Here is a 56,100-nt window from a genome sequence, read left to right as displayed (position 1 = left end):
GCCCACGGCCAAAAGGTGCAAACCGCCGGCTCCAACATGGCCAGCACCGACTCCGCCGTCGGCTCCAGCTGGGCCTAGACCCCACAGCCCAACAGTGGCCCGCACACCCCCCGGTGTGCGGGCCACACCACGTTCAGGGGCTACCCGGCCATCGGCGAGTGCGGCAGCACGCTGGATCGCAATCCGATCGACCGGACGGCGCCGTCTGCTTCCCGCCCCGCCATGCTCGGGAAGGTGACCCTGGGCATGCCGGACGCGCCGGTCGTAGATACCGCCGGGGCGGCACCGAGGTTGGCGCCGGGCAACGGCATCGCGCTGGCCGGTGCGATCGATCCCGCCCAGCTCTGCGGCACCGAGAGCCCGCCGAGCGACGCGGCCTGGCCGATGCTGGCCGAGGCGCCGGCGCCGCCCAAACCGCCCAGGTGACCCGCGCCGCCCAGCCCCGCCCCCAGCGGCGCCAAGCCACCCAGGCCGCCCAGCGGCCCCAATCCGCCGGACTCGGTCAGTTCGTCGGCGCCCAGGAAGTCCAGGCCCACACCGAGCACGTCCAGGCCGACGCCGCCGCCGTCCAAGCCGACGAGGCCCACGCCGTCCATTTCGAGGCCGACGGTGTCCTCGATCAGACCCAGCGATTCGCTGCCGCCGAACGCGCCGGCCAGGCCTGACAGCGCGCCGCCGCCAAGATCGGCGGTCTTGCTTGCACCCTTGATGGCCCCCTTGCCCGACGCGCCCGTCAGGCCCGTGAGTGCGCTTGCCGGGGCGGAGGCCGCGGACGTCGCCGCCGACGTCCCGGTGCCCATCACCATCTGCGACATCCCGGTCCCCGACCCGGTGGGCGACGCCAGGCTCTGCAGTGTCTGGGGCACCGCCGACAGCGACGACGTGATGGTCTGCGCGTGGGTGCCCGCCGAGCTGCCGGCGGACTGGGCCACCGCGGCCGACTGTCCCGCCAGCCCCGCCGGGTTGGTGTTGTGCGGCGCCGGGGTGAACGGCGCGAGCGTCGACGCGGCGGCCGAACTGGCGGCGTAGCCGTACATCGCCGCGGCGTCCTGCGCCCACATCTCGCCGTAGTGCGCCTCGGTGGCCATGATCGCCGGGGTGTTCTGGCCGAGGAAGTTGGTGGCGACCAAGGCCATCAGCTGGGCGCGGTTGGCGGCGATCACCGGGGGCGGCACGGTCATCGCGAACGCGGCCTCATAGGCGCAGACCGCTGCCCTGGCCTGGTTGGCCACCTGCTCGCACTGGGCCCCGGTCGCGCTCAGCCAGGCCGCGTACGGTGCGGCGGCCGCGCCCATGGCCTGCGATGCCGGCCCCTGCCACGGCCCGGTGGTCAGCCCGGTGACCACCGACTGATACGACGTCGCGGCGGAGTGCAGTTCGCTTGCGAGCCCGTCCCAGCCCGCCGCGGCCGCCAGCATTGGGCCGGGACCCGCGCCGGCGTACATGCGTGCGGAGTTGATTTCTGGCGGTAAGGCTCCAAAATCCATCGCGTCCTGCCCTTCGTTTGTTAGCTGGCTCACTCAGATTCGGGCCGCGTTGGCGGCCTCGGTGGCCGCATACGAACCCGCACTGGTCGCCAACGTGCTCACGAACTGCTGGTGAACCGCCGCCGCCTGGGCACTGATCGCCTGATACCTGCCGGCATGCGCGGCGAACTGCGCGGCGGTCAAGGCAGACACCTCGTCCGCGGCCGCCGGGACGACGCCGCCGGTCGGTCCCGCTGCCGCGGCGTTACCGGCGACCATCGCCGAGCCGATGCCGGTCAGATCGCCGGCCGCTGCGGCCAGCAGCTCCGGATGCGTCGTCACAAATGCGAAAGTCATTGACTTCTCCTAACTTCCCGTACCCGAACCCGCGCCACTGTCTGGGCATCCGACGTCGACACATCGTGTTGCGGCGGCCGGGGCGCAAACTTTGGCCGCAGAGTCGTTCAAGCACAAGCACTTTCAGACTTGCACCTCTTTGGTGCAGCGCCACTGCAGATCAACGGCTAAGCATCACAATATTTTTCGAGCAAACACCGCATCAAGCCGGCTGATGAGATACATAGAAAACGCATATCTGGCCGTGTCCGGCGCCACCTCGGGCGATGCCCGCAACATTTGAGAACGATATGAACTCCGTGACAGAGCGATGTGCGCCCGGGAAAATGTAGGAATATGACGGCTGTGTCGGGTTACGGGTCTGGTTACGCGCGCGAACAGCGGCCACGCCAGGCCATCCTTGGCCAGCTTCCCCGGATCAACCGGGCCGACGGCTCGCCAATCCGGGTTTTGCTGGTCGACGACGAGCCGGCACTGACCAACCTGGTCAAGATGGCGCTGCACTACGAGGGCTGGGTCGTCGACGTCGCGCACAACGGCCGCGAGGCCGTCGCCAAGTTCGACAAGGTCGGCCCCGACGTGCTGGTGCTCGACATCATGCTGCCCGACATGGACGGGCTGCAGATACTGCAGCGGGTGCGCGAATCGGACACCTACACCCCCACGCTGTTTCTCACCGCCCGCGACTCGGTGATGGATCGGGTCACCGGCTTGACCGCGGGCGCCGACGACTACATGACCAAGCCGTTCAGCCTCGAAGAACTGGTGGCCCGGCTGCGGGGACTGCTCCGCCGCTCGAATCATCTGGCGCCCCCGGCTGAGGAGGAACTGCGAGTCGGCGACCTCACCCTCGACGGCGCCAGCCGTGAAGTCACCCGCGGCGGCACCCCGCTGTCGTTGACGTCGACGGAGTTCGAGTTGCTGCGCTTCTTGATGCGCAACCCGCGCCGGGCGCTGACCCGCACCGAAATACTGGACCGGGTGTGGAACTATGACTTCGCCGGGCGCACCAGCATCGTCGATCTCTACATCTCGTATCTGCGGAAGAAGATCGACGCCGGCCGGGAACCGATGATCCACACCGTGCGAGGTGTCGGATACATGCTGCGACCGCCGGAATGACCCGGCGCAAAGCGCCGTGGTGGCCGCGATCCCTGCGCCGGCAGCTGGTGCTGGGTGTCTGCGCGGTGGTCTGCGTGGTCCTGGTGGCGGTCGACGTGGTATCGGTGCTGAGCCTACGCGCGTACGTCACCACGATGAACGACGCCGAAGTCGCCGAATCCCTGCAGGCACTGGAGCATTCGTATACCCGCTACCGCACCGGCGAAAGTTCGCATAGCGCCTTGCCCATCGAGCAGGCGATGCTGGAGTTCACCGGGCAGACGCCGGGCAACCTCATCGCGGTGCTGCACGACGGCGTGGTGGTGGGCTCGGCGGTGTTCTCCGAGGGCGAGCCGCAACCCGCTGCGCCCGACGTGGTCCGGGCCATCCAAACGCGGTCGTGGACCGACGGGCCGCCGCGCACCGAAGTGCTGGGCAGCCTGGGCTCCTATCGGGTGGACAGCCGGGCGGCCGGGCCGGACCGCTTGCTGGTCGGGGTTTCGCTGCAGCTGGCGAACCGGACTATCGCCCGCCGAACAGTCACCGCCACAGCGCTTTTGGTGGCTGCGCTGCTGCTGACGGCGGCGCTCACGATTACGGTCGTCGGGTATGCGCTGCGTCCGCTGCGCCGCGTCGCGGCGACCGCCGCCGAGGTCGCCAGCATGCCGCTGGTGGGCGACGAGCACCGGATCACCACGCGGGTGCGGCCCGACGACACCGACCCCGACAACGAGGTCGGCATCGTCGGGCACACGTTGAATCGGTTGCTGGACAACGTCGACAGTGCGCTGGCACACCGCGCCGAATCCGACCGCCGGATGCGGCAATTCCTCACCGACGCCAGCCACGAGCTGCGCACCCCGCTGGCCGCGATTCAAGGCTATGCCGAACTCACCCGTCAGGACAGCTCGGCGCTGCCGCCGACGACGGAATATGCGCTGGCCCGAATCGAGTCCGAGGCATTGCGGATGACCTCGCTTGTCGACGAGCTGCTGCTGCTGTCCCGGTTGGGTGAAGGCGAGGATCTCGACACCGAGGACGTCGATTTGGCCGACGTAGTGATCAACGCGGTCAACGACGCGGCGGTGGCGGCGCCGACCCACAAGTGGGTCACCGACCTGCCCGACGACCCGGTGTGGGTGCGCGGCGACCGCGACCGGCTGCACCAACTGGTCAGCAACCTGCTGAGCAACGCGCACGTGCATACCCCGCCGGGGGTTACGGTCACGACCGCGATCTCGCGCCACCCGGCCGGCGAGGACGGGCCGTACACGGAGCTGACCGTCACCGACGACGGTCCCGACATCGAGCCGGATCTGCTGCCGCGCCTGTTCGAGCGTTTCGTGCGCGGCGACGCGTCGCGATCCAACGCGTCGGGCAACGGATTGGGCTTGGCCATCGTCGCCTCGATCGTCAAAGCACACCACGGCTCGGTCACCGCGGAGTCGACTGGGGGGCAAACGGTGTTCCGGGTGCGTTTCCCGCTGATCGAGCAGCCGGTCAAATAATCGCGAGCTTGGAGGCTGCGTAAAGGTTGCTGACAGGCCGTTAAGAAAGCGTTAACGACGAGCGGCCTGCGCCCACCGCGCTTACCTTCATTGCAGATCCTCACCGTCGAGGGCTACATCGCAATGCCCGCATACGGTCGGCGGCCGATCCGATCGGCCGGTCGCCAAGGGCACAATTGGAGAGGCCACCGACCGTGGGAATGACATCATCGGCTGGGCAGCAGGCGATCCCACTGTCCGTTGTCGACCTGTGCAAACGCGCTTTCCTGGGCAGGCCGCTCATCAACGAGCACCTCCAATCGGAGAGCTTGTCCAATACCGTTGCACTCGGCGCGCTTTCGCCGGATGCCATCTCCTCGACCGTCTACGGACCCGAACAGATCATGGTCGAGTTGCTTCCGGCTGCCGGGCTGGCCGCGTTCGTGTTGGTGCTTCCGATCGCCGGTGTCATCCTGGTGATTCTGGCACTGGTGGCCGGATCCTATCGGCAGGTCGTAATGGCCTACACCCAGCGAGGCGGCTCCTACGTGGTCGCGCGGAGCAACTTCGGGCCTCGGGTGGCGCAGCTCTCGGCTGCCGCGCTGCTGATCGACTACGTGGTCACCGTGGCGGTGCAGTGCGCGTCCGGCACTTTCGCGGTGGTGTCGGCGGTACCGAGGCTGGGCCCCTACCACCTGGAAATCACGGTGGCTGCGTTGCTCATCATTTCCTACGCCAACCTGCGCGGAATGCGGGAAGCGGGGCGGATATTCGCCGTCCCCGTCTACTCGTTCATCGCCATGCTCACCGTGATGATCGTGACCGGTGTGGTTCGCGAAATCTTCTGGGGCTTACCGCAATACGATGCCGAGCACATTCCCGGAGCGGTGCCGGTGCACCAGGGCAGCGGGCTGGTGATGGGTGCGACGATTCTGGTGTTGCTGCGCGCATTCGCCAACGGTGGCACCTCGCTGACCGGAGTGGAAGCGATCGCCGACGCGGTCAACGTCTTCCGTAAGCCGCAGGGCCCCAACGCTCGTCGGGTCCTCACCACAATGGCCTGCATTCTCGGCTTCTTGCTGGTCGGCGTCATCTACCTGGTGCACGCCACGCATGCCACCCCCTACGTCGCCGAATATCCCTCGATGCTTTCCGAAGTCGGTCGCGCCGTTTTCGGCCAAGGGCTGATCGGAAACGCCATGTACTTGCTGTTGCAGGCGGCGAGCGCGGCCATCCTGTTTTTCGGTGCGAACACCAGTTTCAACGGCTTTCCGGCGCTCACCAGTTTCGTTGCCGAAGACAGCTTTCTGCCGCGGCCACTGACCAAACGGGGGCATCGTCTGGTGTTCTCCAACGCCATCATCGCGCTGACCGCGCTGGCGCTGACACTGTTACTGGCGACCGGAGGCTCGGTCGACGCGATCGTGCCGCTTTTCGCGATGGGCGTGTTCACCGGCTTCTCGATGGCGGGCTACGGCATGACCAAGCACCATCTCACCCACCGAGAACCCGGCTGGCGACACAAGCTGGCGGTCAATCTGGCCGCGGGCATCTTGTCGACGATCGTGGTGGGCATCTTCGCGGTGGCCAAGTTCACCGAGGGAGCCTGGCTGGTCGTGGTGGTCTTCCCGCTGCTGGTTTTCGCACTGATGCGGCTCAACCGGCAATATCGGGCCGAGGCCTCCGTTCTGCAGACGTCGCGTACCGAGCCACCCGAGTTCGCCAGGCACGCCCGGCATCGCGTGTTCGTATTCGTGGATTCGATTGACCTCGCCGAGGTCGAGGCACTGCGCTACGGGAAGGGGCTGCTCGCCGACGAGCTGGTCGCCGTCCACTTCGCGGTGGACCCGGCGCATGCCGCTCGGCTGCAACGGCGCTGGCAGCGCTTCGACCACGACACTCGGCTGCGGGTGGTCGAATGCCCGGATCGTCACCTCAGCCGGGCCGCTCACGAGCTGGTCCTGCAAACGCTGGAGGACCATCCCGGCTCCAAGGTGACAGTGCTGTTGCCACGGCGGACGTTTTCGCCGCTGCTCGGCCGGCTGCTTCACGACCGCACCGCGGACAAGATGGCCAAGGTCATCAGTCGAATCCCCGGCGCGAGTGCGCAGATCGTGCCGTACGACATCAAGTCCCGGCTCGCCCAGGCGACACCGGCGGCGAGGCGCGGTATCCCGTCTGATGACGGCCGAAGCCCCGACGGGCCGATGTCGATCGTCGAACCGACACCAATAGCGGTCGAGCAACCCTAGGAGGTGATGCGATGTGACCACATCCAACGACGGGCGGGCTGTCCCACTGTCATTTACCGACGTGTGTAAGCGGATCTTTCTCGGTAAGCCGCTAACCAGTGAGCAGCTGGAATCGGAGCGGCTCTCGAATCCGGTTGCGCTCGGCGCGATTTCACCTGACGCGATCTCGTCGACCGCCTACGGACCCGAGCAGGTGATGATCGCACTGCTGCCCCGTGCCGGAATGGCGGCGTTCACCCTGTTGCTTCCGATCATCGGTGTGGTCCTGCTGATTCTGGCGTTCGTGACCGCATCGTATCGGCAGGTTGTCACGGCCTATGCCCAACCCGGCGGCTCGTACGTGGTCGCACGGGAGAACTTCGGTCCCCGCATCGCGCAGATAGCCACCGCCGCGCTGTTGATCGACTACGTGGTGACTGTCGCGGTGCAAACCGCGGCCGGGACCGTTGCGGTGGTGTCGGCGGTACCCGTGCTGCGGCCCTACAGCTTGGAAATAGCGGTGGTCTCGGTGGTCCTCATCTGTTATGCGAACCTGCGCGGGTTGCGGCAGTCGGGCCGGGCATTCGCGATCACGACATACTCCTTCGTGGTAATGATCACGCTGACGATCGTGACTGGCCTGGTTCGTGAAATCTTCTGGGGTTTACCGAAATACGATCCGCAGAACATCGTCGGAGCGGTGCCTGTTCATCAAGGCAGCGGGTTGGTGATGGGCGCGACGATCCTGGTGTTGCTGCGAGGGTTTGCCAATGGTGGCTCCTCGCTGACCGGAGTCGAGGCGATCTCCAACACAGTCAACGTCTTTCGCGAGCCGCAAGGTGCCAACGCGCGGCGCGTGCTGACCGTGATGGCCGGCATTCTCGGGTTCTTGTTGGTGGGCGTGGCCTGGCTCACCTACGCCACCCGCGCCACTCCGTATGTTGCCGAATACCCCTCGATGCTTTCCGAGATCGCTCGTGCGGTTTTCGGCAGCGGCACCGTCGGCAACGTGCTCTACCTCCTCGTCCAGGCAGCCAGCGCGGCGATCCTGTTCACCGGCGCGAACACCGGCTTCGGCGGTTTCCCCGCATTGGCCAGTTTCGTTGCCGAGGACCGGTTTCTGCCGCGGCCGCTGACAAAGCGGGGCCACCGCCTGGTGTTCTCCAACGGCCTCATGACGCTGGCCGTGCTGGCGGTGGCGCTGCTGCTGGTAACGGGCGGCTCCGTGCACGAACTGGTTCCGCTGTTCGCAATCGGCGTGTTCACCGGTTTCGCGATGGCCGGATACGGCATGACCAAACATCACTTCAGCCACCGAGGACCACACTGGCGGCGCGACGCCGCGATCAACCTGACCGCGGGCATCTTGTCGACGCTGGTGGTGGCGATCTTCGTGGTGGCCAGGTTTACTCAGGGAGCCTGGCTGGTGGTCGTCGTGTTCCCCGTGCTGGTGTTCGCGCTGATGCGGCTCAACCGGCAATACCGCACCGAGGCATCGGTTCTCGAGATGTCGCGCACCGAGCCGCCGGAGTTTGCCAGGCATGCACGGCTTCGAGTATTCGTCTTCGTCGACTCGATCGACCTCGCCGAGATCGAGACGCTGCGCTACGCAAAGGGATTGCACGCCGCGGAGCTGGCCGCGGTGCACTTCGTGGTGGACGGAGCGCATGCCGCCGAGCTGCAGGAGCGCTGGCAGCGCTTCGATCACGACACCCGGCTGCAGGTCGTGGATTGCCCGGACCGCCATCTCAGCCGGGCCGCGCAAGAGCTGGTCCTGCAGGTGATCGACGAGCATCCGGGTTCCAAGGTGACCGTACTGCTGCCGCGCCGAACGTTTTCGCCCCTGCTGGGCCGGCTGCTTCACGACCGCACCGCGGACAAAATGGCCAAGGCCATCAGCCGGGTCCCGGATGCGACCGCGATAATCGTGCCCTACGACGTGGCGGCTCGGATCGCCCGGACCGACTCCGAGGGTTATGCCAACCTGCGCGGGTTGCGGCAGTCGTTACGACCGGCCTAGCCGCCGGTCGCCGCAATTCAAGCCCAGGCGAAATAGCGCAGCACGAGGTACCCGGCGCACAGCACCAGCGAGACGGCGCTGACCACCGCCCCCTTGCGGGTGAACTCCCAAAACGAGATGGGACTGCCTGCGCGCTGGGCGATTCCGATGACGACCACATTCGCGCTTGCACCGACCGCAGTGAGGTTGCCGCCGAGATCGGTGCCCAAGGCCAATGCCCACCACAGCACAGCGGAGTTGAGATGCGGATGAATGGATGACATCAGCTCACCGACGATCGGTGTCATGGTCGCGGCATACGGCACGTTGTTGACGAAGCCACTGGCGACGAAGGACACCACCAGGATCAGCATCGTCGTCACCAATGCATTGCCACCGGTCGCTTGGCCGGCCAACTTGGCCAACTGCCCGATCACCCCGGTTTTCACCAGCGCACCGACCATGACGAACAGCCCGGAGAAGAACAGCAGCGTCTCCCATTCCACGCTCTGCAGATAGAATTCCCTTGTCAGACCGGAGATTACGATCAGAACACCGGCACCCACCATCGCCACCAGCGATGGTTCCATGTGGATTGCCTTGTGCGCGACGAACCCGGCGAACACCGCGACCAGCACGGCCCCGCATTTGATCAGCAACTGGTGATCATGGATGGCTTCGCGCTCGTCCAAGGCCATGACGTCGGCGACCCGTTCGCCGTCGACTGTGAATGCGCCCGGGAACAAGCGCGGGAGCAGCGCCGTGAGGGCGACCATCAGGATGACGACGATCGGTGCCAGGTGAATCAGGAAGTCGTTGAAGCTCACCCCACCCCGGTCGGCGATGATGATGTTGGGCGGATCGCCGACCAACGTGGCGGTGCCACCGATGTTCGACGAAAACGCCTCGGCCATAAGGAATGGGGCCGGGCTGATCTGGAGCCGGTCACACACCAGCAGGGTGACGGGCGCGATCAGCAGCACCGTGGTGACGTTGTCCAGCATGGCCGACGCAACCGCGGTGACGGTCATCAACAAGATCATGATGCGCAGCGGTGAGCCGTTGGCGCGCTTGGCCGCCCAGATCGCCACGTATTCGAAGACGCCGGTTTGGCGCACCACGCTGACAATGATCATCATGCCCAGCAGCAAAAAGATGACGTCCCAATCGATCCCGGTCTCCCGGGAGAAGAACACCTCGTCGGAGTTGATCACCGGCAAGATGACGACGAAGACCGCGCCGCCCAGCGCTACCAGTGTCTTGTTGACGCGGTCGCTGGCGATCAACGCGTAGGCGATGACGAAGATCGCGGTCGCGACAACCGCATACAGGTTCACGTCCGGGCCTGCCGCTTCGGGCGCTCGCGACTCTGCGCGCCGCGCGGCTTGCGGGCGATCAAGATTTGAGCACCGCAGCCAGCAGGCGTGACGCGGTGATCACGCCCAGCAATTTGCCGCCCTTGGTGACCGGGATCAGCGGACTTCGCAGCCGTGCCATTACCGCGGCCACCTCGATGATCGTGTCGTCGAAGTTGGCCGGCGGCACGTCGGAAAGGTGCGCGGGCAGCATGTCGCCGACCGTCTTACCTTCCAGCCTCTCCGCGATGTGGTCGGCCATCGATTCCTCGAGCACGCCCGACAACAAGGGGTCGTCCTGTACGTAACCCGGCACGATGAAGCGAACCACCTGAGAGGCCGGCAGCACCGCGTACGGACTGCCGGAGGCGTCGACGACCAAAACTCCGGGCAGGCGTTGCTGCGCGAGCATCCGGACAGCCTCGAGCGCGGCGGAGTCGGTGGTCAAAACCGGGAACTCCTCGGCCATGTCCTCGGCACGCATAGGGCGAACGGTACTACCGCGGCAGGGCGCACGCAGCGCAGCCGGTACGCGCGGCGAGCTCCGTGAGCCAGGCCGTAAGCGGGGCAGCACGACCCGTAAAGAAAGCGTTAAGGGCTGCTGCTCTGGATACCGAACGGGCTTAGCGTCATTGCAGCCCTCATCCCCCGAGGGCCCAGTAGGTGCTGCGCAGCCGACCGAGCACGACTCGGGTAGTGAAACGGAGATGGTGTGTCTGTGGTGGTCTATCTGCTGCTGACGGTGGCGGTCTTCGCCGTGCTCGGCATGGTGCTGAAGCTGGTCGAGGGGCTGTGAGCCCCGCCAACGCTATCGGCCTCGCACTGGCCGTCATCATCGCGCTGTTACTGGTTGCGGCCCTGCTCTTTCCGGAACGGTTCTAGTGAGCACCACCACAGCGGGTCTGCTGTTTTTGGCGCTGCTGGTAGTGGCGCTGGCGGTGGTCCACGTGCCGCTCGGCGACTACATGTACCGGGTCTATAGCTCCGAGAAGCATTGGCGTGCAGAGCGATTCGTCTATCGTCTGATCGGCGCCAACCCGAAGTCCGAGCAGTCCTGGGCAGGCTATGCTCGCAGCGTTCTGGCGTTCTCCGCGGTCAGCATCGTGTTCCTGTTCCTGCTTCAGCTTGTGCAGGGCAAGCTGCCGCTGCATCTGCACGACCCGGCCACGCCGATGACTGCGTCGCTGGCCTGGAACACCGCCGTCAGCTTCGTCACCAACACCAACTGGCAGGCCTACAGCGGTGAGTCGACCCAGGGCCATCTGGTGCAGATGGCGGGTTTGGCGGTGCAGAACTTCGTGTCCGCCGCGGTCGGAATGGCGGTCGCGGTGGCATTCGTGCGCGGATTCGTCCGCAAGCGCACCGGCGAACTCGGCAACTTCTGGGTGGACCTGGTCCGCGGGACGCTGCGGATCCTGCTGCCGATTTCCGTCGTCGGCGCCGTGGTTCTGGTCGCCGGCGGCGTCATCCAAAACTTCCACCTGAACGACCAGGTGGTCACCACGCTCGCCGGCTCGCAGCAGACGATCACCGGTGGTCCGGTGGCCAGCCAGGAAGTGATCAAGCTGTTGGGCACCAACGGCGGCGGCTTCTACAACGCCAACTCCGCGCACCCGTTCGAGAACGCGTCCACGTGGACGAACTGGGTCGAGATCTTCCTGCTGCTGGTCATCGGCTTCTCCTTGCCGCGCACCTTCGGCCGCCTGGTGGGCAACACAAGGCAGGGCTACGCGATCGCCGCCGTGATGGGCACCATCGCCGCGATCAGCGTCACCGTCATGATGCTGGTTCAGCTGCAGCATCACGGCACGGTCCCGAATGCGGTGGGCGCCGCCAACGAGGGGGTCGAGCAGCGTTTCGGGGTTGCCGACTCCGCAATCTTTGCCGACGCAACGACACTCACGTCCACGGGCGCCGTCGACTCCACGCATGATTCGTACACCAGCCTGGGCGGCCTGATCACGATGTTCAACATGCAGCTCGGTGAAGTTGCGCCCGGCGGAACGGGTTCGGGCCTGTACGGCATCCTCGTGCTGGCCGTGATCACCGTGTTCGTCGCCGGGCTGATGGTGGGCCGCACGCCGGAGTACCTCGGCAAGAAGATCACGCCGCGCGAGATCAAGTTCGCGGCAAGCTACTTCCTGGTCACTCCGCTCATCGTGTTGCTCGGCACCGCGATCGCGATGGCGCTGCCGCAAGAGCGCGCCCAGATGGCCAATGCCGGCCCGCACGGCCTCGCGGAGGTGCTGTACGCGTTCACCTCGGCGGCCAACAACAACGGCTCGGCTTTCGCCGGCTTGTCGGCCAACACAACGTGGTACAACACCGCGCTGGGCCTGGCGATGGCGTTCGGCCGGTTCCTGCCGATGATCCTGCTGCTCGCGCTGGCCGGGTCGCTGGCCCGCCAGGGTACGACGCCGGAGTCCCTCGGCACGTTGCCCACGCACAAGCCGCAGTTCGTCGGCCTGGTGGTGGGTGTGACGATCATCCTCGTCGCCTTGACTTTCCTTCCCGCGCTGGCACTCGGGCCGCTTGCAGAAGGGATTCACTGAGATGCTCTCGCCCACAATCGATTCAACTGCGGCGCCGCACGCATCCGGTGGATCGGTGGCGCCTGTTCAGGGCGGCCTGCTCGACCCCACGATGTTGGTGAAGTCACTGCCGGGAGCGCTGCGAAAGCTGGATCCCCGCACCCTGTGGCGCAACCCGGTGATGTTCATCGTCGAGATCGGTGCGGTGTGGTCGACCGTGCTGGCGATCAGCGAACCCAGCTGGTTCGGCTGGCTGACCGTGTTCTGGCTGTGGCTGACGGTGGTCTTCGCCAACCTGGCCGAGGCGGTCGCCGAGGGGCGAGGCAAAGCACAGGCCGATGCGCTGCGAAAGTCCAAGGCCGACACCGTCGCACGCCGGCTGCGCAATTGGACGCCCGGCGCACCCGTCGTCGAAGAGCGCGTCCCCGCCCCGCTGCTGCAACAAGGCGACATCGTCGTCGTCGAGGCCGGCCAGATCATTCCCGGCGACGGAGATGTGGTGGAAGGCATTGCGTCGGTTGACGAATCGGCGATCACCGGCGAATCGGCACCGGTTATCCGGGAGTCCGGCGGGGATCGTTCGGCGGTGACCGGCGGGACTACCGTGCTCTCGGATCGCATCGTGGTCAAGATCACCCAAAAGCCCGGCCAAAGCTTCGTCGACCGGATGATCGCGCTGGTCGAGGGCGCCAACCGGCAGAAGACCCCGAACGAGATCGCGCTGAACATCTTGCTCGCGGCGCTGACCATCATCTTCGTGTTCGCGGTGGCGACGCTGCAGCCACTGGCGATCTACTCCAAGGCCAACAACCCCGGAGTCCCGGACACCCAAGCCCTGGACGGGAACGGGGTCACAGGCATCGTCCTCGTCGCGCTGCTGGTGTGCCTGATCCCCACCACGATCGGCGCGCTGCTCTCGGCCATCGGCATTGCCGGCATGGACCGGCTGGTCCAGCGCAACGTGCTGGCGATGTCCGGGCGCGCGGTCGAGGCGGCCGGCGACGTCAACACATTGCTGCTGGACAAAACCGGAACGATCACGCTCGGCAGCCGGGAGGCCGCGGAATTCATTCCTGTCATCGGGGTGACGGCCGATCAGCTTGCGGATGCCGCTCAACTGTCCAGCCTGGCCGACGAAACGCCGGAAGGCCGCTCCGTTGTCGTCTATGCCAAAGAGGCCTACGGGTTGCGGGCGCGCACCGCGGGAGAGCTCGCCAACGCTTCCTGGGTCGAATTCACTGCGGTGACCCGCATGTCGGGTGTCGACATCGACGGGCGGCAGTTGCGTAAGGGGGCAGCCAGCTCTGTCGCGGACTGGGTCCGCTGCCAGGGCGGCGCCATTCCCCGTGAACTCGGTGAGATCGTCGACGGCATCGCCGCCGCCGGAGGGACCCCGTTGGTGGTGGGCGAGGTCTCGAACGGGCCCGCGGGAAAGACCGCGGGAGTGCTCGGTGTCATTCACCTCAAGGACGTGGTCAAGCAGGGGATGCGGGACCGGTTCGACGCCATGCGGCGGATGGGCATCCGCACCGTGATGATCACCGGCGATAATCCGTTGACCGCGAAAGCAATTGCCGAGGAGGCTGGCGTCGACGACTTCCTCGCCGAGGCCACGCCCGAAGACAAGCTGGTGCTGATCAAGCGTGAGCAGGAAGGCGGCCGCCTGGTCGCGATGACCGGTGACGGCACCAACGACGCGCCGGCGCTGGCCCAGGCCGACGTCGGGGTGGCGATGAACACCGGCACCACCGCGGCCAAGGAAGCCGGCAACATGGTGGATTTGGACTCCGACCCCACCAAGCTCATCGAGATCGTGGAGATCGGCAAGCAACTCCTGATCACCCGCGGAGCGCTGACCACGTTTTCGATCGCCAACGACATCGCCAAATACTTCGCCATCATCCCGGCGATGTTCGTCGCGATCTTCCCGGGACTGGACCTGATCAACGTCATGCGGCTGCACAGCCCGGAGTCGGCGATCCTGTCGGCAGTCATCTTCAACGCGGTGATCATCGCCGCGCTGATCCCGTTGGCGCTCCGCGGTGTTCGGTACACGCCGAGCAGCGCATCAAAACTGCTCAGCCGCAACCTCTATGTGTACGGGCTCGGCGGGATCGTCACCCCGTTCGTCGGCATCAAGCTGATCGACTTAGTGGTGCAACTGCTTCCGGGGATGGCGTGAAATGAGTTTCGGCAATCTGGTGCGCCGGCACTGGGCCGCGTTACGCGCACTGCTCGTCTTCACCGTGCTCCTCGGTGTCGCATATCCGCTGACGGTCTGGCTGGTGGCGCAGCTGCCCGGACTGAGCGGCAAGGCGCAGGGCTCGATCATCCGGGTCGGCGGCAAACCCGTGGGCAGCAAGCTGATCGGCCAGTCGTTCACCGACAACGACGGCAAACCGCTGCCGCAGTACTTCCAGTCCCGGCCCTCGGCGGCCGGTGACGGCTACGACCCGACGGCCAGCGGCGGCAGCAACCTCGGCCCGGAAAGCATCGTCGACACGGTGGCCAGGCCCAGCCTGCTCACGCAGGTGTGTACGCGCAGCAAGGCGGTTGGCGAGCTCGAAGGGGTCGACGGATTACGCCCGTTCTGCACCGCCGGCGGCGTCGGCGCCGTGCTGTCGGTGATCGGTCCGCGTGATTCACGGGGCAACGTGGTCCACCCGACGCGGGTGGTCAGCGTCAACGAGCCTTGCCCCATCAGCCGCCGGCCGTTCCGACAGACCTACGACGGCGTCGCGGTCGAGTGCGCCAAGCCCGGCGAGGACTACTCGATCGGCCAGATCGTGCCGATCCGGGGCGCCGCTCCCGACAATCCCGCGGTGCCGGCGGACGCCGTCACCGCCAGCGGCAGCGGCCTCGACCCGGACATCTCCCCCGCGTATGCGGAGATTCAGGTCGCGCGGGTAGCCCGGGCGCGCCACATCAGCCCCGCTGCTGTCCGCGATGCGGTGCGGGATAACCTGCGCGGCCGCGATCTCGGGGTTTTCGGCGAGCCGCGAGTCAACGTGCTGGCACTCAACCTGGAACTCGACCGGAAGTATCGGGTCGCCGGCTGATGCAACAGGTGGATGATGTTGACGTGAGCGTCCTCGACCATCGTCCCAAACGCGGAGATCTGCGTATCTACCTGGGCGCAGCACCCGGAGTCGGTAAGACGTACGCGATGCTGGGAGAGGCGCACCGACGGTTGGAACGCGGCACTGATCTGGTCGCGGCGATCGTGGAGACGCATGGGCGGCGCAAAACCGCGGAGTTGCTCGACGGAATCGAGATGGTGCCGCCCCGCTATATCGAGTATCGGGGCACCCGCTTCCCCGAGCTCGACGTGGCGGCGGTGCTGGCACGCCGTCCCCAGGTGGTGCTGGTCGACGAGCTGGCCCATACGAACACGCCCGGCAGCAAGAACCAAAAGCGATGGCAAGACGTCGAGGAACTGCTCAACGCCGGTATCACCGTGATCTCCACCGTGAATATCCAGCACCTGGAGAGCCTCAACGACGTCGTCGCCCAGATCACCGGGATCGTGCAACAGGAAACGGTCCCGGATTCGATCGTGCGGCAGGCCTCGCAGATCGAACTCATCGATATTGCACCGGAAGCATTGCGGCGCAGGCTTTCCCACGGCAACGTCTACGCGCCGGAGAAGGTCGATGCGGCGCTGTCCAACTACTTCCGCAGCGGAAACCTCACCGCGCTAAGGGAACTCGCACTGCTGTGGCTGGCGGACCAGGTGGATGCCGCGTTGGCCAAATACCGCGCGGACAAACGCATCACCGACACCTGGGAAGCGCGCGAGCGCGTCGTCGTCGCTGTCACCGGCGGACCGGAATCGGAGACGTTGGTGCGGCGAGCATCCCGGATCGCCACCAAGTCCAGCGCCGAACTCATGGTGCTGCACGTCCTGCGCGGTGACGGACTCGCCGGCTCGTCGGCGTCGCGGATAGGCAAGATCCGCGAGCTGGCGGTCAGCCTCGATGCGTCGATGCACATCGTGGCCGGCGACGACGTGCCTGCGGCGCTGCTGGATTTCGCCCGCGAAATGAACGCCACCCAGCTGGTGATCGGTTCGTCACGCCGGTCGCGCTGGGCCCGCATCTTCGACGAAGGCATCGGCGCGCGGGTGCTCCACGAGTCCGGCAAGATCGACGTGCACATCGTCACCCATGAGGAGTCCAAGCGGGGCTTTCGGACCGCCTCGGTGTCGCCCCGGGAACGGCGTGCCGCCTCCTGGCTGGCCGCCGTCGTGGTCCCGTCCGCTATCTGCGCGGTCACCCTGGCCTGGCTGGACTCGTTCCTCACCACCAGCGGGTCGAGCGCGCTGTTCTTCGTCGGCGTGCTGGTGGTGGCGCTGCTCGGTGGTGTTGCGCCGGCGGCACTTTCGGCGGTGTTGTCGGGTCTGCTGCTGAACTACTACCTGACCGCTCCGCGACACAGCTTCACCATCGCCGAGCCGGACGCCGCTGTGACCGAACTGGTGCTGCTGGTGGTCGCGGTGGCGGTGGCCGTTCTGGTCGACGGTGCCGCCAAGCGGGCCCGAGAGGCCGGGCGGGCATCTCAGGAGGCGGAACTACTGACGCTGTTCGCCGGCGCGGTGCTGCGCGGGGCGGACCTTGAGACACTGCTGGAACGGGTGCGTGAGACCTACTCCCAACGATCGGTCAGCATGTTGCGCGAATACACCGACGACGGCCAGGTCCGAACCGACATTGTCGCGTCGGTTGGGAAAGATCCTTGTGTGACAGTTGATTCCGCCGACACGGCGATCGAGGTGGGCGACGACGAGTTCTGGATGCTGATGGCCGGCAGGAAGCTGGCCGCCCGAGACCGACGGGTGCTGTCTGCGGTGGCCAAGCAGGCCGCGGGTCTGATCAAGCAGCGCGAGCTGGCCGAGGAAGCCGGCAGGGCGGAAGCCATCGGGCGGGCCGACGAGCTGCGACGTTCGTTGCTGTCCGCGGTCAGCCACGACCTGCGGACTCCGTTGGCGGCGGCCAAGGTGGCGGTGTCGAGCCTGCGAGCCGAGGACATCGACTTCTCCGCCGAGGACACCGCCGAATTGCTTGCCACCATCGAGGAATCCATCGACCAGCTCACCGCGCTGGTCGGCAACCTGCTCGACTCGTCGCGGCTGGCCGCCGGCGTGATCCATCCCGAGTTGCGCCGGGTCTACCTGGAGGAGACGGTGCAGCGCGCTCTGGTCAGTATCGGCAAGGGCGCGACGGGGTTCTTCCGGTCGGGCATCGACCGTGTCAAGGTGGACGTCAACGGCTCCGTCGTGATGGCCGACGCCGGCTTGCTCGAACGCGTGCTGGCCAATCTGATCGACAACGCGTTGCGCTACGCACCGAACTGCGTCGTCCGGGTCAACGCCGGCCGGGTCGGCGACCGCGTCCTGATCAACGTGATCGACGAAGGCCCCGGCGTCCCGCGCGGCGCCGAGGAACGACTGTTCGAACCTTTCCAGCGGGCGGGAGACCACGACAACACCACCGGCGTCGGCCTGGGACTGTCGGTGGCACGGGGATTCGTCGAGGCGATGGGCGGCACCATCCAGGCAACCGACACACCTGGCGGCGGACTGACCGTCGTCGTGGATCTGGCCGCACCGGGAGACGGCCAATGACCCGCGTCCTGGTGATCGACGACGAGCCGCACATCCTGCGGGCGCTGCGGATCAACCTGTCGGTGCGTGGCTACGAGGTCGTCACCGCGGCCACTGGAGCCGGTGCGCTGCGCGCCGCTGCCGAACACCGCCCGGACGTGGTGATCCTCGACCTCGGTCTGCCCGACATCTCAGGCATCGAAGTGCTGGCAGGATTGCGGGGCTGGCTCAGCGCACCGGTCATCGTGCTGTCGGCGCGCACCGACTCGTCGGACAAGGTCGAGGCACTCGACGCCGGAGCCGACGACTATGTGACCAAACCGTTCGGCATGGACGAGTTCCTTGCGCGGCTGCGCGCCGCGGTGCGCCGTAACGCCGCGGCGTCCGAAATCGACCAGCCGGTAGTCGAAACAGACTCGTTCACAGTGGATCTCGCTGCCAAAAAGGTCACCAAGAACGGAGCCGAAGTGCACCTGACCCCCACCGAGTGGGGCATGCTCGAAGTCTTGGTGCGCAATCGGGGCAAGCTGGTCGGCCGCGAGGAACTTCTCAAGGAGGTGTGGGGACCTGCCTATGCCACCGAAACCCACTACCTGCGTGTCTACTTGGCGCAGTTGCGGCGCAAGCTCGAGGATGACCCGTCGCGGCCCGTCCATCTGCTGACCGAAGCGGGCATGGGATACCGCTTCGAGGCGTGATCGACTCATAACCCCGCCGAGTCCCTTTATAGTTACCAGTAGTTCAGGCAGAAATGGGTGTTTTATGGGGGACGTAAAGCCGCGGTTCCCACTGAAATGCTCGACGCAATTACGATCGGATCTTCCGAGCATCGGACGAGAGCATGTCGCAGCACATCATCGTCAGCGGTGACGACCCCCTGGCGACAACGATCATCGAGGAGTTGAAAAGCGCCGGCGCGAAAATCGTCAAACTCCCCGACACCGAAATCGCCGACACCGAACGCGTCCTCGCCGCCGCTGATATCACCCAAGCTTTGGCTGTGGTCTGCGCCGGGGATGACGACGCGACGAACCTCGAAATCGCGTTGCTGGCAAGGAAAGCCAATCCAGACGCGCGGGTGGTCGCGCGGGTGGCCAACGACGTGCTGCGGGAAGCGGTGGCCCTCAACAACGGGCCGGGCGCCATTCTCGACGTCGCCGACCTCGCGGCGCCGGCCGTCGTCGAGGCGTGTCTGGAGCACACGACGCACCCGTTCGATGCGGCCGGCATAACCTTCGTCGTCTCGTGCGGCGAGGCCACCCGCGACGCGACCTTACGCGAGCTCTACAGCGACCTCGCCCCGGTAGCGGTGATCCACGGCGAGAACTCACCCACCCCGGGTGAGGTGGACGTATGTCCGGGACGTGATCTGCACGTGCACGCCGGCGACTGGACCGCGATGATCGGCACCGCCGACGAGCTGGCCACCCAGGGCATCAGGGTGCCCCAACCGACCGTCACTCGGGCGCGCCGGAATCGGCTGCGCCGCGCGCTGGACGCGGTGCGCGTGCTGCGCGACGAGGTCAACCCGCTTTTCTATCCCACGATGGCCACCGTGCTGCTGCTGCTGGCCTGCTCGACGGTGTTGTTGCGCTATGCCTACCTGAGTCCAGGGATGAATTGGGTGGACGCGTTCTATTTCAGCACCGAGACGATCACCACCACTGGCTACGGCGACTACAGCTTCCTCCAACAGCCCACCTGGCTGCGTCTGGTGGCCGCAGCGATGATGTTCGCCGGCGTCACCACCACCGCTCTGCTGGTGGCGTTCATTGCCGATCTCCTGCTTTCGCAGCGGTTCCTGCGTTCGGCCGGACGGCGGCAGGTGCGCCATTTGCGCAACCACATCATCGTGGTGGGGCTGAGCGCGCTCGGCATGCGTGTCGTCAGCGATCTGGTCGGCGCCGGCTACGACGTCGCGGTGATCGAGCGCGACGAGAACAACCGCTTCCTGACGTCCGCCGCGAAACTCGATGTGCCCGTGATCTTCGGGGACGCGACACTGCGCGAGACCCTGGAATCAGCGCGCGTCGATTGTGCCCGGGCAGTGGCCGTGCTGACCCGCGACGACATGGTCAACATCGAAACCGGGATCGTGCTGGTCAAGATGCTGGGGACCCCGGTCACGCCCGACGTCTACCGGACTGAGGTCCCGCTGGTGCTGCGGGTCTACGACCGCACGCTCGGCTTCGCAGTCGCCCAGCGGTTCGGTTTCGAAAACGTCCGCTCGACAGTCGAGTTGGCCGCGCCGTGGTTCATCGGCGCCGCGATGGGCCTGAAGGTGCTGGGCACGTTTTCGGTGGGACAGAGTTCCTTTGTGGTCGGCGGTATGCACGTCGCCGCGGGCAGCGAACTCGATGGGCTGCGGATGTTCGAACTGTCCACCGATACCCGGGTCATCGCGATCACCCGGCCGAACACACCGGTCACGCTGCACCCGCGGCGCGATGCGCACCTGCGCGCCGGCGACACGGTCTATCTCGTGGGTCCGTACCGCGAACTATTAGCCACCCTGCGCAAGGGGCAACCTCCCCCGCAGCCGACGGCCGGCGAGGAGCAGCCGCGCGACGGCCAAGAAGTCGACGTCGCGCGCGAAGCGAAGGCGGGGCTGAACACCGGGCCGGCACAACCTCGGCGACCCGACAATATCGGACGTTAAGAGCTCGTTAGCAATTAATATCGTCCCGGTTGCCCCTTTATCACGTGGCTGACGCCTGGCTGGGAAATAACTGCCGAGCGCCAACAAAAATGCTGTAAAGAAACCGTTAATACTACGCACGGATCCTGTCAATAATTGATAATGAACCGGTCCAATGGCCTTCTGCGGCAGCCCAATCAGGCTTTGTCCGACCGAGTAAAGGGATTCATGTTTTCCATGACTATCAAACTCGAGATGCCGCGGTCCGTGTGCATTCGGCAGTGCTTCCCTGCTGACTTGCTAATGGCCTGAGCTGCAATGGATTTCGCGGTTTTGCCGCCGGAGGTCAATTCCGGCCGGATGTATGTCGGTCCCGGTTCGGAGCCGCTGCTGGCCGCTGCTGCGGCCTGGGACGAACTGGCGGCAGAACTGCAGTCGGCGGCCGGCTCGTATCAATCGGTGGTGGCCCACCTGACAGCAGGGCCGTGGCTGGGCCCGTCGGCAGTGTCGATGGCGGCCGCGGCCGCCGGTTATGTGGCGTGGCTCAATGCCACCGCCGCGCAGGCCTCGCAGACGGCCGGGCAGGCCAAAGCGGCGATCGCTGCTTACCAGCAGGCGTATGCATCGACGGTGCCGCCGCAACTGGTCGCGGCCAATCGCAGCCTGCTGACGAAGCTGGTGGCGACCAATCTGTTCGGCCGGAACGCGCCGGCGATCGCCGCCACCGAAGCCCGCTACGCGGAGATGTGGGCCCAGGACGCCGCGGCGATGTACGCCTACGCCGCGTCGGCGGCCGCGGCAACAAGGCTGACACCGTTCAACCCGCCAACGCACAACACGAGCCCGGGTGCGGCGGCCGGACAAGCTGCTGCGGTCGGTCAAGCCACCAGCACCTCCGCCGGCAACGTGCAAAGCACCGTCTCCTCGGTACAACAGGGTTTCTCCGCTGTACCCAACGCGTTGCAGAGTCTGGCCACCGCGGCACCGGCAGCGGCCGCGGACCCGCCGGACCCGCTGAGCACGTTGAGCAACCTGATCACGGTCTTTCTCGACGCACCAGCCGCAATCGCCACCTTCCTGGCCGACATACCGCTGGGCGCAATAGGGGTGGTGTCGCTGCCCTTGGGCATCATCGGCGCCGGGACCGGTCTGCACACCGACGAAATCGTCAGCGGCTGGGCGGGACAAGAAGCCTGGCCGGGGACCGGGGAGCGACCACCGACCGAATTCAAGGGCATCATCACCGGCCCGATACGGCCGTCGACGCCCGCGCCGGCCCTGTCGGCGGGTCTGGGCGAGGCGAACACTGTTGGGACCTTGTCCGTGCCACCGACATGGACCATCGCCACACCGGCCGTGCGCCCCGTCGCGGTGGCGTTGCCTGCGCTGCCGGAACCCGGCGTCGGGCAGATCCCCGTGGTGGCCGCCGCGGAGACGGTGGAGCTCGGCTCGGGCAGCACGCTGGGCGAGATGGCATTGGCCGGTATGGCCGGGCGAGCGATGGCGGGCGCCGTGGGCACCGGTCGCGCCAAAGACAGCGGGGCCGCACCGGGCAAACGCGGGGCGGCGCGCGCGCCGGCGGCAGCGACCGGCGGTGCAAGCGCGCCGGACGACGGCGATGGCGACACGTCGCAGACCAAACCTCGCAGCGTGGTGACGGGCGTCGCGGCCGAGTTGCGCGAGTTCGCCAAGCTTCGCGACGAGGGAATCCTGACCGACGAGGAATACACCGAGCAGAAAAACCGCCTGCTCGGGCGCTGAATTGCGCTTCGCCGCAACCGCTGTTATCTGGAAAGAGGATGTGTCGCAATGGATTTCGGTATTTATCCACCGGAGATCAACTCCGGCCGGATGTATGCCGGTCCAGGATCGGGGCCCATGCTGGCCGCGGCGCAGGCCTGGGAAGCATTGGCCGACGAGCTCTACATCGCTGCCGGCTCGTATCAGTCCGTCGTGTCGGGCCTGACCGCCGCGACATGGTTGGGTCCTTCGTCGGCGTCGATGACGACCGCCGCCGCTTCGTATGTCGCGTGGCTGAGCGCCACCGCCGTACAGGCCGCGGAAACCGCGGCCCAGGCCAAGGCCGCAGCCGCCGCCTACGAGGCGGCGTTCGCGTCGACGGTGCCGCCGCCGGTGATTGCGGCTAACCGCGCACTGTTAATGGCCCTGGTCGCGACGAACTTCTTCGGACAGAACACCCCGGCGATCGCAGCCACCGAGGCGCAATACGCCGCGATGTGGGCCCAGGATGCCGCGGCAATGTACGGCTACGCGGCGGCGGCGGCGTCGGCGACCGTGTTGACGCCGTTTCACCCACCTCGGCAAAACACCGACCCCGCGGGCCCCGTCGGCCAGGCCGCCGCGGTCAGCCACGCCGCCGGCACCTCCGTCGGCAACGTGCAGAACACCGTATCCGGTGTCGCGCAAGCGATTTCCGTAGCGCCCGCGGCTGCCGCGGACCCGCCGACCCCACTGACCACGTTGAGCAACCTGATCTCGATCTTTCTCACCGGGCCTGCCAACGCGACCACTCTTTTCGGCCTGGTGCCGATGGATGTCCTGTCGGGCCCGGTGTCCCTGCCCATCGACTACATCGGCACGGTGTCCGGTCTGCACACCGATGACGCCGTCAGCGGCTGGGCGGGGTTGAAGCCCTGGCCGGGCACAGCGGAAGTGGCGCCCCTCGAGTTCCCGGCGATCATCACCAACCCGGGCCCCATCGCAGCGTCGGCTGTGTCGGCGAGTGTGGGCCAAGCCAACACGATCGGGGCACTGTCGGTGCCGCCGGCGTGGACCGCCGCCACACCGGCGGTGCGCCCCGTCGCGCTGGCGTTGCCGGCAGCCGGCAACATCCCTTCGCTAGCCGCGGAGACGGTTGAACTGGGTTCGGGCAGTGCCTACAGCCAGATGGGACTGGCGGGCATGCTCGGACCGGCCATGCGCGGCGTCTCGGGCGGCGGCGTTACGGCAGCTGATCGCGCAGGCGCGCGCGCGACCGGCACGACCGAGGCTAAAGTCCTAGTGCCTCAAGACAATCCCCGCACCGTCGTGACGGGTGTAGCGGCCCGGATACGTCAGCTCGCCAAGCTTCGCAGCGACGGAACTCTCAGCGAGGAGGAATTCAGCGACCAGAAGAATCGACTGCTCGGTCGCTGAATGTCAGCCGGCAAGCGACAGCGCGATCCCGTCGAGGATGTCGTGTTCGCTGACGACCAACTCCTCGATGCCCGCCCGCTCGCGCAGGGCGAACGCCAACTCCTCCACGACAATCGCTCCGGCGCCTATCACGTCGGCGCGGCCCTCATGCATTGGCCCCAGTGCGGCACGCTGCGCGCGGGTCATCGCGATCAACCCGTCGCACACCTGCAGCAGCCGGTCGATGCGGACACGCGAAAGATGAATGGCCGCAGAGTCATACGTGGCCATGTCGTGAGTCAGGGCGGCGAGCGTCGTCATGGTGCCGGCCACCCCGACCCAGGTGTGGGCCTGTTGCACCGGGACGGCGTGCAGCGCGTCGGCGAGCCGCTCGCGGACGAGCTCACGGGCCGCGTCCACCTCACCAGGAGTTGGCGGGTCGGTGTGCAGGCAGCGTTCGGTCACCCGCACGCAGCCGATGTCCGCGGAATAGCTGGCCGTCACTCGGTCTGCGCCCAGCACGATCTCGGTGGAGCCGCCGCCGAGGTCGACCACCACGAAAGGCGCTCCGGCCGAATCCAATTCGTCCACTGCTCCGCGGAAGGACAGCTCGGCTTCCTCGGCGCCGCTGATCACTTCGGCGCTCACGCCCAGCACGTCGGTGGTCATCGCGAAAAAAACGTCGCGGTTGGCGGCGTCGCGGGCAGCCGAGGTGGCGACCATCCGCACCCGCTCGGCGCCGTGATTGGCGCATAGGGCGGCGTAGTCGACGAGCGCACCGCGGGTGCGGTCCAGTGCATCGGGCGCGAACCGGCCGGTCGCGTCGACCCCCTGGCCAAGCCGCACGATGCGCATCTCGCGATGCACGTCGCGCAGGCGGCCGTCGACCTGCTCGGCGATCAGCAGCCGAATCGAGTTGGTACCGCAGTCAATTGCCGCAACCCTGGTCATCGCCACTGCTCCGCCACCAGGATCCCGGCCATCGCCGGCTCATCGGCCAGCACCGCCAGCGCCTCGTCGCCGAGCGGATTCATCCCGCGGCCCTTAGCCAACGAATGTGCGATCAGCACGTGCAGGCATTTGACCCGGTCCGGCATGCCGCCGGCGGAAACCCGGGTGCCCAGCGGCTCGATGGCATCACGCTCGGCCAGATAGGACTCGTGGGCCCGTCGATAGGCCGCCGCAAGATTGGGGTCCTGGCGCAGCCGCTCGGTCATCTCCCGCATCATTCCCGATGTCTCCAGTCGGCTCGCGGCGGCGGTCAGCACCGGGTGAGTCAGGTAGTACAACGTCGGAAACGGTGTGCCGTCAGGCAGTTTCGGCGCTGTCTTCACCACAGCGGGCTCACCGTTGGGGCAGCGGTAGGCGACCTCGAGTACTCCGCGCGGTTCGCGGCCAAGCTGGCGCGCCACCGCGTCGAGGTCGGCGCGGTCAACCACCGGGCGGCGGGGGGCTCGGCGGCACGGGCGGCGCTTGCGACGGAGGACCGTGCGGGGTGTCGGCGATGGTGTGCCACAACGCCGTATACCAGGGATCCCCCGAAGCGGCGGTCGGACCTTCCGCGCCCGGTTGCGACGGCACAGCCGCCGACGGCGGCAGCTGCACCTGATAGGGAACCTCGCCGGGCATCACGAAACCGAGACGCTCGCGGGCCTGGGCGGCGATGTAGGCCGGGTCGGCCAACTTCGCCTTTTGCTGCTCGAGGTCGGCAATCTGGCGCCGCAGCGCGGCCTCCGACGCCGCCAGCTGTTTCATCTCGGTGCGCTGCGCGAAATACGTGCGCACCGGCCCGGCGATGGTCAGCGTCAGCACGCAGACGACGGCGGCCAGAATTGCGGCCCGGCGCGCGGTCAGCCCGAGCCGCTGCTCCGAACGCTCCTCGGCCTTTTCCTGTGCCCCGGCGACGATCCCGCGTTTGACGGGTTCCACGGACTCGGGTGCGGCGCGTGACCCGTTGGGACCCCGACGGCCGGCAGCCGACTTACGCGGACGGCCCTGGCCCGAATCGCCGGCCTTGCCCGGTCGCGGCGCCGGTGCGCGCCGCTTGGGGTCGGGCCGTTTGGCGTCGGGCATGGCAGCCGGCTACTTGGCTTCCAAGCCGTATCGGGGGAATGCCAGGTCGCCGGCGTAGCGGGCGGCGTCGCCGAGCGCTTCCTCGATGCGCAGCAGCTGGTTGTATTTGGCGACGCGCTCGCTGCGCGCCGGTGCGCCGGTCTTGATCTGTCCGCACCCCACGGCGACTGCGAGGTCGGCGATCGTGGTGTCCTCGGTTTCGCCGCTGCGGTGGCTCATCATCGTGCGGTAGCCGCTGTGGTGGGCCAGCGCCACGGCGTCGAGTGTCTCGGTCAACGTCCCGATCTGATTGACCTTGACCAGCAAGGCATTTGCCGCGCCCTTGTCGATACCCTCTTCGAGCCGTTCGGGATTGGTGACAAACAGGTCGTCGCCGACGATCTGCACCCGGTCCCCGATCGCCGTTGTCAGCGCGATCCAGCCGTCCCAGTCGTCTTCGGACAGCGGATCTTCAATGGACACAAGCGGATACGAGTCCAGCAGCTCGGCGTAGAAGCGAGTCATTTCGTCGGCGCTGCGGGTGCTGTTCTCGAAGTTGTAGCCGGTGCCGTCGGCGTAGAACTCGGTGGCCGCCGCGTCGAGCGCCAACGCCACGTCGGCGCCGAGCTTGAAACCGGCGGATTCGATCGCCAGGCTGATCACGTCCAGCGCCGCCTCGGTGCCCGGCACGTCGGGGGCGAAGCCACCCTCGTCGCCCAGGCCGGTGGACAGCCCCTGCTTCTTGAGTTCCGCCTTGAGCGAGTGGTAGACCTCCGCGCCCCAGCGCAGCGCCTCGGAGAAGCTCGGGGCACCGATGGGGGCCACCATGAACTCCTGGATGTCCACGCCGGTGTCGGCATGTGCGCCGCCGTTGAGGATGTTCATCATCGGCACCGGCAGGATGTGGGCGTTGGGTCCGCCGAGGTAGCGGAACAGCGGTAGCTCGGCCGAGTCGGCGGCCGCCTTGGCGACGGCCAGCGAGACGCCCAGGATCGCGTTGGCGCCGAGCCGGGACTTGTCCGGGGTGCCGTCGAGATCCACCAACGCCTGGTCGACGAGCCGCTGGTCGTCGGCGTTGAGCCCGATGACGGCCGGGGCGATCTCGTCGAGCACCACCTGTACGGCCTTCTTCACGCCTTTGCCGCCGTAGCGCTCGCCGCCGTCGCGCAGTTCGACGGCCTCGTGCTCGCCGGTCGACGCGCCGGAGGGCACCGCTGCCCGCGCGAATGTCCCGTCGATGAGCGCCACCTCGACCTCGACGGTGGGATTGCCGCGGGAATCGAGGATCTCGCGGGCCCCGACCTGCTCGATAATGGGCACTGGGTTCTCCTTGCTTTGCTAGCTGCGGACCGGGTCCAAGCCTAGAGGGGGCTTCCCGCCGCATAGGCGGTGGCCCAATCCCGCACCGCGCGCGCGTACTGGTCGGAGTTGTTGTAGGCCCGCAGCGCTGTGATCCACCCTCGCGGCGTGGCGAGATCCTTTCCGCGCCAACACAAATACCCGGCTGCCGACAAGGCGGCGTCGTCGATGTTGTCGACGCTGACTATTCCGTCGTTGTTGGCGTCCACCCCGTAGAGGCGCCAGGTCTCAGGAATGAACTGCATGGGGCCCATGGCCCGAATCGTGCCGTCGTCGTCGGCGAGGCTGCCCGCCTCACTGTCGACGATGTGCAACGTGCCGCCGCTGCCGTCGAGGCGCACGCCTCGAATCGGCGGACGCACATCGCCGTTGGGCGCCACCGTCGCGTGGCGATAGGTGCCGTGATGGCTCTCGATCTCACCGATGCCCGCCAGTGTCGTCCACGACATGTGGCAGTTGGGGTTCTCGACTTCGGCGACCCGCGCCGCATAGGCGTAGGCCTCGAGCGCAACGATCGGGATTTCCAGCCTCGACGCGCGCTCGGCCGCCCACTCGTAGAGCTGATCGGCAGGCCGGCCTTTGGCGTGGGTGTCCACGGCCGGCACCGGATCACCCGCCGGCGGCGGCACCCCCTTGGGAATCGGTGTGCCCAGCTGCCAGGTGCAACTCGATGCCAGCAGCAGCGCCGTCGCCCCCACGACGGCGACCGCCCGCAGCCAACGCACCGGCGACACGAAACTCCCTTGATACTCCCCTGGACCACGTTTCCTTCGACCATGGTCCCACGGGAGACGACGGGGCCTTCGCGTCGCGGCTGGCGTCGGCGCGGTGTATCCCGATTGTCCAGGGCGAATACGGACTGGTTGCGGGCCGCGGCAAGCTCAGAACTATGGTCAAACTCCGAACTTGACCCGAGCCTCCTCCGTGACCGGAGTGAACAGGTTGACGAGGTTCCCATCCGGATCGCGGAATAACAGCGCGCGATTCCCCCACGGCATGGTTGTCGGCTCTGTCACCACGTCGCCCACCCGCCCGCGGAGTCGCTCGTACTCGGCATCCACGTCGTCGACGATGAACTCGACAATCGCGCTGCGGTTGGCTGCAGGTTCGGCGGATCCTGCTCCGAACAGCGGGACGGTCTTGTCGCTGCCGATGGCCAGCGTGCCGATCGGCGTCGGAATCTCAGCGAATAGCTCGTTTCCCCATACCGCGGCGATTCCGGTGACCATCTCATAGAAATCGACGAGCCGATTGACGTCGGCCGTGATGATCCGGGTCGAAATGAACTTCATGGAGCCCTCCTTACGGCCGTGGTGGCCATTGGTGTCATCCGGCGTTCGGTACCAATCGGTGGCCGGAGGTTTCGTGATGTTATGCGGTGGGGCCGACATTTCCGGCGGTGCTGCTAAGCGGCGTGACGGGGCCGCGGTTGCCGGGCGGTTGCAGTAGCCGCGCGCAGGTGTTGCAGGGCCGCGGATGCACGGTCGAGTACGCGATGCTGATACAACTGGTCTTGCCGGGAAGCGGACGATAACCTTTGTGCGGCAGCGGGTTTCGCTGAAGGCGCGTTGGATAGAGTTCGAGTGCCTCAGCGTTGACGGGAACCGTAGAGGTAGGTGGGGGCGAAGAGCGTTCGGTAAACGCAGCCAGCCGGAGCGCCAAAGTCGCCATAGTGATTTGGTGCATATGCGCCACCAGGGGCGACGGTAAAATTCCTCGAAGTAGTCGTGTGTCCGGCGAGAGGGACGCCAGCGTGGCTGAGTTACGGGTCGACCCCACCGAGCTGCACCTGACAGCGACGCAGCTGGAGGCACACGCTGATGAATTCTCGGCAGCACATCAGCAAGCACATTCGCGGGCGTCCCAGGTGTCGATCGGCTCGGGTGCGGCGCGCGCGGCGTTGCCGCAAATGCTGGAGGAGTGGGCCATCTCCGGCACTCGCTTCAAGGAACACCACATCCGTCACGCCGACGGGCACCGCGAAGCGGCCGACAGGTACATCCAAGCCGATGACCGCGGTGCTGACCAGATCGAGGACGCCGGGTCCGCGCTGTGAGGTGGATTCGTGTCGATGACGTTGCAGGAACTGCTGGACTGGGTTCCTGAAATCGGCGATCTGGCTAAAGCCGCCCATGACGCGTCGTCCAACCACGCCAACTCAGCGGAGTTCCTGCGAGGGGGCGAACTTTCACGACGGTAACCCACAGAATTTCACTGTTGAAGCGCACGTCGGCGACAGCCCAACAAGCATTTTGGATCCGCAACTCCCACCAACCGTGGTGATGAGTAATGACCCCAGCTCGCCAAATTTCGTGCCTGTTCCCTACGGCGGATACATTCTGCCTGGCTCCACACTCGACAATCTCGGAATCTTTGGCAGTCAGTGGTATCAGCCGCCAGGTGCACCAGTGCACTACGACGTGCAGGATATTCGCGCTAACGTGGCACCCGGATAGCAGTAAACGCAGGCACTCACTATTGCAGGATGGACAGCATAATACGCCTTGAAGCAGCATTACCTCTGCTGATAACGGTAGGGTTGACCTCAGCCTGCGCAGCCACCGCTGAGCCACCTAAGCCATCCGGACCATCCAAATTCCCGGATATGAGCCGCTATACTCCCGTCGACCCCAAAGACTACGAAATACAATACGAAACACCCGGACGACCCAACGCTAAGACCACCGTATACAGATTCACCACTCCTGACGGGATTTCGTGCAGTTTCGACCATCTTCCAGCTGCGGGATGCACTGGCAATAATTTTCCTGGCGTCCCTCCATTGAAATGCGATCTATCGGGCCGGATGTATGGGATAAACGTGATCAGTACAAATAGGGAGTTGTGGCAAGCCAGCGATACATCATGCGCCCAGGCCCCTTCGGGTAAAGTGCTGCCTCCGTTCCATACGCTCACGGTGTACGGGGTCACGTGCGGAGTGGACGACAAGAAGATGACCGCATGCAAAGACCCTCAGGGACGAGGATTCGTGCTGTCGCCATCGTGGTCTGGCTGGCTGCCCCACGTGTGACCACGACGACGTGACTGGGGTGCCCTAGTCGTCCCTGTCGGTGGAAGGTACTTCGGGGCCTTCAACGTCCGCTGCGATGAATTCTCCTGTGCCGTATAGTGTTTCGCTCGCAGCCTCGCCGTAACAACCTCGGCCTGGACATCGCCCACCGTGGGCGGCGCCATAGATACGCCACTCCCCCTCGGCGACGGTCCTCAGCCGACCTTGGCGCGGATCGGTAGCCCGAACTTGTCGGTGCCCGCTGCGATGATTCGGGTATGTCTTCGATCGCTTCGTCTGCGGTGGCGCTGAAGCCTGTTGAGCGGGTGGAGGTGTTGTTTGATGAGTTGGCGGAGTTGGCTGGTCAGCGTAATGCGATTGATGCGCGCATCGTGGAGATTGCCGCGGAAATGGATCGCGACGAGTTGTGGGGGATGACCGGGGTGCGCTCGCTGGCGGCGCTGATGGGCTGGAAGCTGGGTTTGTCGTCGACGACTGCGCACACGATCGCCACGGTGGCGCGCCGACTGGACGAGTTTCCGCGCTTGGCGGCGGGCATGGCCGAGGGGCGGTTCTCGCTGGATCAGGTCGGGGTGGTCGCCGCGCGGGCCCGGCAGGGCTCCGATGAGCATTACGCGGCCTTGGCGGCGGTGGCCACGGTCAACCAGTTGCGTACCGCGGTCAAGCTCGAGCCGCGACCCGAACCCGATCCCAAACCCGAGCCGGCGCGTTCGATCACCAAGACCAGCGGCGGGGAGTCCACGTGTTGGCGGATCAAGCTGCCCCACGAGGAGGCGGCCACGTTCGACGCGGCCCTGGCCTCTCATCTGGATGCGCTGGTCACCGAGTGGAAACACGACCGCGGCGAGGGCGGCTCGCAGAACGCTCCGCCGATGCCCAGCACCGCTGATGCGTTTATGCGGCTGGTCGAGTCGGGCTGGGACGCCGAGGCGGCGCGCCGCCCGCACGGGGCGCGCACCACGGTGGTGGTGCACCTCGATGTGGAGCGGCGCGCGGCGGTGCTGCATCTGGGTCCGCTGCTGTCCGAATCGGAGCGCCAATATTTGAGCTGTGATGCCAGCTGTGAGGTGTGGTTCGAACGTGCCGGGCAGCCCATCGGCGCCGGGCGCACCACCCGGGTGATCAGCCGGCGGCTGCGCCGGGCCCTGGAACACCGCTACCCGATGTGCGCGGTGCCCGGCTGCGGGGCCACCCGCGGCCTGCACGCCCACCACATCCGCCACTGGGAAGACGGTGGTGTGACCGAATTGTCCAAGCTCAAATGTCGCTAAACTACCCTCATGGCGAAACCGAGAACTCCCGGTCAACGCGTCGGGGTGCGGTCGGCGGCGATCTACGCCCGGATCTCCGCCGATGTGGAGGGCACCGGGCTGGGAGTGGCACGTCAGTTGGAGGACTGCCGCAAGCTCGCCGCTGATCGGGGCTGGCAGGTCGGCGATGAGTACGTCGACAACGATGTATCGGCCTACTCGGGCAAGCCGCGTCGCGAGTACGCCCGGATGTTGGATGACCTGAAATCCGGTGCGCGTGATGCGGTGATCGTCTACAACCTCGACCGTCTGCATCGTCGCCCGGTCGAGTTGGAAGACTTCGTCACCCTGTGTGAAGTGGCGGGCGTGCGCGATGTCGCCACCGTGACCGCCGACATCGATCTCGGCAACGATGACGGGTTGTTCATGGCCCGGATTTTCGCCGCGTTCGCCGCCAAAGAATCCGGCCGCAAATCCGCGCGTATCCGCCGCAAAATGCTGCAGAACGCCGAACAAGGATTGCCGCACGGCCCAGCGCGGCCGTTCGGCTACGAACCCGACAAAATCACCCTCCGCCCCGACGAAGCGAAAGTCGTTCGGGAGATGGTGGACCGCTACCTGGCCGGGGCATCGATCCGATCGTTGACGATTTGGCTCAACGACACCGGGATCGCCCCGCCCGCGTCCACGTCGTGGCAGACCACCACCGTCCGCCACATCCTGGCCTCAGGACGGATTGCCGGGTTGCGCGAGCATCACGGGGAGGTGATCGGTCCCGCGGCGTGGCCGGCGATCATCACCCCCGCCGAGCGGGACCGCATCCTCGCCCGGATGACTGCCCGCTCAGTGACCAAGACCCGCGCCCCACGCACCTACCTACTGTCTGGGATGCTGCGCTGCGGACGCTGCGGGAACCGCTTGTTTTCCCAAGCCCGCCACAACAATCCAACCAACCGAGTCCGCCGCTACGTCTGCCTCAAAGGCCCCGACCACGGCGGCTGCGGCCGACTCACCGTGGTCGCGCAACCAGTCGAAGAACTGTTGACTGACGCGGTACTGACCCGACTGGACTCCCCGCAGCTCGCCGACGCCCTGAACGGGAAAGCCAGAGTCGACGCTGATGTCGCCGCGCTCGCTGCGCAGCTAGAAGCCGACCAGGCCCGCCTCGACGAGCTCGCCGCACTCTATGCCGAGGGCGCGGTGACCGCACGGGAATGGATCGCTGCCCGCGACCCCATCACCAACCGCATCACCCAAACCCGCCGCGACATCGCAAAAGCCACCGACACCAGCTCAATAGTGGACCTCGTGGGCACCGGCAACGCGCTACGCGGCCAATGGGACGGCCTCGACATCGACCGCCAACAAGCCATCATCAAATCAGTACTCGACCACGCCGTCATCGCACCCGGCACCCCCGGCTCCCGCGGCCTCGACATCAACCGCGTCCAGCCAGTTTGGCGTGTGTAGATCGCGCTTCTGTCGCGCAGGCACGACTGTCGCAAACTGTTCCAGATTGGACCCGTGTGACAATCCGGCTGGTGTCCGACTTGCTATTTCGTCGTTCATGCCAGGCGTCCTGGTCAACGGCGACAGGCGCTGCCGACTTAGCATCGGATCACAGAGGGCGCACTGTGCAGATCAGTCCTGGCGACCGGTGCGCCATGATCAGCCATGAGTGACACCTGACCGGCAGTGTGAAACCGGGTCACCTGAACAGCTCAGCGCCGGATCTCACGGGCAGGCGCATATCTGTGGCGAGTAGGGCATCGATCAGAGCGATAGTCTGGTTTTGGTCTCGGTCGAAGATCTCGGTGTGAGCTTGCGCGACCAGCCGCATCGTATCGATGAACGGTATGTGGCGCAGTTTCGCTTGTTCCACTGCCGCGCGTTCATCGAGAACTGCAACCAGTCCACGATGTTTGGCACAGGCGATGACGGCGCACTCGCCCATGTGCTCACCAGTGCCGCCCCCAAGCACCACTTTGACGTGCAGTGCTGTCCATTGTTCGTCGTCATTCATGAATATCCGCTCTGCCCACGCTGCCGAATCCACAGAAGGCACACCAGGATGGAGGTTTCTTGCCTTGTCGATCTCCACTTCGACCTCGCGCGGCACCAGCACGATGCCCTGAGGAGCCAAGCGCTCAAGGACACCGCTGTGACCGGCGCGGCAGAAATGGGTGAATGTGCTGGTGTCCATCACCCATTGCGCGGCGGGGTCAGTCCCCACCGACCGCGAACAGCGTTCGTAGGCTGGCGAGAGATTCCGTTTCCCGCTCTGGAAGATCGTCGCGGGTCATCGTTGCGCGAAGCAGTTCGATTGTCCTGGCGGCGGTCAATCGACCGGATGTGTAGCCCTCTACACATGCGGCGGCGAACCCTGGTGAAAGATAAGGGCATTTCGGTTCGTCGTCCCAGGATAGTTCCAGCCGAACGTAATCCCCGTGGCGGGGTTCATGGTCCAGTAGAGACTGAAACACCTCATATGAAATGAGGTCCAGGTTCTTTAACTGACCGACCGCCGCCTTCCAGCTCAGCCGAAACTGTGCTCCGACAGCGAGTGCACGGTCACGGGTGCTCCATTCGCTGTGTTCGTTCCAGACCTTTACCACTCCTGCACGAGGAGCGAGGAAGTGGATGGCGAATGACATGATCATCTTCTCGTGATCATCACCTGGTGACCCGTCATAGGCGTCGCCACACAGCCAGTGCCCGAGTTCATGCGCGAGGGTCATACGCCGTCGACCAGAGCGAACGTGCCCGTTGACAACGGCAACCGCCACGCCGTGGCTGACCTCAACGCACCCACCGTCAGGTCCGTTCTCGCCCAGCGACGCCGCATAGGTGTACAGCCCCAATCGTTCGCACACGTGCGCGAGGTGGTGTACGGGCTCATTGCCGATATCGAGCTGGTCTCGGACGTGCCTCGCCAATTGCTCGGCATCCTGGTGAGTGTGCGGGGTACGTGCCTCCTGGTCCCGCTTGACGGGATGAAGCAGGCCCATGTCGAGCAGCGTCCGCGTATCGCTGGCGAACAACTCGATCTCGTCGTCGAGGGCCCGCGAGGTCTCATCGGGTCGGGCGCTGTCTGACCGGCGGCTGACCACTGCTGGCAGCGGCTCGTTGACGAAGAAGGCGAGCGGACGCCTCAGCGCCTCTGCGATGGCGACCATCTCGGTCATGGCGAGTTTGCGTTCGCCCTTCTCGGCACGAACCAGCGCCGTGCGCTCCATGTCGACCAGCTCAGCGAGTTTGCTCTGAGGGATGCCCGCGTCTTCTCGCGCTCGGGCAACACGGTGTCCAAGCGTTACGTGGTCCATGTGTGCGATTTTCACACATGAAGGTCGGAGTGTCGATACCGGGCCCTCTACCTGCGGAATTACGCGGCTGTAGTTCCCAGCCCAACGACACCACTGCCGCAGAACCATGGGAGATGGTCACGGTCTCCGGAGCCGGCGAGATCGGACTCACGCAGCGGTCCAGTCCGCCTTGGGACCGTACTTGAGTAGGTCGTAGATGCACACCGCCTTCGTGAACTGTGAGGTCATTTTGCCGTCCTCGTCGGTGTATTCATTCTCACATTCGATTAGGAAGTTCTTGAGCACCCGAGGCTCTATTGCGGTGTGCGCGAACGCCCCGAAGTGTGCCAGCACCTCATCGGTCGTGCAGTACTGGATCATCCCCTTGAGCGACTTATGTGTCTGCGCAAGAGTTTTCGCCTTGCGCATAATGCTGGTGCTGGGCCGCAGGTTGCTGGTGTCCTGAATGCGTTTCAGCAACTTTGGTGAGATGTCCTGGTCGTCCTTGATGTGCCCGCTGGTGTCGAGATACCCCGCCGCCCTCAGATACTTGTACATCGGGAAATTGCCGGCACGACTCATCATCTCGGGCAGCGTCATCTTCACCACGAAGTCAGAATCGAATTCCGCTGTCTCGTGCAGCACGTCGTGGCAGAGATCCTGGCGGGCGACCATCTTGTATCCACGCTTCTGAACCGCGGCAATAACTCCCACTCCGACGACGAACTCTGCATCGTCGTCAACAACTGCGTCGAGGTCGGTCACGTGCAGGAGCCTGTCCTGAGCCTCACTGTCGAGTACGAGCTTGTACAGTTTCTCCTTGATCTGGCGCAGGGTCCGCCTCGGAATCTTCTGATCGAGAGCGGCTAGGACATCGAAGATCGCCTGGAAGTCGGGCACGGTGATCGCGCGAACGGGCACGTTGTGGGCATTGGCACCAATAACCGTCGGCACCATCGAATGCTGGCTACCTTCCTGCCAGTTCACGAACAGCAACCGATCCTGCAACCGCGACATGTGCTCGTCGGTGAGACAACTGGCAAGACTTCCAAGGATCGACTGGACGTTGCTGTCGGTCATGCTGTAGCCGATGAAGATCACCGGATGCTCGGCGAAGAACGTCAGGAGCTTCGCCGCGAGGTAGGCGTTGCGGTCGCGAAACACTGCGTAGTCGGACTCTGTGATGACTAAACTGTTCGGGTCGTCCAGACTGCCGTGGATCTTGTAAATCTCGGCGATTCCAGTCGGATCGGAGAAGACAAGCTCATCCTGCCCGACGAACACACGATAGTCGGGGAAGACCGTCTCAAGGAACGGGTCGTAGTTCGTCGTGATGATCGCGTCGACCTTGGCGTTACTCAGTGCATCGACCTCTGACCTCAGCGCTCTGGGAATCGAACTCTTTAAACCTATGTCCTTCAGAACCTCGGCGACATAGATCTTGAGCGCGCTGTCGGGTCGAATCAGCTTGTCGGAGTGCTTATTCCGCAGCGGCTTCTCCTTGGCAGTCCACAGCCTGTCCTTGAGCGGCTCCACGAGTAGCTCGGCAATCTTCGGCAGGTCTTCGCTGGCGGTCGACCTGTAGTAACTGAACTCACGGTCGGTCATGCCTGCCAGCATTTCCAGCAGTGACTGCCAGTCCGGCATGTTGAGATATCGCCGCGAAACCCCCGACCCAGCGAACAGGATCGGCGCAGCGGCGAAGCGCGCGAGATGCGCAGCAAGGTCGCTGCGGAACTTGTCATCGAACCCTGCCACTGATCACCTTCCGATTGACGGCAACGTCAACCGGCAGAGTATCGCGGCCGTTGCTGTTAACTGGGCTAAATAGGTGTAAGCGATCAGAGTCCGCATGGCTCCGCCCCCCGGTCTTGACGGCAGGGGGCGACTCGACCCAAGCGGAATTAGGCGCTGGTTGCCATGTGATGCTGTGCAAGATGGCTGCGCGCGTGCTTCTCGACGAACAGCGGAACGAAATCTCGAATCGGACTCGCATCAAACCGAGCGTGAGCCTTACGGACCGCAGCATCAACATCCGCCAACGTGACCCCGGGAAACTCCTGGATCAGTCTGCGCTCAACCTCGGCCAACACCGTCTGCTCGGCAATCTCGATCATCGGCCACCAGGATCCATGTCCAGTCCGATCGCCGTCAACCAACAGAACTATGAACCTCAGACGGCCGGCGAAGGTAGTCCGCTGGCACACCAGGTCACCGCAGAAGTGACACGATAATCCTCATGACCGATCCGAATGTCGCTCAGGCCGCGCTGCTGATCACCGCCATCAACGAGCAGCTTCGCGACATGACACGGAGGCTGGCGGTCGCCGAGCGTGAAGGGGCCTGCGGGCACCACCCGGCACGGGCACAAGAGATGCGCTCGGTCACCGCCGAGCTTCGCCGCGACATCGACCGGGCCCAGTTCCTCATCACGCGGCTACGCCACCGCTTCCCCGAAGTCGACGTCTACGCGCCGACTACGGCGGCGGACGGGACGGAAGGTGAGGTGCCGATCACCGAAGCCGCTCGCAGTGACAATGCCCGGAATCGGGCACCAAACAGCTCGACGAGCAGCGACGTGCGCCGAGTCATCGCAGGCTGAACCGCAGCACTTACTGCCCTCAATAGTGCGGCCGGCAGGTCGTCTCCCAGGGATATACCGCCCTCAGATTCGCGGCGAGAACAGCTGACGCCCAGCGTCACAGATCGACGTCGGTTTCCACTCTCCCCGACGACTCCTGATGTCGCCGCCGGACCGAGACCATCGATAAAGCACTACATCGACGACAACAACAACCGTCCCCTCGTCTTCTCTGGTCGCAGGCGACGGTGCGGGTCGTGACGGGTGATGTCAAGGCTCGAACCGTGGTTCGCCCGCACGCGGCGCTGGCGTTGACATCACCCGTCACAACTCAGCTTGGAGTTCTTGCATCCAGGAGAAGAACAGTGCCATATAGGCGCTTCGTCATGCTCGGCGGGATCGACTACTCGTGGTTTACCGCAGCAACATCGCGATGTCAGCCAGCACGGTGGGGTTGGTGACGGCAACCGATACCTGTTGGCGTTCGCACGATTCCGTGAGCCATTCGGTGAACTCTTCACGGCTGTACGATCTTTCGTCTCGGACATTCTTGGCGGTGTGGGGTTGTGGGCTAACCATCGAGCACCTCGACAGGAGCGCCACGGCGGGGCTGTCTTGCCTCGCGCGCGGTATGACGCTGCTGGATGCGGCGTAGTGAGGCGCTGATGATCAGTGTGCGTTCGCCGAGGCTCGCGTGCCCCGCGCGGTCGAATTCCCACGCGACCAGATCGTCATCGTCAACAGCGCCGCTGGAACCCCTATACGGTCTCTGATCAGGGTGTTGTGCAGTGCTCTTCGATTGTTGTTCGCGGGTCCAGGTGGCGCGCCGTTGCCGTAGGGCGGTCATGGTGGTGGAGTAGCGGCGGGACTTGGAGGTGATGTGACCGCGGAACCCGAGAGTGTGCAGCCACCGTCTGATCCCGCTGAGTCCTTTGTCGGCGAGCGCGCTGATGGTGGTCAGGATGGCACGCACATGCTCGGACACGTCCAGGTCGCCGATCGCTTCGGTGGAGAGGCGTCGTGCGCTGATTCCGAGGTCGGCCAGGGACTTGGTGACGTACTTGGCGAGATAGCGCGCCACCCGCCTCCCTGACAGTGACCCGGCGATACCTGAATTCTGCTCAGCCGAACCCGTTTTCTCGGGAGCCGAGGATGCGGTGAGGGGTTGGGTGTCGATCTGCGTACCGAACCTGATCCTCCGCACGGCGCTGTCGGTGGTGGGATCGGTCAGGGCGAGCGTCACGGTGCGGGCCGCGTGCTCGATGATGGCGGCAAGTTTGGTTGCACTGGTGGGTGATTCCCAATCGGTCTGATCCGGGTCGTCACCGTTCTCGTGCGGATCGAGGCGGATCAGGGCGTGGATGTGCGGGATGGCGCGGACTTGCAGTTCAATGATTTTGATGAAGCTGACCCGCACCCCGTCCGGATCCACACCTGTGGCTTTCAGTTCTTTGTGTAGGGCGCGTCGCAGGGTGATGGTGAAGCGGCGCCACAGTTCAGGTAGGTGCCAGGTGAACAGCACATGCCCGACGTAGTCGTAGCACTCGCTACAGAGCGGCTGACCGACACGGCCTTCGCCATGATCATGGACGGTGCTGCACCACAACGGTTTTCCATGAGGGCAGCGGCGATAGCCACCGATGCGGTGATGATCCCGACACATGCCGCGCTTGCCGTCGCCACCGCGCGTGGCCGCATGAACGGCCCCGTAGCTGGGGGCGGTAAGGGTGAGGAACACTTGCGGCCGGTCGGCCACCGTGATGGGCATGCCGTGATGCCCGCCCGCGGCGCCGGCATGGACGAGTTGCCAGGTGTCGCGAGCGTAGAGGTCCGAGCAGGAGGGGCAGATGTGGGCGCGGCGATTATTGCACCGCGTCCACACCACCCGATCCCGCCTGTATTCATCGGCACCGACGAGTTGGATGGGGTGGGCGCAGAATCCAACTGATTCGGCTCGCCGCCACCATGATTCGAACCCCATCGAAGATGCTCGGCGCACCATCTGCTCGACCACCTTCGCCGTGTCGACCGTGTCCGGCACCCCGGGCAGGGCGAGCTGGCCCAGGTAATCAACGCTGTTCACTGTTGCCCTCACCCGAAGTGTGGCCGGCATCGGTGGCGCGTGGCCGGCGGGTGCTGCTTGCTCGGCTGGTGGGGCGGCGGAAGCGGCGCGCGAGGGTGGTGATGTCGTGGTCGGTGACGTGGAAGGCCCGCACCCGCTGCGGCTGAGCGGTGCCGTCGATCAGCATGTACCCGACACCCGGGGCGGTGTCGGGGATCCGGTCGCATTCCGCCCCGGCGTCACGGGCTCCTTGCCCGAGGACCATGGTGGTTTGGGTGGCTTCGGTCAGCCGCAACCCGATCCGCACGGTGAACAGCTGCCGCACCGGCAGGGTGTCTTTGGCCGGGTCTTGCACCGCGGCCACCACACTGATCCCCACTGCGCGGCCTTGGGAGAGCAGCAGGCCGAGGAGTTGTTCAATTTCGGTGCGGACCTTGCGGTCGGTCACATACGCAGTCAACGCGGCGATCTCATCGATCACCACTACAAACAACGGCTCAGCCGATGTCGGGGTGTGTAGCCGGGTGTGGCCACGCAGCCGGTTGGCCCGTGCGTGCATCACCGTCACGAGTTGGCGGAGGAGTTCCAGGGTGGTGTCGGTGGCGTCGTGGGTGAACACCGTGAACATCGGTGCCCCGGAGCCCAGTTCCATGCCGCCTTTGGGATCGATGACACACAACCGCACCAGCCCGGTTTTCACCGCTGGGGCGATCCCGGCAATCAGCGACCACAACACCGAGCCTTTCCCGGCGCCGGTGGCTCCCGCGATCAGCACATGATGGCCGAGCAGCGGTAGCTGCCAGCTGTGGCGGGTTTCGGTGATCCCCACCGGCACGGCCCCCAGATCCACCGGGGTCACCGCGGTGGGTATCGGCAGACCAATGGGTTCGGCGAGCACATCCCCGCGCATCAACGTGATCTTCAGTTCGCCGGGGGCGGTCGCGCGGATGGTGATCCGGTCGGCGCGCCACGCGGCGGCCAACGCATCGGATTGCTTGTGCCAGTCGGCCGTCGATTGGCCGGTGACGATCCGCACCGCCAACACATCGGTGGTTCTGCCGATGCGCACGTAGCGCAGTGTGGGTGTGAGGGTGCGTTCGCCGAGGCGGGCGGCCAGGCCGTGCAGGGTGCATGTCGATTCCCAGCTGCGGGTGTAGCGCGACCAGGTCAGCCACCGTCGGCGTACCGGTTCGGTCACCCAGCCGCGAAACGAGCCTCGATCGAGCCACGCCCAGCCTGCATACGCGACGCTCAGTGCGAGCGCGCAGACTAGGCCCGCACGCGGGCCATGGGTGATGCCGAGTGCGAGGCTGGCGATGATGGGGAGGCTGATGGCCGGGAACAGCGCCGCCCACCACAGCAGATATCCGGCCGCGGTGAACAGAGACATGACCAGATCCCCGAACCAGTCATCATCATTATTCTGCTCAGTGTTGTTGGTGTTCCTATTGTTTAATGCCATGTCAGGTGCCCTTCGCGAGCGAAATGGTCGGCAGGAGTTCCCCGGGGGTGGGGCGCGACGATCTGCTCAACGCGCGCCCCAACCCGCTCAGCGGTTATTTCTGCGGACGGGCCTGCTCACTCGACCCAGCACCGTTCGGGGTGGTGGGGCTGATCGCGTCGGCTCGGAACGCCACACCACTGCGATCGCCTTGTGCCCATGGGATGGCCACCAACCCCGACACTGAGACTGGTTGCGTGACTGTCACTTTCGGGTCACCTGCGACGGTGACGTTGAGGACTTCACCGCCGGTGTCATCCAACGCCAGCACCTGGGTGGCAAACAGCGGCACCCCGGTGGCGGTGTCGACTTTCGGGCTGCCGGTCTCGAAGTTCAGCCTTGGCTCAGCCGCACGGGTGACGATGAACCGGGTTCCTGACGTATCGATTCTCAAACGCATTGTCCTACTGGTCCTTTCATGATCTGCTTGCACCCGTTTCGAATGCTGGGCACAGTTCACGTGGACACCGGGGACGTAGCGAGGGACATTTACAGGCATTGCCGACACGGCCTCGGACGTTTCAGACACGACCGAGACACACCAGCGGACGTCGCACGGGCATTACCGTCACGGAGTGGCGACGGACCCATGGCAAACTAGGAACCACGCGTAGAGGATGGACAGAATCGACACGGGAAGATGTGCGCTGACACGATGGACGATCACGACGATGCTGAGGCCGTGACGATCCCCAACGAGCGCCTCGCACAGCGGCTACGGGCCAAGGGCCTATCCCACGCACGGTTCGCCACTGCCGTGGGTGTGGATATCAAGACAGTGCGACGCTGGCTGGCCGACAGTGACTACAAGGTCCGAGAACACAACGCCCACCGGGCCGCCGATGTGCTCGACTGCACCCCGTACGACCTGTGGCCCAACCAATACCCGCCCTCCACTGCGCACCCACTGGCGACAACGTCATCGGGTGGGCCGTTCACCGCGACGCTGTATGCCAGCCGCACCCAGCTACCGATCACCGCATGGCAGCAGCATTTCGCCGACGCCACCACCAGCATCGACATCCTCGTCCTGGCCGCCACGTTCCTCTTCGACACCCTCGACGGATTCCTCGACACCCTCCTCGACGCCGCCGCCCGCGGCGTTGCAGTGCGATTTCTCGTTGGTAACCCCGACACCGCCACCACGATCCTGCGCGGTCAAGACGAGGGGATCGGTGAAGCCGTCATCGCCCGATGCCGCACCTCCGTCGAACTGCTCACCCCCCACGCCGGCACCCCAGGACTGAACATCCGCACCCACGACACCACGCTCTACACGTCGATCTTCCGCGTCGACGATGCGATGATCGTCAACTTCCACATCTACGGCTCACCCGGACGCAACAACCCCGTCCTCGTGCTATCGCGCCACCACGAACCCCGCCTCTGGGCCACCCTCGAACAGGCCTTCACCCAGGTATGGGACAACGCCACACCCCTGACCGCGAAAGGCTGAACCCATCGATGCGCACCGACTACTACAACGACCCCAACGCCCCGCAGCCCAACAGTGTCGTCCCCTCGGCTTCGGCCATCGTCACTGACGAACAGGGACGCATCCTGCTCATCAAACGCCGCGACAACACCCTGTGGGCGCTACCCGGCGGTGGACACGACATCGGCGAAACCATCGCCGATACCGCGGTACGCGAGGTCAAAGAAGAAACCGGGCTTGACGTCGAAGTCACCGGACTGGTCGGTGTCTACACCAACCCGCAGCACGTGGTCGCGTTCTCCGATGGTGAAGTCCGCCAACAGTTCTCGCTGTCCTTCACCACCAAGGTGCTCGGCGGAACCCTGGCGATCGACGATGAAAGCACCGAAATCGCCTGGACCCATCCCGACGACATGACCGGCCTGGACATGCACCCATCGATGCGGCTGCGCATCGACCACTACCTGCAACACCGCGACGCTCCCTACCTCGGCTGATCCGCGAGCAGTAAGGGCGGCTACTTCCAGGCGCGTACCCGTCCTACTGTCGCCAGCAACTCGTCGCGACCTGCGTCGACCGCCCGGTGCACCGGATCCTCGGGCCCGTAGCGCGCTAACACGTCGCTCAGGCGATCCTGCGGAGGTATCGGTAACCCGTCAGGTCCGGTCGTGAGATCGCAAAAGGTCAACGCATCCAGAACATCGCTGGGTGGATCGCCGAACGCCGATAAACCCGACACGCCTCGCTCAGCAGCCTCCGCGAGCGCACCGGTGTGAAACGCCACCAACGACGCGACCAATTCCCCAAAACCCGCCCACCGGGCAAACTTCGCGCCGTCGAGAGGATGAAACTCGGTTTGGCGCACCGACGGTGCGTAGCCGATATCGTGCAGCCACGCCGCCGCCACCAAGCAGTCCGCTGTGTCCGCATCGAAACGTCGACTCAACCGCTCGGCAGCCGCCGCGACACCCCGCACATGCGCCAACCGCGGCAACCCAGCCAGCCGTGCCTCCGCCTCTCGCCGTGCACGCTGCGTCAGAACCCCGCTCACAACCGCCAGCCTACGAGTCCCACCGCCACTGTGCAGGCCCATAGCTGATGGCCGTTGCAGCATTCGTCTCCGAAGCCCGTAGAAATCCGGCGGCTACCTGCGGGCTTCGCTACGCTCGCTCTGCTCCCGTCCGCTGGCGCTCCCGTCCGCGCCGCTCCCTACGCTTCGCCCTCCGTCCGCCGCCAACACCAGCCCGCGCAGACATCCAGTGCCCGCATCTCAATGCCCACCACACCCTGGCAGCACGACCAGCCTCACTGTCCTCGCCCCCGCCGCATCGAGACGCCGCGCGCAGCAGGCGCGACCGATGCCCGCCTGACCGCCTTGACCTGCGGTGTGATAACTTTCCTTACTGCTATCAAGGACGAGACCACGCGGCGCATCGTCCGGCCGAACTGTACATGTATTTCACCAAATCGTTCGAGAGCGCAGGCCTGCCGAAATGTAGGCAATTCGGCTCGCACCCGATTGGGAATCCCGGTCAATAGAGGTATGACGGGTATGGCTGAGCCGTCGGTAGCGCCATCGCTATACCGGTAGGTACAGTCGCTGAGTGACCATGACCGCAGCCACGGTTTCGGAAGACGAGGGCGCTTTGGTCGCTGCACTTCGCGCCGGCGACCATCGAGCTTTTGCTCGGTTGGTCGATCGTCACACTCCGGCGATGCTGCGGGTGGCACGTGGCTACGTGCCGAGTGAGCAGCATGCCGAGGACGTCGTGCAGGAGACGTGGATCGCGCTCCTCAAGGGCTTGGACAGATTCGAGGGACGGTCGTCCCTACGTACTTGGCTTTTTACGGTTCTTGTCAATATCGCCAAGACTAGAGGGCTCAAGGAACGCAGGCACGTCGACACTCAGATCAAAGCGTTCACCGGCGGCACAGTTGACCCCGAGCGGTTCCGTGCTGCTGGCGACGAGCTACCCGGGCACTGGAAGGCGGAGGAGACACCGACTCCTTTCCCGGACACCCCTGAGGGCTCGGCTCTCAGCAGAGAACTCACCGACGTCGCCAAGCGCAATCTCGATACCTTGCCTGAGCGTCAGCGCATTGTCGTGACGATGCGCGACATGCTCGGTCTCGATTCCGATGAGGTCTGTGCACTACTCGAGATCAGCGCTGCGAACCAGCGGGTATTGCTTCATCGTGGCCGTGCGGTCATTCGAGAGGCTCTCGAAAATTACCTGAAAGATGCGTCGTGAACCCACTCGATTGCAACGAGCTCGTCGAAATTGTCACTGCCTATCTGGACGGCTCACTCGACCTCGAAACGCGGGCGCGCTTCGACGAGCACCTGCTCGAATGCGACGGATGCGATAACTACCTGCAGCAGTTTCGGGTCACTATCAGCACGGTCGGCCGGATCCGTGAAAGCGAGTTGGCACCGGAATTCCGCGCGCAACTACTTGAGGCTTTCAAGGATTGGCGGTGACGCCCTTTTACAACCACAGAGTGCCACCTGCGGGCCAAATGAAGCAGTCCCGGCGCCTGGCAAGCACGCGCGATCGTGCGGGGATGGCGCCACAGTTGTTGGTAGGCGCTATTTGACTCGGGCATCGGCTTGCGAAGGTCGCAGCGGGCTTCGTCCCGAGTAACTTGACCAAACCTATTCGTGCGCAACTATTTGCATGCTTACGCTCTTGGTCAGCGGCATTGGTGTATGGTGAGCCTCCCCGGTTTCAGTGGACACCCGAGATAGCGGGGCACGGGGTTCCGCTGGGAGGATGTGGGTATGTCCAGGACTCGTCGGTCGTTCACGGCGGAGTTCAAGGCTCAGGCCGCTCGGCGGGCGATTGATGGTGGCCCAGCCGGTCGCCGAGATCGGCCGGGAGCTCAATGTTCACGAGCACCTGTTACGTAAATGGGTGGCGGCCGAAAGGCTCCGGGACGGCGCTGCCACCGATGCGCACAGGGTTCCACCGGATGGTGGCTGACCGCGATCGAGCGTGCCGAGTTGGCACCCGGTTCCGTACGGGGATCGCCGAGAAGGAACGCGATATCGCGTTCGTGAGAAAAGTATCGGCGTACTTTGCGGCACAGCAACGCAGTCGTTTCGAGCTCATCGCCGCGGGGTTCGGGCTACCTGTGGGCGGTTCCGGCGCACCACGGTGCCCGGTCGGATGCGCATTCGCGCAAACTATCCTGTCACCACTTCTGTACCGGACATTAATCCGCACGACGCCAACGGGACGCAATGGGCTCATGCGATGAAGCGTTCGCGGCCCATGATCCGCGCTTCGGGCTCGTGGGTGACTCAGCGGTCGCCGATGATGGAGGATGCTGGTGAAAGCTGGGAATGATTACTGTCACGGAGTCGCCCGGTGGTGCGAATGTCCACTTCGGAGCGGAGAGTGCGGTGCACTGGACACCTGCTGGCGATCTCCATGAGCCTGTCGCGTTGGATGGCGCTCAGTGGTCCCTGCAACATAATGTGACGTTCAATGCGATCGATGAACCCTTTCGTTTTGTCGAGCTCGGCACAGTCCTGCGCGTGGACACGGGAATGGCGGGCATCGACAACCACGCTTTCCAGTGGCCATCGTTTGCGTTCGGCGTACATCCTGATCGTCATCGACGTACAGGCTCCCAACGCGGCGAGCAATAGGTCGTACGGGGTGGGGCCCATGTCGTCGCTGATCGGACGAGGTTCATCCGCAACAAGGCGGTGCGAGCCGACCGTGATGTCCTGGGTGAGACTTCCCGCATCACCCCGCTCTGCGACCCGTACGACACCGTCGTCACTAGGCGGAGGGCCGCTGCGAGTCAGAGCTGTGCTCGCATGGTGCTTCAGGTAACGGCCAGCCCAGGCAGCTATCACAGTAGCGGCGTACTCGGCGTCGTCGCGGCAGCTGAGCAGATGATCAGCGCCGTCAAGTGCGACAAAGGATTTAGGGTGCCGCGCGATGTCGAAGATCTCTCGGGCATTGTCGACTGAGACCACCTGGTCGGTCGGCGAGTGCAACACTAGGAGTGCAGCGTCGGCCGCTCGGATACGTTCCCGCTGGGGCTGTGCTGCGATGTCGTCGAGGAACTGCCGCTGCAGACGGAACTCGCGACCGGCGATAGATATAGTCGCCTCACCTGCCGCGATGTCGTCGCGTGACTGGCGCAGCAGGCCCGCTACGTGACCGGGATCTGCCGGTGTACCAATAACGGCAATGGCATTGACATCATTGATTCGCGACGCCGCCGCAAGCACCGCAGCCCCACCGAGGGAGTGCCCAATCAGCATCGTTGGCGCACCGTGGCTCGCTCGCATGAAGTCGGCTGCACACACCAAGTCATCGACATTGGAACTGAATCCTGTCGCGGCGAAGTCGCCCTCGGAGTCCCCCAACCCCGTGAAGTCGAAGCGTAGGACGCCGATACCACTGCCGGTGAGGGCACGAGAGATTCGCGCCGCAGCCGAGTTGTCTTTTCCACAGGTAAAGCAGTGCGCGAATACCGCCCACGTCGTGGGCGGCTGTTCTGGAGTCTCCAGCCGCCCAGACAGCGAACCGCTACTGCCAGCGAACGTCACGCGTTCTGAATTGCTCATCGGGACGACCTCCTCATCGCTAGAACTGGCCGGATGTGTCAGTCCGCCCGCGGTGTCCAGTTCGCGGTGGGCGGGGTCGTAAGCCCGACGAACGCAATACTTGTCCTTCCACTCGGGATCGGCTTGCCAGCAGACCCTGCACACACGGTGCTCCAGCGCGAGCATCGCCACGCTGAACCCTATAGCACTCTGCGGGACGGCCGAGACTTGTAACGCTTGACCGTCGTCCGCACACTCATTGGTCGCACGTGATAGTACGAAGAAAACCTTGGCCGCGGCACACAATCCGGTCGACCATAAGAAAGCAGGATGAACGATGGCTGTCCAACTGTCCGAGGCACGCGTTCTCATCACCGGCGGAACTAGCGGAATCGGGCGGGCTGTTGCCGTCTCTCTGGCTAGTCACGGTGCCGTAGTGGCAGTGTCAGGCCGGAACGCGGAGCGTGGGCAACAGGTAGTAGGAGAGATCGAGTCCACGGGCGGCAAGGCCGAGTTTCTCAGCAGTGACCTGCACGACGCCGAATCCGCGAGGCTGCTCGCTGCTGAGGCTGTTACAAGGCTCGGCCATATCGACGTGCTGGTGAACAACGCCGGCGTCTATCCGTTCGGACCAACCGAATCGATGACCGAAGAAGATTTCACCGCGGTGTTCAATCTCAACGTTCGCGTTCCGTTCTTCTTGGTAGCCGAACTAGCCCCCAAGATGGCCGAACGCGGCAATGGCGTGATCGTCAATGTCACTACGATGGTCGCCGAGTACGGAAACGTCGGAACCAGTCTGTACGGCGCCAGCAAAGCTGCGGTCGTATCCCTCACCAAAACGTGGGCAGCCGAGTACGGACCGCGGGGCATACGGGTCAACGCGGTCAGTCCAGGACCGACATTCACCGAAGGCACCGCAGCTATGGGTGAGGGGCTTCGCAGGCTGGTTGGCCCTGCTCCCGCGGGCCGTCCCGCGCAGGCTGAAGAAATCGCCAACTCGATTGTGTTCTTGGCGAGCGACCAAGCCAGCTACATCCACGGGGTCACCCTCGCTGTAGATGGCGGCCGCACCGCCGTCTGAACACCAGCTAACCGCACAGTCCATGCTGCCATCAATTCCGATCACACGGGAGCCGAATGCAGCGTGCATCGATTAATAAGTGTCCTGCTCATCCCATTGAAATATGAGGTATATCAATATGTCTAGCCGTCGGAACCTGCCTATTCGCGTCGGTGTGCAGCTGTGGCCAGGAGACACCCCTGACTACCGCACATGGCGCGACGCAGTGATCACCGCTGAACAACTCGGCGTAGACGCAATCTTCGGCTACGACCATTTCCATAAACCCGCAACCGCCCCGACCTCCGACGGGTTGCCCGAGCTCCTACCCGTGCAGCCCGACGTCAATAATTTCGAAGGCTGGACGTCGCTGGCCTCATGGGGCGAGATCACCTCACGCGCCGAGATCGGCTTGCTCGTAACTGGTGTCGGTTACCGCAATCCGGATCTTCTCGCTGACATGGCCCGCACAGTCGATCACATCAGCGATGGCCGCCTGATTCTGGGGATTGGATCCGGTTGGTATGAAAAGGATTACGTCGTTTACGGTTACGAGTACGGTACCGTCAAGTCACGGATGGACCTATTTGAGAGCAGCCTGAAACGCATAAGCGAGCGGCTCGACAAACTGATACCGGCTCCGACACGCAGCATCCCGATTCTCATCGGCGGCATGGGGGTGCGCCGCACGCTGCCTTTGGTGGCACGGTACGCCGACATCTGGCATACGTTCGCCAGCCCCGCCGAGTACCGGCGTAAGAATGCACTGCTTGGCGAGTTGGCACAGGTAGTAGGGCGCGATGAGTCGGCGATTGAACGCGCAGTGCACTGGACAGGCCGCGCCGACGCCGACGCATTTGCGAGTATGGGGGTAACGTTCTTTACCACTGAAATCCACCCGGACGCAGACGGATTCGACTTTCGCGAACTCAAAGATATGATCCACTGGCGCGATACATACAGCTAGACTGGGTCAGCTCACCGCGACCCTCGCGGGCCGCCCGTGTCCGCGCTACCCAGCGTGCCCTCATACGCGCTCAGGTCACGAGCAACCTGGGCGATCCGGCTTACCCGTTTCTTCGACGATCTGGACCGCACCCTCACGGAACTCCTAGTCGTACTTCTTCCGTTTCTCTGGCATCTCGACCCCTATTGTCGATGCCTCCACGCTCTCGGGGAACTTCACCGAGCTAGTCCGCCGGCAATCTGGGCATCTACCCGGTCACCCTTCTCAGTGGACCAAGCAAAACGACATCGAACACCAAGTGCGCCAAGGTGTCCCGACGAGGAAGCCCCCGCACCAAGTCGGTCCCTGATACGGCTGACCGGCATCTACACTTGCCCGGACCAGAGTGGCTCCAACGTCCACTGCGGTGCGGTCACAGTCGATTATCTGGTCAGCCCCTGCTACAGCATCTCGTTCCAAATAAGTTGCAGGTCAATGCTATATGTCCAACACCGCAGCAGCGAAGGCTGTTGCACTGCTGCGCTGTCATCGACAGGGTCAGTCGCAGCATCGTCGGCTGACCGATAGCCTCGAAGGCGATTGCCACCTTGGTGGTCAAATCATTAGACATGGCCATCAGCGACGGCCGCCCAGCCTCAGGCATGTCCTTGCTGATCACGAAACACCTTCCACTTCACGGGTTTCGGATGAAAGATCCGGGTGGCTAGACTGGGTCTGTCGTTTGGATCGATTGGGATGACCTTGGCAGTCTCTTGGGCACGCTCAGCAGCCGAATGTGAATCCGCAGGGCACCATTGCCTTGACGGCTGGCTCAGCGAACGGCGTGCGAGGTTCAGAAGGAGCCGTCGTCTTGGTCGTCGTCTCGCCGAGTGTCATTCTGATGCTGGGCGATTCAGCTCCAGCATCGCTAGCAGAATCCTCAGCTGTCGCCGTTGCGGCGAATACTATCGCAGCGACGCACGCCGACCCGGCAAGTAGCAGCTGGGCGACTTTCGCTGGGCGCCGCGTCAGTTGCGGCCCTCGCAGATTAATTGCCGATCGGAGCGTCACTCCTACGATTCTAATCCAGATATCGCGATATCGCTATATCTAGGAAGGTGGTATTGGAGCGTCTTAGTCTCGATTTCCGTCCAAGGCGATGGTCGCCGGACTCCGGGTCGCAGTTGACGGGGTCAGGCTTGTGGGCGGGTCGCGGTTGCTGGTCTCGTGGCGCCGGGTGGGACGGGCTTCCCAGTGCCAGAGGGCCTTTCGGTTGATCGGTCATAGGCGGTCCAGTGTGAGCCGAAGGCGCCGCGGGGCGCTCTCAGCCGAACTGACGGTGGGCCAGCGGTTTGCTCATCGCTGACCAGGCCCGCTTGGATGGCGTGGCGGTGCGCGGGGTGGATGAGCACGTCTGGCGGCACGGGCCGTAAAGCCGCGTACACCGGTTACTGCCACACTCACAGCGCAGGCACCGTCGTACGGCTAGATGGCTATCAGTGCTGGTGCTCGTTGCGCGTTAGCCAAGCGGGCATGTCAACGATGGAGTCCAGAGTGGTTTCTGCGGGATGTGTCTGGGTAAGGTCGATTTGGTCGGCATACATGCCGGTGCGTACCTGGATTGTGTGTGCGCCTACCGCGTTTCCCATGGCAATATCGTTGGCGGGTTGGTCGCCGATCAGCCAGAGTGCGTTCGGCTTGACGGGCACGCTCGCTGCGGCGGATCGCAGAAATTCTGGTGATGGTTTGCCGAGGAGTTTGCTGGTGACGCCGGTGGCGTGCTCAAGCGCTGCCGTGATCGCACCGGTGTCGATATGGTTGCCGTCGGGGCGTTTTCGATACTTCCCTCTTTGGAGTGCTATAAGGGTCGCACCGCGCTCGAGAGCGCGAAACGCCAAGTCGAGTAGCTGATGCGTTAGCGTGTCGTGAGTGTTGCCGACGACGACATGGGTGATCGCACCGCCGGCGTGGCGGTAGGGGGCAAATGTCGGAAGCAAGGCGCTTGACACCACCGGCAATACGTTGATCCGGCCGCGCGTTGCTTCAAAGAGTTGCAGGGCAGCGGATACGGGGGTGAAAACTTCGCCGACACGAACGTCGAATCCGCGCTCGCGCAGTGTTTCTTGGAGGGTCTGTGGTGGCACAGTATCGGTGTTGGTGAGAAAACGGAGCGTGCAACCCATGTTTCGGAGTCTTGTCACAGCCTCAGGCGCGCCGGGAACGAGCTCGTCACCAACGTATAGCGTACCGTCCAGGTCGCTGAATACTACAGGCGTTGGCGTCATCGATACTCCGCGAAATGACTGACCTGCCGCATGTGCCGGATGTATCGAGAACGTTCGGGAAGAGCGATTGGGGCGGCGCCGATCTGTTTGTCAGAACTTGGTGACATAGTGGAGTTGCCTCTGTAACGGTATGGCGTTGACGTGGATGCCGGGCTGGGCTGCGCGAAGCGATATCAAGCCGTCTCAGTTAATGATGGTAGCCCCGCGTCCTTGCGTGTTCAGTTAAAAGTGAAATGACGGCTGTAGCTTTTACCACAGGCTATTACCTGGCTGGCTCGTGCTCAGTTGGTCAGCGAAGGAGAGCGCGCAGCGGTTAAATCAGCGCATTCAAGGCTTCCAGCAGCGACTCAATATTCTTTTCGTGCCGTTTGTAGTACGTCCAGGGCCCGATCCGTCGGGAGGTTACCAATTGCGCGCGTTGCAGAACTGCCATATATGACGACACTGTCGACTGTGATAAGCCGACATGCTTTTGAATGATACTCACGCACACGCCGACTTCTTGTGGATCGATATCCTGTTCGGGGAAATTTTTTCGCGGATCCTTGAGCCAACTGAGTATCGTTAATCGGGTAGGGTTATCGAGGGCTTTCAATGCCTCGTTGACATCAATACTTATTGAATTCTGGGAATTAGTACGTTCAGGTGAAGTGCTCAGCATTTTATGATCCCTTTCGTGGTCATGCTACGCGGGTGGGCCGCCGATCTGACGGATGTTGCACAGTAGTTAGTAAACGTGGGCCTACATCCAGTGGCGGCGTTGCTAGTTCGACACACCGGGAGCTGGAGAACGGACATGTTGCGGATCCTGTCGTGTATAGGGACTAGCGTACCTGCGAGTTTGTGCCGATGCGCTGGGTAGTTGGCCAGAACGCTGCGCGGCCCATCGGTGATCGTCGTCGGCGCATGTCGTACCTCGTTGGCGGCTTCGCGGTTGGGTCCGCATGAAACGTTTCTCGTAGGCGGTTCGGCTGGGCCGCGGAGCGTCCGAGGTGCGACTCGTCTTGCCGTGCAGCCTGATCGACTGCACGGCAAGACGTGGTTCGGTTACTAGCTACGGTAGGTGGGGTAATCGGTGTAGCCTTTCTCGGTGCCGCCGTACATGGTGCTCGGGTCCGGGGTGTTGAGCGGCCAGTCGTTGGCGATCCGTTCGGGCAGGTCTGGGTTGGCGATGAACGGTCGGCCGAAGGCGATCAAGTCGGCCCAGCCAGCCTCAATGGCACGGACTGCGCGTTCGGCGGTGTACTTGCCCGCCAGTAGGATGGTTCCGCTGAAGTTTTCGCGCACTGCGACACGGAAGCTTTCCGGCATTTCGGGAGCGTTGTCCCAGTCGGCCTCGGCCAACGACACGTATGCGATGCCAACCTCTTCGAGGATCTTTACCGCCTCGATGTAGGTCTCATGGGGGTCATCTTCGACAAGGCCAAGGTAGACACGGTCTTCGCCAGTGGTGGTGAACAATGGCGAAAACCGCACACCCAGACGGTCTTTACCGACGACGCCGGCAACTGCCTCGACCACCTCGCGCAGGAACCGGAGGCGATTCTGCAGGGAACCGCCGTATTCGTCGTTGCGGTGGTTGGTATGGGTGGACATGAACTGGTTGACCAAGTACCCGTTGGCTGAGTGGATTTCCACCCCGTCGAATCCGGCGTCGAGAGCATTGCGCGCGGCGTCGGCGTAGAGCTGCACGACGTCTTTGACCTCGCCGGTCGTCAGAGCCCGCGGCGGCGACGGCGGCGCCAGCGCTCCGGCTCCCGGGCCCGTTTCCACGAAAACCTTCACGGCGTCCGCGGTGATGGCCGACGGGGCGACCGGTGCGCCGGCGTCGGGCTGCAACGAGGTGTGCGACACCCGTCCCACATGCCAGAGCTGGTTGAAGATCACCCCACCGGCGGTGTGAACCGCATCGGTGACTTTGCGCCAACCCGCAACCTGTTCAAGGTTGTGGATCCCGGGTGTCCAGGCGTAGCCCTGCCCGCGCGGTTCGATCTGCGTACCTTCGGTCACCATGAACCCGGCACCACTGCGCTGCGTGTAGTAATCCGCCATGAGTTCGTTGGGTACGTTGCCGGGCTGCGAACTGCGCGAACGGGTCAACGGGGGAAGAACGATGCGATTCTTGACCTCATAGGGGCCGAGCTTGGTAGCGGTGAACAGCACTGAGTCTTTCATTTCTTTTCTTTCCGGTGTTGGTGTGATGGTTTCAATCTTGTGCAGCGATGGGATACGCGATTTAGAACAGTCCGCGCGGAGCTTCGTTCATGCTCACGTAGATGTTCTTCTTGTGGGTGTACGCGTCAAGCATGGATTTGTAGGCTTCGCGGCCCAGACCGGATTTCTTGTAGCCCCCGAAGGGTGCATGCGCAGGGATCTCATGGGCGGTGTTCACCCACATCCGACCGGTCTCCACCGCGCGTGCCACGCGAAGTGCACGGTTGATGTCTTGGGTCCACACTGTGCCGGCGAGTCCGTATTCTGAGTCGTTGGCCAAGGCGATAACTTCATCCTCGTCCTTGAATGGGATAACAACGAGAACGGGGCCAAAGATCTCTTCCGATGCAACGCGCATATCGTTGCGCACATCGACCAATATTGTCGGCTCGACAAAGAATCCGGAATCGTAGTCCCCGCCAGTGAGCCGGCGACCACCCGTCAAAACCGTGGCACCTTCAGCACGACCGGTTTCTACATAACCCAACACGCGCTCCAGCTGGGCTTTGCTGATCAACGAGCCCACCTGGGTGTCTGGTGAGAGGGGATCCCCCACGCGGGCCGTGGTGAACTTGGCTTTTAGTTCGTCGATAAAACGGTCGTAGATCGACTCGTGAATGAAGAGGCGAGCTCCGGATTCGCAGGCTTGGCCTTGATTCCATAGAATCGCCAGGGCTGCCCCCTCGACGGCCTTGTCCCAATTCGCGTCGGGGAAAACGATATTCGCCGATTTGCCGCCCAGCTCCAGCGTTGCTGGTACCAGTCTTTTGGCTGCGGCTTCGGCGACGGTGTAGCCGACTCGGGTGGAACCGGTGAATGCCAGCTTCTGTACCGTCGGGTGATCCAGCACGGCCTGGCCGGCAACCGGCCCTGTGCCGGTGACGATGTTGACGACACCGGGGGGAAGAACTTGCGCGAAAATCTTTGCCAGTTCGGAAATGCTGACCGGCGTCATCTCCGATGGCTTGATCACCACGGTGTTCCCTGTGGCGATTGCCGGGGCAATCTTCCAGGCTGCCATCAACAACGGAAAGTTCCAGGGGATCACCTGACCAACCACACCAAGCGGTTCGCTCAGCACGAGGCTGAGGGTCTGTTCATCAAGCACGGCCGCCTCGTCTGAGTGACTGCGAATCACTCCGGCGAAGTACCTGAAGTGATCAATGGCGATGGGCACGTCGAGAACGCGCGACTCGCGAATCGGCTTGCCCACATCCAGCGACTCCAGGACCGCGAAACGCTCGGCGTCAGCCTCCAGCAGGTCGGCGATCCTGTTCAACGCGTTCGCCCGTTCCGTCACCGTGGTCGCCCTCCAGCCCGCAAACGCACGCTGCGCCGCCTGGACCGCGCGATCGACATCAGCGGCTGTTCCACTAGGAATACGAGTCAGCACCTCACCCGTCGCGGGATTGATACTCTCGATCGTCTCCCCGGACTCCGCGTCCACCCATTGGTTGTCGATGAACATTCCGTAGCTGCGGTCCGGAGCATACTGGGACGTGGACATGGCGCGCTTCTCCTTCTGATTGGCGGGCGGGCCGGAAGTACAACCGGCTCAACCTCTTCCGTGATTTCGTTGTTCACCACCCCTGACGACGTGGTGCCACCAACCCTAACCTAGATATCGAGATACGTCAATATCCCAATAGCACGATATTCAGATGGGCGTAAAGGGGGTGTCTTCCTGCGCTAACACCGCCGGGTCGGCTGGTTGGTGGCCGTCGGTGCGTGACCGTGCTTGAGGTGCGCTCTGCTGCGCGGCTTAACTCGGACGATCCCCACTCAATAGGGACTCGCCGAACTGCGCAGGTTCGACCGTGCCATCCGGCCAGGAACCCGCAGTCGAATGAAATCGGCAACGATACGAAAACCGTGAACCACCCCAGGTTTGACGCGCATCAAACCCAATGCCGTTAACTTTGTAGGTGGATGAGTCGGATCTCGGGTGGCGCTCTGTGTCTGATGTTCCTGTGGTGTAGTGCTTTTCGTGGGAACTTGGTGGCGGCTGCTCGTTTGGTGACGCGGGGGTAGGTGCGGTGGCCACTTGATCGATTCTCGCGCAGCGTCTACTTCCTGGGCCGAGGTCTGCTGCAACGCCGCAAGCTTGCCGAGCATCGTCGACCTCGTCATGTGCACCATGCCTGTCAGCTCCGGTCGAAAAGTGAGCAGGTAGTTCCGGTTGAAAAGTGAGCACTTCACCTTTCGATTGGAGAGTGATCACTGTGGAGGATTGGGCGGAGATTCGCCGGCTGTATCGGTCGGAGAAGCTGTCGCAGGCTGCGATTGCGCAACATGGTCGGACCATCGCTCCTAGCCGTCGATAGCCTCTCAAGGTCGCCCAAAACTGGAGAGACCCAGCACTGTCTGGTGGCGGTCAGTGCGTTTAGGGTTGCGTTCATCGCCTTGCTCAAAGCAGATTGGTCGCCAAATCTGTTCGGCCGTTAGTTAGTCGCGACACAGCAAATCGGCACTATGAGCCGTCCCGGGGAGTCCGGAGACTGATTGTGTTGGATCACCCCGCTTTTGGTGGGGTGCGTCTGTGATCGTAGT

45 protein-coding genes and 3 pseudogenes are annotated in these 56,100 nt (G+C 64.3%); 24 read left to right on the top strand and 24 right to left on the bottom strand.

Annotated elements, in window-relative coordinates:
• A pseudogene (locus AWC14_RS04190) lies at positions 1-78 on the top strand (type VII secretion protein EsxI); the annotation flags it as partial.
• Between the two features lie 62 nt (positions 79-140).
• On the opposite strand, the gene AWC14_RS04185 reads toward AWC14_RS04190, so the two are convergent.
• The gene (locus AWC14_RS04185; RefSeq protein ID WP_045375166.1) at positions 141-1,487 is read right to left on the bottom strand and encodes a PPE family protein; all 1,347 of its coding nucleotides are present in this window, start codon (positions 1,485-1,487) and stop codon (positions 141-143) included.
• 33 nt (positions 1,488-1,520) lie between these two features.
• A complete protein-coding gene (locus tag AWC14_RS04180) occupies positions 1,521-1,823 on the bottom strand; it encodes a PE family protein (RefSeq protein WP_045375079.1) in 303 nt (100 codons plus the stop codon).
• Between the two features lie 336 nt (positions 1,824-2,159).
• Between AWC14_RS04180 and AWC14_RS04175 the strand changes: the two genes are divergently transcribed.
• The 4 genes and pseudogenes from AWC14_RS04175 to AWC14_RS04160 all read left to right on the top strand — a co-directional run bounded on the left by AWC14_RS04175 (position 2,160) and on the right by AWC14_RS04160 (position 8,662).
• Positions 2,160-2,945: a response regulator transcription factor gene (locus AWC14_RS04175; protein WP_057003422.1), complete on the top strand. Its 786-nt coding sequence runs from the start codon at positions 2,160-2,162 to the stop codon at positions 2,943-2,945.
• Entirely contained in the window at positions 2,942-4,432 is a 1,491-nt protein-coding gene (locus AWC14_RS04170; protein ID WP_045375082.1) for a sensor histidine kinase, read from the top strand. The genes AWC14_RS04175 and AWC14_RS04170 overlap by 4 nt, the downstream gene beginning before the upstream one ends.
• Before the next feature lie 200 nt (positions 4,433-4,632).
• Positions 4,633-6,567 (top strand): annotated as a pseudogene (locus tag AWC14_RS04165) (APC family permease); the annotation flags it as partial.
• Positions 6,568-6,676: 109 nt separating this feature from the next.
• Positions 6,677-8,662 (top strand): APC family permease, encoded by a 1,986-nt coding sequence (locus tag AWC14_RS04160; protein ID WP_081968006.1) that lies wholly within the window; start codon positions 6,677-6,679, stop codon positions 8,660-8,662.
• Between the two features lie 17 nt (positions 8,663-8,679).
• Here AWC14_RS04160 and AWC14_RS04155 read toward each other — a convergent pair whose 3' ends face one another.
• Together AWC14_RS04155 and AWC14_RS04150 are read right to left on the bottom strand one after the other, a co-directional pair.
• Positions 8,680-9,972: an ArsB/NhaD family transporter gene (locus AWC14_RS04155; protein ID WP_045375172.1), complete on the bottom strand. Its 1,293-nt coding sequence runs from the start codon at positions 9,970-9,972 to the stop codon at positions 8,680-8,682.
• Positions 9,973-10,036: 64 nt separating this feature from the next.
• Positions 10,037-10,480 carry a CBS domain-containing protein gene (locus AWC14_RS04150; RefSeq protein ID WP_045375084.1) on the bottom strand — a complete coding sequence of 148 codons (444 nt, stop codon included), beginning with the start codon at positions 10,478-10,480 and terminating at the stop codon, positions 10,037-10,039.
• A gap of 397 nt (positions 10,481-10,877) precedes the next feature.
• Here AWC14_RS04150 and kdpA point away from each other — a divergent pair, with 397 nt between their 5' ends.
• The 8 genes from kdpA (at position 10,878) to AWC14_RS04105 (ending at position 23,923) form a co-directional block, all read left to right on the top strand.
• Positions 10,878-12,548, top strand: a complete 1,671-nt coding sequence (kdpA, locus tag AWC14_RS04140) for a potassium-transporting ATPase subunit KdpA (protein WP_045375086.1) — start codon at positions 10,878-10,880, stop codon at positions 12,546-12,548.
• A gap of 1 nt (position 12,549) precedes the next feature.
• Positions 12,550-14,709, top strand: coding sequence for a potassium-transporting ATPase subunit KdpB (gene kdpB, locus AWC14_RS04135; protein ID WP_045375089.1), 2,160 nt, complete (start codon positions 12,550-12,552; stop codon positions 14,707-14,709).
• Position 14,710: 1 nt separating this feature from the next.
• Positions 14,711-15,586: a potassium-transporting ATPase subunit C gene (locus tag AWC14_RS04130; RefSeq protein ID WP_045375091.1), complete on the top strand. Its 876-nt coding sequence runs from the start codon at positions 14,711-14,713 to the stop codon at positions 15,584-15,586.
• The gene (locus tag AWC14_RS04125; RefSeq protein WP_045375093.1) at positions 15,586-18,150 is read left to right on the top strand and encodes a sensor histidine kinase; all 2,565 of its coding nucleotides are present in this window, start codon (positions 15,586-15,588) and stop codon (positions 18,148-18,150) included. The genes AWC14_RS04130 and AWC14_RS04125 overlap by 1 nt, the downstream gene beginning before the upstream one ends.
• The gene (locus AWC14_RS04120) at positions 18,147-18,827 is read left to right on the top strand and encodes a response regulator (RefSeq protein WP_045375096.1); all 681 of its coding nucleotides are present in this window, start codon (positions 18,147-18,149) and stop codon (positions 18,825-18,827) included. The genes AWC14_RS04125 and AWC14_RS04120 overlap by 4 nt, the downstream gene beginning before the upstream one ends.
• A 143-nt stretch (positions 18,828-18,970) precedes the next feature.
• Positions 18,971-20,788: an NAD-binding protein gene (locus AWC14_RS04115; RefSeq protein WP_081968007.1), complete on the top strand. Its 1,818-nt coding sequence runs from the start codon at positions 18,971-18,973 to the stop codon at positions 20,786-20,788.
• A gap of 297 nt (positions 20,789-21,085) precedes the next feature.
• Positions 21,086-22,528, top strand: coding sequence for a PPE family protein, SVP subgroup (locus tag AWC14_RS04110; RefSeq protein ID WP_045375099.1), 1,443 nt, complete (start codon positions 21,086-21,088; stop codon positions 22,526-22,528).
• Positions 22,529-22,576: 48 nt separating this feature from the next.
• Positions 22,577-23,923 carry a PPE family protein, SVP subgroup gene (locus AWC14_RS04105; protein WP_045375102.1) on the top strand — a complete coding sequence of 449 codons (1,347 nt, stop codon included), beginning with the start codon at positions 22,577-22,579 and terminating at the stop codon, positions 23,921-23,923.
• A gap of 3 nt (positions 23,924-23,926) precedes the next feature.
• On the opposite strand, the gene AWC14_RS04100 is transcribed toward AWC14_RS04105, so the two are convergent.
• The 6 genes from AWC14_RS04100 to AWC14_RS04075 form a co-directional block, all read right to left on the bottom strand.
• A complete protein-coding gene (locus AWC14_RS04100) occupies positions 23,927-24,859 on the bottom strand; it encodes a Ppx/GppA phosphatase family protein (protein WP_142281552.1) in 933 nt (310 codons plus the stop codon).
• Positions 24,850-25,341 (bottom strand): DUF501 domain-containing protein, encoded by a 492-nt coding sequence (locus AWC14_RS04095; RefSeq protein WP_045375104.1) that lies wholly within the window; start codon positions 25,339-25,341, stop codon positions 24,850-24,852. Before AWC14_RS04095 ends, AWC14_RS04100 begins: the two co-directional genes overlap by 10 nt.
• Positions 25,334-25,975: an FtsB family cell division protein gene (locus AWC14_RS04090; protein WP_045375106.1), complete on the bottom strand. Its 642-nt coding sequence runs from the start codon at positions 25,973-25,975 to the stop codon at positions 25,334-25,336. The genes AWC14_RS04095 and AWC14_RS04090 overlap by 8 nt, the downstream gene beginning before the upstream one ends.
• A 9-nt stretch (positions 25,976-25,984) precedes the next feature.
• Positions 25,985-27,274, bottom strand: coding sequence for a phosphopyruvate hydratase (gene eno, locus AWC14_RS04085; RefSeq protein ID WP_045375108.1), 1,290 nt, complete (start codon positions 27,272-27,274; stop codon positions 25,985-25,987).
• 41 nt (positions 27,275-27,315) lie between these two features.
• Positions 27,316-28,047 carry a lytic transglycosylase domain-containing protein gene (locus AWC14_RS04080; protein ID WP_045375111.1) on the bottom strand — a complete coding sequence of 244 codons (732 nt, stop codon included), beginning with the start codon at positions 28,045-28,047 and terminating at the stop codon, positions 27,316-27,318.
• A 159-nt stretch (positions 28,048-28,206) separates the two neighbouring features.
• A complete protein-coding gene (locus AWC14_RS04075) occupies positions 28,207-28,605 on the bottom strand; it encodes a VOC family protein (RefSeq protein WP_045375113.1) in 399 nt (132 codons plus the stop codon).
• 461 nt (positions 28,606-29,066) lie between these two features.
• Here AWC14_RS04075 and AWC14_RS04070 point away from each other — a divergent pair, with 461 nt between their 5' ends.
• The 4 genes and pseudogenes from AWC14_RS04070 (at position 29,067) to AWC14_RS04060 (ending at position 33,064) form a co-directional block, all read left to right on the top strand.
• Entirely contained in the window at positions 29,067-29,369 is a 303-nt protein-coding gene (locus AWC14_RS04070; protein ID WP_142281551.1) for a type VII secretion target, read from the top strand.
• Between the two features lie 9 nt (positions 29,370-29,378).
• Positions 29,379-29,513, top strand: a complete 135-nt coding sequence (locus AWC14_RS29925; RefSeq protein ID WP_268811690.1) for a hypothetical protein — start codon at positions 29,379-29,381, stop codon at positions 29,511-29,513.
• 1,088 nt (positions 29,514-30,601) lie between these two features.
• A pseudogene (locus tag AWC14_RS04065) lies at positions 30,602-31,603 on the top strand (HNH endonuclease signature motif containing protein); the annotation flags it as partial.
• A 21-nt stretch (positions 31,604-31,624) separates the two neighbouring features.
• The gene (locus tag AWC14_RS04060) at positions 31,625-33,064 is read left to right on the top strand and encodes a recombinase family protein (RefSeq protein WP_023870415.1); all 1,440 of its coding nucleotides are present in this window, start codon (positions 31,625-31,627) and stop codon (positions 33,062-33,064) included.
• Positions 33,065-33,302: 238 nt separating this feature from the next.
• Here AWC14_RS04060 and AWC14_RS04055 read toward each other — a convergent pair whose 3' ends face one another.
• The 4 genes from AWC14_RS04055 to AWC14_RS04040 all read right to left on the bottom strand — a co-directional run bounded on the left by AWC14_RS04055 (position 33,303) and on the right by AWC14_RS04040 (position 37,004).
• Positions 33,303-33,797 carry a PIN domain-containing protein gene (locus AWC14_RS04055; RefSeq protein ID WP_023870416.1) on the bottom strand — a complete coding sequence of 165 codons (495 nt, stop codon included), beginning with the start codon at positions 33,795-33,797 and terminating at the stop codon, positions 33,303-33,305.
• 19 nt (positions 33,798-33,816) lie between these two features.
• Positions 33,817-34,917 (bottom strand): helix-turn-helix domain-containing protein, encoded by a 1,101-nt coding sequence (locus tag AWC14_RS04050; protein ID WP_023870417.1) that lies wholly within the window; start codon positions 34,915-34,917, stop codon positions 33,817-33,819.
• Between the two features lie 147 nt (positions 34,918-35,064).
• Entirely contained in the window at positions 35,065-36,654 is a 1,590-nt protein-coding gene (locus AWC14_RS04045; protein WP_023870418.1) for an SIR2 family protein, read from the bottom strand.
• A gap of 146 nt (positions 36,655-36,800) precedes the next feature.
• Positions 36,801-37,004: a three-helix bundle dimerization domain-containing protein gene (locus tag AWC14_RS04040; protein ID WP_078336429.1), complete on the bottom strand. Its 204-nt coding sequence runs from the start codon at positions 37,002-37,004 to the stop codon at positions 36,801-36,803.
• A gap of 131 nt (positions 37,005-37,135) precedes the next feature.
• Here AWC14_RS04040 and AWC14_RS04035 point away from each other — a divergent pair, with 131 nt between their 5' ends.
• Positions 37,136-37,498: a hypothetical protein gene (locus tag AWC14_RS04035; protein ID WP_023870420.1), complete on the top strand. Its 363-nt coding sequence runs from the start codon at positions 37,136-37,138 to the stop codon at positions 37,496-37,498.
• A 393-nt stretch (positions 37,499-37,891) separates the two neighbouring features.
• Here the strand turns inward: AWC14_RS04035 and AWC14_RS28895 are convergent, their stop codons facing one another.
• The 4 genes from AWC14_RS28895 to AWC14_RS04020 all read right to left on the bottom strand — a co-directional run bounded on the left by AWC14_RS28895 (position 37,892) and on the right by AWC14_RS04020 (position 41,440).
• Positions 37,892-38,056: a hypothetical protein gene (locus tag AWC14_RS28895; RefSeq protein WP_023870421.1), complete on the bottom strand. Its 165-nt coding sequence runs from the start codon at positions 38,054-38,056 to the stop codon at positions 37,892-37,894.
• Positions 38,049-39,590, bottom strand: a complete 1,542-nt coding sequence (locus AWC14_RS04030; RefSeq protein ID WP_095931933.1) for a replication initiator — start codon at positions 39,588-39,590, stop codon at positions 38,049-38,051. Before AWC14_RS04030 ends, AWC14_RS28895 begins: the two co-directional genes overlap by 8 nt.
• Complete coding sequence (locus AWC14_RS04025; RefSeq protein WP_023870423.1) at positions 39,547-41,001, bottom strand: FtsK/SpoIIIE domain-containing protein; 1,455 nt, start codon at positions 40,999-41,001, stop codon at positions 39,547-39,549. Before AWC14_RS04025 ends, AWC14_RS04030 begins: the two co-directional genes overlap by 44 nt.
• A gap of 94 nt (positions 41,002-41,095) precedes the next feature.
• Positions 41,096-41,440: a hypothetical protein gene (locus AWC14_RS04020; protein ID WP_023870424.1), complete on the bottom strand. Its 345-nt coding sequence runs from the start codon at positions 41,438-41,440 to the stop codon at positions 41,096-41,098.
• A 255-nt stretch (positions 41,441-41,695) separates the two neighbouring features.
• Here AWC14_RS04020 and AWC14_RS04015 point away from each other — a divergent pair, with 255 nt between their 5' ends.
• Together AWC14_RS04015 and AWC14_RS04010 are read left to right on the top strand one after the other, a co-directional pair.
• Entirely contained in the window at positions 41,696-42,496 is an 801-nt protein-coding gene (locus AWC14_RS04015; protein ID WP_023870425.1) for an XRE family transcriptional regulator, read from the top strand.
• An 8-nt stretch (positions 42,497-42,504) separates the two neighbouring features.
• The gene (locus tag AWC14_RS04010) at positions 42,505-42,972 is read left to right on the top strand and encodes an NUDIX hydrolase (RefSeq protein ID WP_023870426.1); all 468 of its coding nucleotides are present in this window, start codon (positions 42,505-42,507) and stop codon (positions 42,970-42,972) included.
• 20 nt (positions 42,973-42,992) lie between these two features.
• Here the strand turns inward: AWC14_RS04010 and AWC14_RS04005 are convergent, their stop codons facing one another.
• On the bottom strand, positions 42,993-43,526 hold the full coding sequence (locus AWC14_RS04005; protein ID WP_031354460.1) for an HD domain-containing protein: 534 nt from the start codon (positions 43,524-43,526) through the stop codon (positions 42,993-42,995).
• Positions 43,527-44,085: 559 nt separating this feature from the next.
• On the opposite strand from AWC14_RS04005, the gene AWC14_RS04000 reads away from it, so the two are divergent.
• Both AWC14_RS04000 and AWC14_RS03995 read left to right on the top strand, forming a co-directional pair.
• Positions 44,086-44,727: an RNA polymerase sigma factor gene (locus tag AWC14_RS04000; protein WP_031354461.1), complete on the top strand. Its 642-nt coding sequence runs from the start codon at positions 44,086-44,088 to the stop codon at positions 44,725-44,727.
• Entirely contained in the window at positions 44,724-44,957 is a 234-nt protein-coding gene (locus AWC14_RS03995; RefSeq protein ID WP_023870429.1) for a zf-HC2 domain-containing protein, read from the top strand. The genes AWC14_RS04000 and AWC14_RS03995 overlap by 4 nt, the downstream gene beginning before the upstream one ends.
• Before the next feature lie 822 nt (positions 44,958-45,779).
• On the opposite strand, the gene AWC14_RS03990 is transcribed toward AWC14_RS03995, so the two are convergent.
• Entirely contained in the window at positions 45,780-47,228 is a 1,449-nt protein-coding gene (locus tag AWC14_RS03990) for a bifunctional alpha/beta hydrolase/OsmC family protein (RefSeq protein ID WP_225345739.1), read from the bottom strand.
• A 151-nt stretch (positions 47,229-47,379) separates the two neighbouring features.
• Between AWC14_RS03990 and AWC14_RS03985 the strand changes: the two genes are divergently transcribed.
• Together AWC14_RS03985 and AWC14_RS03980 are read left to right on the top strand one after the other, a co-directional pair.
• Positions 47,380-48,126: an SDR family NAD(P)-dependent oxidoreductase gene (locus AWC14_RS03985; protein WP_023870431.1), complete on the top strand. Its 747-nt coding sequence runs from the start codon at positions 47,380-47,382 to the stop codon at positions 48,124-48,126.
• A gap of 118 nt (positions 48,127-48,244) precedes the next feature.
• Complete coding sequence (locus AWC14_RS03980; RefSeq protein ID WP_033717695.1) at positions 48,245-49,072, top strand: LLM class F420-dependent oxidoreductase; 828 nt, start codon at positions 48,245-48,247, stop codon at positions 49,070-49,072.
• Positions 49,073-50,547: 1,475 nt separating this feature from the next.
• Here AWC14_RS03980 and AWC14_RS03975 read toward each other — a convergent pair.
• The 4 genes from AWC14_RS03975 to AWC14_RS03960 form a co-directional block, all read right to left on the bottom strand.
• Positions 50,548-51,336: an HAD-IIA family hydrolase gene (locus AWC14_RS03975; RefSeq protein ID WP_031354504.1), complete on the bottom strand. Its 789-nt coding sequence runs from the start codon at positions 51,334-51,336 to the stop codon at positions 50,548-50,550.
• 313 nt (positions 51,337-51,649) lie between these two features.
• Positions 51,650-51,997 carry an ArsR/SmtB family transcription factor gene (locus AWC14_RS03970; RefSeq protein ID WP_196760141.1) on the bottom strand — a complete coding sequence of 116 codons (348 nt, stop codon included), beginning with the start codon at positions 51,995-51,997 and terminating at the stop codon, positions 51,650-51,652.
• Positions 51,998-52,386: 389 nt separating this feature from the next.
• Positions 52,387-53,511, bottom strand: a complete 1,125-nt coding sequence (locus AWC14_RS03965; protein WP_016343720.1) for an alkene reductase — start codon at positions 53,509-53,511, stop codon at positions 52,387-52,389.
• 61 nt (positions 53,512-53,572) lie between these two features.
• Positions 53,573-55,057 carry an aldehyde dehydrogenase family protein gene (locus AWC14_RS03960; protein ID WP_016343721.1) on the bottom strand — a complete coding sequence of 495 codons (1,485 nt, stop codon included), beginning with the start codon at positions 55,055-55,057 and terminating at the stop codon, positions 53,573-53,575.
• Positions 55,058-56,100: the final 1,043 nt, after the last annotated feature.

The organism is Mycobacterium kyorinense, assembly GCF_002101735.1.
GTDB lineage: Bacteria > Actinomycetota > Actinomycetes > Mycobacteriales > Mycobacteriaceae > Mycobacterium > Mycobacterium kyorinense.
This window is presented reverse-complemented; position numbering and strand designations above follow the sequence as displayed.

Bases quoted from the DNA above. Each gene is read 5' to 3' on its own strand.
- AWC14_RS04185 (WP_045375166.1), bottom strand. From the start codon at position 1,487: ATGGATTTTGGAGCCTTACCGCCAGAAATCAACTCCGCACGCATGTAC.
- AWC14_RS04180 (WP_045375079.1), bottom strand. From the start codon at position 1,823: ATGACTTTCGCATTTGTGACGACGCATCCGGAGCTGCTGGCCGCAGCG.
- AWC14_RS04175 (WP_057003422.1), top strand. From the start codon at position 2,160: ATGACGGCTGTGTCGGGTTACGGGTCTGGTTACGCGCGCGAACAGCGG.
- AWC14_RS04170 (WP_045375082.1), top strand. From the start codon at position 2,942: ATGACCCGGCGCAAAGCGCCGTGGTGGCCGCGATCCCTGCGCCGGCAG.
- AWC14_RS04150 (WP_045375084.1), bottom strand. From the start codon at position 10,480: ATGCGTGCCGAGGACATGGCCGAGGAGTTCCCGGTTTTGACCACCGAC.
- kdpB (WP_045375089.1), top strand. From the start codon at position 12,550: ATGCTCTCGCCCACAATCGATTCAACTGCGGCGCCGCACGCATCCGGT.
- AWC14_RS04130 (WP_045375091.1), top strand. From the start codon at position 14,711: ATGAGTTTCGGCAATCTGGTGCGCCGGCACTGGGCCGCGTTACGCGCA.
- AWC14_RS04125 (WP_045375093.1), top strand. From the start codon at position 15,586: ATGCAACAGGTGGATGATGTTGACGTGAGCGTCCTCGACCATCGTCCC.
- AWC14_RS04120 (WP_045375096.1), top strand. From the start codon at position 18,147: ATGACCCGCGTCCTGGTGATCGACGACGAGCCGCACATCCTGCGGGCG.
- AWC14_RS04115 (WP_081968007.1), top strand. From the start codon at position 18,971: ATGTCGCAGCACATCATCGTCAGCGGTGACGACCCCCTGGCGACAACG.
- AWC14_RS04110 (WP_045375099.1), top strand. From the start codon at position 21,086: ATGGATTTCGCGGTTTTGCCGCCGGAGGTCAATTCCGGCCGGATGTAT.
- AWC14_RS04105 (WP_045375102.1), top strand. From the start codon at position 22,577: ATGGATTTCGGTATTTATCCACCGGAGATCAACTCCGGCCGGATGTAT.
- AWC14_RS04090 (WP_045375106.1), bottom strand. From the start codon at position 25,975: ATGCCCGACGCCAAACGGCCCGACCCCAAGCGGCGCGCACCGGCGCCG.
- AWC14_RS04075 (WP_045375113.1), bottom strand. From the start codon at position 28,605: ATGAAGTTCATTTCGACCCGGATCATCACGGCCGACGTCAATCGGCTC.
- AWC14_RS04060 (WP_023870415.1), top strand. From the start codon at position 31,625: ATGGCGAAACCGAGAACTCCCGGTCAACGCGTCGGGGTGCGGTCGGCG.
- AWC14_RS04055 (WP_023870416.1), bottom strand. From the start codon at position 33,797: ATGGACACCAGCACATTCACCCATTTCTGCCGCGCCGGTCACAGCGGT.
- AWC14_RS04050 (WP_023870417.1), bottom strand. From the start codon at position 34,917: ATGGACCACGTAACGCTTGGACACCGTGTTGCCCGAGCGCGAGAAGAC.
- AWC14_RS04035 (WP_023870420.1), top strand. From the start codon at position 37,136: ATGACCGATCCGAATGTCGCTCAGGCCGCGCTGCTGATCACCGCCATC.
- AWC14_RS28895 (WP_023870421.1), bottom strand. From the start codon at position 38,056: ATGGTTAGCCCACAACCCCACACCGCCAAGAATGTCCGAGACGAAAGA.
- AWC14_RS04030 (WP_095931933.1), bottom strand. From the start codon at position 39,590: ATGCCGGCCACACTTCGGGTGAGGGCAACAGTGAACAGCGTTGATTAC.
- AWC14_RS04025 (WP_023870423.1), bottom strand. From the start codon at position 41,001: ATGGCATTAAACAATAGGAACACCAACAACACTGAGCAGAATAATGAT.
- AWC14_RS04020 (WP_023870424.1), bottom strand. From the start codon at position 41,440: ATGCGTTTGAGAATCGATACGTCAGGAACCCGGTTCATCGTCACCCGT.
- AWC14_RS04015 (WP_023870425.1), top strand. From the start codon at position 41,696: ATGGACGATCACGACGATGCTGAGGCCGTGACGATCCCCAACGAGCGC.
- AWC14_RS04010 (WP_023870426.1), top strand. From the start codon at position 42,505: ATGCGCACCGACTACTACAACGACCCCAACGCCCCGCAGCCCAACAGT.
- AWC14_RS04000 (WP_031354461.1), top strand. From the start codon at position 44,086: ATGACCGCAGCCACGGTTTCGGAAGACGAGGGCGCTTTGGTCGCTGCA.
- AWC14_RS03990 (WP_225345739.1), bottom strand. From the start codon at position 47,228: ATGCTCGCGCTGGAGCACCGTGTGTGCAGGGTCTGCTGGCAAGCCGAT.
- AWC14_RS03985 (WP_023870431.1), top strand. From the start codon at position 47,380: ATGGCTGTCCAACTGTCCGAGGCACGCGTTCTCATCACCGGCGGAACT.
- AWC14_RS03980 (WP_033717695.1), top strand. From the start codon at position 48,245: ATGTCTAGCCGTCGGAACCTGCCTATTCGCGTCGGTGTGCAGCTGTGG.
- AWC14_RS03975 (WP_031354504.1), bottom strand. From the start codon at position 51,336: ATGACGCCAACGCCTGTAGTATTCAGCGACCTGGACGGTACGCTATAC.
- AWC14_RS03970 (WP_196760141.1), bottom strand. From the start codon at position 51,997: ATGCTGAGCACTTCACCTGAACGTACTAATTCCCAGAATTCAATAAGT.
- AWC14_RS03965 (WP_016343720.1), bottom strand. From the start codon at position 53,511: ATGAAAGACTCAGTGCTGTTCACCGCTACCAAGCTCGGCCCCTATGAG.
- AWC14_RS03960 (WP_016343721.1), bottom strand. From the start codon at position 55,057: ATGTCCACGTCCCAGTATGCTCCGGACCGCAGCTACGGAATGTTCATC.